Source organism: Blautia sp. MSJ-9, assembly GCF_018919065.1.
GTDB lineage: Bacteria > Bacillota > Clostridia > Lachnospirales > Lachnospiraceae > Blautia_A.
This window is the reverse complement of sequence record NZ_JAHLQG010000037.1, coordinates 1-43,908: the sequence shown is the minus strand read 5'-3', so window position 1 is coordinate 43,908 and position 43,908 is coordinate 1. Positions and strand designations below refer to the sequence as shown.

At 42.3% G+C, this 43,908-nt stretch carries 34 protein-coding genes; 27 read left to right on the top strand and 7 right to left on the bottom strand.

All coding sequences use genetic code 11. The features are described from left to right. A partial coding sequence (locus tag KQI87_RS10635) for a hypothetical protein (protein ID WP_216460132.1) occupies positions 1-3,794 on the bottom strand: 3,794 nt, incomplete at its 3' end. Positions 3,795-4,116: 322 nt separating this feature from the next. On the opposite strand from KQI87_RS10635, the gene KQI87_RS16830 reads away from it, so the two are divergent. Continuing rightward, entirely contained in the window at positions 4,117-4,251 is a 135-nt protein-coding gene (locus KQI87_RS16830) for a hypothetical protein (RefSeq protein WP_256444822.1), read from the top strand. Then, on the top strand, positions 4,241-5,428 hold the full coding sequence (locus KQI87_RS10630) for a transglutaminase domain-containing protein (RefSeq protein WP_253292474.1): 1,188 nt from the start codon (positions 4,241-4,243) through the stop codon (positions 5,426-5,428). The genes KQI87_RS16830 and KQI87_RS10630 overlap by 11 nt, the downstream gene beginning before the upstream one ends. A 127-nt stretch (positions 5,429-5,555) precedes the next feature. Here the strand turns inward: KQI87_RS10630 and KQI87_RS10625 are convergent, their stop codons facing one another. Further along, positions 5,556-6,836 (bottom strand): ATP-binding protein, encoded by a 1,281-nt coding sequence (locus tag KQI87_RS10625; RefSeq protein WP_216460130.1) that lies wholly within the window; start codon positions 6,834-6,836, stop codon positions 5,556-5,558. A gap of 310 nt (positions 6,837-7,146) precedes the next feature. Here KQI87_RS10625 and KQI87_RS10620 point away from each other — a divergent pair, with 310 nt between their 5' ends. The 3 genes from KQI87_RS10620 (at position 7,147) to KQI87_RS10610 (ending at position 9,987) form a co-directional block, all read left to right on the top strand. Beyond that, the gene (locus KQI87_RS10620; protein ID WP_216460129.1) at positions 7,147-8,652 is read left to right on the top strand and encodes a recombinase family protein; all 1,506 of its coding nucleotides are present in this window, start codon (positions 7,147-7,149) and stop codon (positions 8,650-8,652) included. 229 nt (positions 8,653-8,881) lie between these two features. Next, complete coding sequence (locus KQI87_RS10615) at positions 8,882-9,463, top strand: nucleoside recognition protein (protein ID WP_216460128.1); 582 nt, start codon at positions 8,882-8,884, stop codon at positions 9,461-9,463. Next, a complete protein-coding gene (locus tag KQI87_RS10610) occupies positions 9,460-9,987 on the top strand; it encodes a spore maturation protein (protein WP_216460127.1) in 528 nt (175 codons plus the stop codon). The genes KQI87_RS10615 and KQI87_RS10610 overlap by 4 nt, the downstream gene beginning before the upstream one ends. A gap of 277 nt (positions 9,988-10,264) precedes the next feature. On the opposite strand, the gene KQI87_RS10605 is transcribed toward KQI87_RS10610, so the two are convergent. Beyond that, positions 10,265-11,011 (bottom strand): lysophospholipid acyltransferase family protein, encoded by a 747-nt coding sequence (locus KQI87_RS10605; protein ID WP_216460126.1) that lies wholly within the window; start codon positions 11,009-11,011, stop codon positions 10,265-10,267. Positions 11,012-11,293: 282 nt separating this feature from the next. Between KQI87_RS10605 and KQI87_RS10600 the strand changes: the two genes are divergently transcribed. The 9 genes from KQI87_RS10600 to KQI87_RS10560 all read left to right on the top strand — a co-directional run bounded on the left by KQI87_RS10600 (position 11,294) and on the right by KQI87_RS10560 (position 20,439). Beyond that, complete coding sequence (locus tag KQI87_RS10600; RefSeq protein ID WP_253292473.1) at positions 11,294-11,722, top strand: protease complex subunit PrcB family protein; 429 nt, start codon at positions 11,294-11,296, stop codon at positions 11,720-11,722. Between the two features lie 182 nt (positions 11,723-11,904). Then, positions 11,905-13,464, top strand: coding sequence for a DUF3794 and LysM peptidoglycan-binding domain-containing protein (locus KQI87_RS10595; protein WP_253292472.1), 1,560 nt, complete (start codon positions 11,905-11,907; stop codon positions 13,462-13,464). 123 nt (positions 13,465-13,587) lie between these two features. Continuing rightward, a complete protein-coding gene (gene ispE, locus KQI87_RS10590; RefSeq protein ID WP_216460125.1) occupies positions 13,588-14,466 on the top strand; it encodes a 4-(cytidine 5'-diphospho)-2-C-methyl-D-erythritol kinase in 879 nt (292 codons plus the stop codon). After that, complete coding sequence (locus tag KQI87_RS10585; RefSeq protein ID WP_216460124.1) at positions 14,456-15,175, top strand: GntR family transcriptional regulator; 720 nt, start codon at positions 14,456-14,458, stop codon at positions 15,173-15,175. Before ispE ends, KQI87_RS10585 begins: the two co-directional genes overlap by 11 nt. A 207-nt stretch (positions 15,176-15,382) precedes the next feature. Further along, the gene (locus KQI87_RS10580) at positions 15,383-16,930 is read left to right on the top strand and encodes a spore germination protein (RefSeq protein ID WP_216460123.1); all 1,548 of its coding nucleotides are present in this window, start codon (positions 15,383-15,385) and stop codon (positions 16,928-16,930) included. Continuing rightward, positions 16,927-18,603, top strand: a complete 1,677-nt coding sequence (locus tag KQI87_RS10575) for a GerAB/ArcD/ProY family transporter (protein WP_216460122.1) — start codon at positions 16,927-16,929, stop codon at positions 18,601-18,603. The genes KQI87_RS10580 and KQI87_RS10575 overlap by 4 nt, the downstream gene beginning before the upstream one ends. A 73-nt stretch (positions 18,604-18,676) precedes the next feature. Then, positions 18,677-19,012, top strand: coding sequence for a hypothetical protein (locus tag KQI87_RS10570; protein WP_216460121.1), 336 nt, complete (start codon positions 18,677-18,679; stop codon positions 19,010-19,012). Positions 19,013-19,052: 40 nt separating this feature from the next. Then, a complete protein-coding gene (gene murI, locus KQI87_RS10565) occupies positions 19,053-19,874 on the top strand; it encodes a glutamate racemase (protein ID WP_216460120.1) in 822 nt (273 codons plus the stop codon). Positions 19,875-19,992: 118 nt separating this feature from the next. Then, positions 19,993-20,439, top strand: a complete 447-nt coding sequence (locus tag KQI87_RS10560) for a DUF1934 domain-containing protein (RefSeq protein ID WP_216460119.1) — start codon at positions 19,993-19,995, stop codon at positions 20,437-20,439. Positions 20,440-20,606: 167 nt separating this feature from the next. Here the strand turns inward: KQI87_RS10560 and KQI87_RS10555 are convergent, their stop codons facing one another. Further along, positions 20,607-21,062 carry a hypothetical protein gene (locus KQI87_RS10555; protein ID WP_216460118.1) on the bottom strand — a complete coding sequence of 152 codons (456 nt, stop codon included), beginning with the start codon at positions 21,060-21,062 and terminating at the stop codon, positions 20,607-20,609. A gap of 414 nt (positions 21,063-21,476) precedes the next feature. Here KQI87_RS10555 and KQI87_RS10550 point away from each other — a divergent pair, with 414 nt between their 5' ends. The 11 genes from KQI87_RS10550 (at position 21,477) to KQI87_RS10500 (ending at position 38,485) form a co-directional block, all read left to right on the top strand. Continuing rightward, complete coding sequence (locus tag KQI87_RS10550; RefSeq protein ID WP_330655784.1) at positions 21,477-23,318, top strand: hypothetical protein; 1,842 nt, start codon at positions 21,477-21,479, stop codon at positions 23,316-23,318. A gap of 29 nt (positions 23,319-23,347) precedes the next feature. Further along, on the top strand, positions 23,348-24,802 hold the full coding sequence (locus tag KQI87_RS10545) for a polysaccharide deacetylase family protein (protein WP_216460117.1): 1,455 nt from the start codon (positions 23,348-23,350) through the stop codon (positions 24,800-24,802). 14 nt (positions 24,803-24,816) lie between these two features. Then, entirely contained in the window at positions 24,817-26,121 is a 1,305-nt protein-coding gene (locus KQI87_RS10540) for a trigger factor (RefSeq protein WP_216460116.1), read from the top strand. A gap of 214 nt (positions 26,122-26,335) precedes the next feature. After that, on the top strand, positions 26,336-27,679 hold the full coding sequence (locus KQI87_RS10535; RefSeq protein ID WP_216460115.1) for a polysaccharide deacetylase family protein: 1,344 nt from the start codon (positions 26,336-26,338) through the stop codon (positions 27,677-27,679). A gap of 302 nt (positions 27,680-27,981) precedes the next feature. Next, positions 27,982-29,865, top strand: a complete 1,884-nt coding sequence (gene glgB, locus KQI87_RS10530; protein WP_216460114.1) for a 1,4-alpha-glucan branching protein GlgB — start codon at positions 27,982-27,984, stop codon at positions 29,863-29,865. A gap of 287 nt (positions 29,866-30,152) precedes the next feature. Beyond that, on the top strand, positions 30,153-30,386 hold the full coding sequence (locus KQI87_RS10525) for a polya polymerase (RefSeq protein WP_118511845.1): 234 nt from the start codon (positions 30,153-30,155) through the stop codon (positions 30,384-30,386). Between the two features lie 305 nt (positions 30,387-30,691). After that, entirely contained in the window at positions 30,692-31,912 is a 1,221-nt protein-coding gene (locus KQI87_RS10520) for a CobW family GTP-binding protein (protein ID WP_216460113.1), read from the top strand. 104 nt (positions 31,913-32,016) lie between these two features. Continuing rightward, on the top strand, positions 32,017-32,967 hold the full coding sequence (locus KQI87_RS10515) for a TIGR03943 family putative permease subunit (RefSeq protein ID WP_216460112.1): 951 nt from the start codon (positions 32,017-32,019) through the stop codon (positions 32,965-32,967). Between the two features lie 14 nt (positions 32,968-32,981). Further along, the gene (pth, locus tag KQI87_RS10510) at positions 32,982-33,563 is read left to right on the top strand and encodes an aminoacyl-tRNA hydrolase (RefSeq protein WP_216460111.1); all 582 of its coding nucleotides are present in this window, start codon (positions 32,982-32,984) and stop codon (positions 33,561-33,563) included. A gap of 210 nt (positions 33,564-33,773) precedes the next feature. After that, complete coding sequence (mfd, locus tag KQI87_RS10505; protein WP_216460110.1) at positions 33,774-37,097, top strand: transcription-repair coupling factor; 3,324 nt, start codon at positions 33,774-33,776, stop codon at positions 37,095-37,097. A gap of 107 nt (positions 37,098-37,204) precedes the next feature. After that, entirely contained in the window at positions 37,205-38,485 is a 1,281-nt protein-coding gene (locus KQI87_RS10500; protein WP_253292471.1) for a peptidyl-prolyl cis-trans isomerase, read from the top strand. A 221-nt stretch (positions 38,486-38,706) separates the two neighbouring features. On the opposite strand, the gene KQI87_RS10495 is transcribed toward KQI87_RS10500, so the two are convergent. The 3 genes from KQI87_RS10495 to KQI87_RS10485 form a co-directional block, all read right to left on the bottom strand. Then, positions 38,707-39,768, bottom strand: a complete 1,062-nt coding sequence (locus KQI87_RS10495) for a GGDEF domain-containing protein (RefSeq protein ID WP_216460109.1) — start codon at positions 39,766-39,768, stop codon at positions 38,707-38,709. Between the two features lie 62 nt (positions 39,769-39,830). Further along, positions 39,831-40,631 (bottom strand): HAD family hydrolase, encoded by an 801-nt coding sequence (locus KQI87_RS10490; protein ID WP_216460108.1) that lies wholly within the window; start codon positions 40,629-40,631, stop codon positions 39,831-39,833. After that, on the bottom strand, positions 40,621-41,853 hold the full coding sequence (locus KQI87_RS10485; protein WP_253292470.1) for a DUF4317 domain-containing protein: 1,233 nt from the start codon (positions 41,851-41,853) through the stop codon (positions 40,621-40,623). The genes KQI87_RS10490 and KQI87_RS10485 overlap by 11 nt, the downstream gene beginning before the upstream one ends. 173 nt (positions 41,854-42,026) lie before the next feature. Here KQI87_RS10485 and KQI87_RS10480 point away from each other — a divergent pair, with 173 nt between their 5' ends. Both KQI87_RS10480 and KQI87_RS10475 read left to right on the top strand, forming a co-directional pair. Then, positions 42,027-42,545 carry a nitroreductase family protein gene (locus KQI87_RS10480; RefSeq protein WP_117677206.1) on the top strand — a complete coding sequence of 173 codons (519 nt, stop codon included), beginning with the start codon at positions 42,027-42,029 and terminating at the stop codon, positions 42,543-42,545. 63 nt (positions 42,546-42,608) lie between these two features. Beyond that, a complete protein-coding gene (locus tag KQI87_RS10475) occupies positions 42,609-43,028 on the top strand; it encodes an acylphosphatase (protein WP_330655783.1) in 420 nt (139 codons plus the stop codon). Positions 43,029-43,908: the final 880 nt, after the last annotated feature.

The following is a 43,908-nucleotide window of genomic DNA, read 5'->3' as shown; positions in this document are numbered from 1 at the left end:
CTTACTTTAACGTTTGTGATAACCGGAGCATCTGGTGTGATTGCTGTTACAGAGAATGGATAAATGTTAGACCATCCGCTGAATACTTTCTTACCGTTTGCATCACGTGTCCAAGCATGGCAGTATGCATAATATGTTCCCTGCTGTACATACTTGAAGTCACCTGTTGTCTTAATCTGGTTCTTTGTTACATCAACACGCTCTGTTGAATAGTCATTTGCTTTGGAGATAACATAGTCATATCCGCTTGCTCCATCGCTTTCACCAGAAAGAATTACAGTAGCTTTATTACCAACGACATTAACACCACTGATTACAGGAGCCTGTACCTGAACGTTATTTACTTTAACAGTCTGGGAACCAGTGTAGTTCTTGCTGCCTTCTTTAGCTGCAACTGTTACAGTACCTGCTTTTTCGTCTTTTGTTACTGTATAATCAGATGGATCAACAGTCATGTTGCCATTCTTAACTGTTACAGTATCACCGGAAGAAGTAATATCTGCTGCTGCGAAATCAAATTTATCAATTCCCCATGCAAAGGTGTTACTTCCGTCAACATCATCAAATTCATATCCACCCATTGGGATAACATCTACGTAGAAAATTTTACCATTTGTTGCATTGATTACAGATGCAGGATATACAAAATCAGTCTCTTTCTCAGTATCCTGTGGACGAATATTTAATTTATAGTCTTTGCCTTCAACCAAAGTTTTACCAGCAACTGTTACAGTTACCTTTGGTGTAACAGGAAGTCCTGTTGCATAAACACCGTTAGATACAGTGATATTTTTTGCAGTGAAGACAGATGCCTTAATTTCAAATCCAATTGCATCAACAACGTTATTTAATCCTTTGAATTTACCAGCAGTAATAGCTACGCCATTATTCAAAGTTTTAGTTACATTTGATTCATAGTTGCCTTTTGCAACAACCACAACATATCCATATCCAGCATCTACATTATTAATGTACTTAATCTCATAATCAGTACCTTCTTTAGCAGCTACAGGATTTGGAAGGAAAGCTTCATCAGCAAACTTGCATTCGGATCCGTTGTAGTAGAAATGATAAGTATCCCAGCTAATAATACCATTAACAGGTTTTAATTCCTTCTTATTAGAGCCATAAACTTTTAAGGTACCAGTTAAATCAATACCTTTGATATCAAATTTCTGTGTTTTTGTTCCAGTGAAGTTTTTGTTTCCGGTCTTTGGAGAAATAGTGATAGTTCCCATTTCTTTACCAGCCTGATTATTTTCACCATAAGTAGCATATTTGACATCGAACTGATCTGTTACATTGACATCTCCTAACCAAACTTCGGAGATAGTAGGTTTAATCTGTTTACCTTTTCTATAATCAAATGTATTTGTTTTTCCAGTAGATGGTGTTGCAGTAGAGGAAGCTGTCAAAGTGACTTTAACATCCTCTGCATTTGCGGCAGTAATATCAAATGTTGCTGTCGCTTCGCTATTTACTTCATAATCACTACCATCTAATGCTTTAACGGTAATAGTAGCTTTTCCTACGTTAACATTGTCTTTTACAATTACAGAATAATCAACACCTTTTTCAAGAACAGAAGAACCATCTTTAACTACAATTTCTGGAACAATCTGTTTTCCAGTATATGTGTAAGATGATTTCTCTACACTGATTGTCACATTGCTGATTTTCTTTCTTGTGATCTGAGCAGATTTAACAATTACTTTCTTATTGTAGTTTCCGTCTTTTACAGTAATAACAGCTGTTACGTAGTTATCAGGTACATTATCGCCATCTGCTTTTTCTGCATCTTCTTTAGTAGATACTACATTCTTTGTGTAGTAATATTTTACAGTGTAATCTTTGTCAAGTTCAAGAGTAGTTTTGCCGTTTCCCTTGTACAGTTCCTGCTTGATAGCTAACTCAAGAGCATCTTTGTAAAGGGATGCATCTGCATTGTTTGCTGAATTAACAGTAACAGTTTTCTTCATGGAGACACTCTCATCTTTAACATCTACAGGGATAATTTTAAAATAGAAGTTCTTAACGCTTCCAGAATAGCTGAGAAGACCTGTTACAGTAACTTTAACAACGCCTGCATTTACATTATCACTATAAGAAATCTTATATTCGCCAGTCTTCAGACCTTCAACTGCAAAAGAGCTGATTCCGTTTTCTTTCTTCTGTAAATCATATGCTTTTGCAATATATGGAACAGAGAACATGTTCTTATCTGTAGAAGATGTACTTAATTCTACATTATTTACTTTTACTTTTACATCAGCAAGGTTACTGATAGTCAGACGTACTGGAACCGTAATCTTTCCTGTTACGTTTTTAGTATCTGCCTGATAAGCAATTGTAACTGCACCATCAATAGTTCCTGTTGTACCTGCTTTAATTGCATTTACAAGAGCCTGTTCTGCAGTAACTGTAACATCATTTAAGATATTAGATAAGGAGAATGTTCTTCCGTCCTGTCCTTTGAATGTTACTTCTCCAGCCTGTGCCTCTATCTTAGCAACTAATGCTTTTGCATCAAGATCTTTTACGTCATCAATGTTAAGTTCGATATCTGATTCAACAGAGCATTTCCCGAGGTCACGTGCTACGATTTCATATTTATTGTCTGTAGTTGCAGTAACAGTAGGAGCCGGAAGTGTAAAGTTCTTCAGAACATCGCTGTCCTTGTCTAATACATCGGAAGATACTTTTAAGTTGTATTTTCCTACAGCTGTATCGCCAGTGAATTTTGCATCTTTTTTGATAGCATCTGAAATGTCAATTTTAGTGCTGTCATTTACTTTTACCTGCAGAGTAACATCAGATTTTCCAAATTCCTGTGCAGAACCAGTGAATTCAACAGATGTTGTTTTCATGGAAGAAACAAGATTCTTGTCTGTGATTCCTAATTTTGTAATCTGATATGTAGCAGATTTAGTTGTAGCTTTGTATCCATATGCTTCGGATGTAGCATCATAAGTACCCTCTAATGTACCAGTTACAGTAATATCTTTTCCTGTTACATTCGTAAAGTCATTAGATGCTTCTTTATAGTTCCATGTAATATGTTTTTCTGTAATTGTTCCAAAAGCTGTTTTTACAGAATATTTATTAGTTGGAACTACTTTCTGTTCTTTTCCGTTATAGGTTTTGTTTTCAACACCTGTAAGAGCTGCTGAGAAATCATCACTGATATCTTTTGCACCAACAACTCCGCCAGCTACTGTTTCCTGATAAACAACTGTGTTTCCACGTTTTACAGTAACCATAAGAGATAAATCTTTATTAAAATCATCTCTATTTGGTGTGTATGTAATTGTATCTACATCTGTACTTACTGGAAGAATAGCACTTGGACTTGTACCATTTGCTTCTAAGCCATTAGAAAGCCAAGTATAGCTTACCTGAATTCTTTTATTTGCATCTTTATTATCATTAGTTCTTACAGGTGCTCCATCTTTGTCTTTAAGAGTACCGCTTACAGTTACTGCATTGCCCCATCCAGCGGCGTTCATGTTAACTTTCAGTGTAGAAACAAATGCATCTGTATTTACTTCTGCAGCAGTAGCTGGAGCAACTGTTTCTTCTGTAGTAACGTCTGGTGTTGCTTCATCTGTGAATTCATCTGCAGTTGTATCTTCAACAACTGGAGCTTCTGCTTCAGATGTTACAGCTGCATCTGTACCATCGCTGAACTCAGCAGCCCATACCGGCACATTAGAAGTAGCAAGCATTGCAACAACAAGTGACATACTTAATGTCTTTTTTGCCATGCCCTTCTTTGTGTTTTTAATCTTTGTCATGATTATAGTTCCCCTTTGGGTGGTGTACAGGTTGGAGGGGATAGAAAGGGTATTGAAATAGCGGGGATTTTATATTGCTGAATGTAATTGCTGCTGAATTTTAAATGCTAAAATTATGTAAAATAATTGTTTTCTTGCAGTTATAAAAATTACTCAGATTAGATAAGTTATCTGTTCAAGCGATTGCGGGATTGTGAACAGCAATAAAAATATTGTATGTACTCAAAAGTTATTGAAATCTCCCGATGAAACATTTATATTTGTGGTATGGAGGTGAAAGTATTATGAAAACGAAAAAGAATTCAGAAACATGTAAATTGTTATGGCAATCAGTTTTGCGGAAGTTGCCCGGTTTGCTGGTGATGGGTTGTGCCTTGTTGTGTATGGTGCTGGGGACGGGAGTGAGAGCAGAGGCGGCGCAGACGATCAGGGAAGATACCGAATTTATGAACATTAAACAATGGCGTGCCGGAAAGGCGAGCAGTATTGAGTTTGATGCGCTGGTGAATACTCTGGGCTCTGAGTATGTAGAGATTTATCGTTCGGAGCCGTCGGTGGAGAATGGCGGTAAACTGAAGAAGCTGGACCGTTTTCTTGTTTCAGGGGATATGTGGCAAGTTATTGATGACAATCACTATACTAAATATGGTGATAACAATAAGGTAATCTGCTATTCTGACCGTCCAAGGGCACGTGGAGATAATCTTACATTTGTGGATACCACAACAAAGGCAGGACATGAATATTCTTACCAGCTCAGATATTCTGATTATGTGGTAGATCCGGAACCGGAGAATTTTGATGATGATGTTAAGATTATTTCCAATACGGTTACTGCGAAAGCGAATCTGCAGACTCCTGAACTTTATAAATGTTATACTACAGATAACAAAACTGTAAAATTGTCATGGAGTTATACAAATCAGGCGGATGGGTACCGGATTTATCGTTATGATAATGGAAAGTGGTCTTATCTGAAAGCTGTTAAGAAAGCTATGACTCTTTCTACCACAGATAAGACGACGAAGGCAGGAAAAACATATCAGTACAGAGTTCTTGCTTATGTGAAAGTAAATGGAAAAAATCTGTATAGTGAAAAAAGTGATGCCAGAAAGATAACTGTGAAAGCTCCTACTGTAAAGGGGAATTACAGCTATGGCAGTGTGTATGGACCTTATCTGAATACTACTCAGCTGGCGCAGGTAAGAAGTGTTGTACAGAGTTTCAAGCTTAATTATATCAGAAGTGGTATGTCTGATTATGACAAGGTATTGACTGCGTTTAACTATCTTCGAAGCAACTGCAGTTATGCGTACAGAGGATGGCAGTACAATTATGCAAATACTGCCTGGGGTGCGCTGGTGTATGGAGAGGCGCAGTGTTCCGGATATGCCAGAGCTATGAAAGCACTTTGTGATGCGATTGGTGTGGATTGTCGTTACGTCCATGCAAATGCAAAAGCGAGTAATCCGAGTCATCAGTGGAACCAGGTGAGAGTTGGTGGTAAGTGGTATATTCTGGATGCGCAGTCCGGAGGTTTTCTACTTGGAACAAATACCTGGAGAAAACAGGCAGGCATGTCCTGGGATACAAAAGGGCTGCCGACTTGCAGCAAGACGGACTATAAGAAGTAAAATAACTGTGAAAGAATGAAATAAAAAGCAAATAACAGAATAAGAATGAAAAAATAAATGGAACCTTCCCGAATCAAAGTTTGGATGATATAGGAGGGTTCCGTTTTTTGTGGTGAGGGATTTTGGGCTAGATACAAAATGCCGCATACACAGGCACAATGTGATAATATTCTTTTTGCCTGAAGTCTTCTGTTGAGAGAAGATACATCTGCTCAATTTCTGGAAGATCAGGTGCTGCATGGAGACGCATAAGATTTCTGCACTTCTGGTGCGGAGTAGTGCGGTAGTCTACGGCGATAAGGTGGTTGTTTTTGGATAGCAGAAATGGGACTTCTGCCTGGTTGCCACTGGACCAGTAGGAGAGGGTATAGCCGTTTTGGGTGAACTGCTGTGCCAGGAATGTTTCTGTGCAGGCCGTGTTGGCAATGCTTTCTTCACCGGAGAGAAGCTGATAGGCAGGAAGTTTAAGGATACGTGTGCATAATCCAACATCTACTGGATACAAGTGTGAGGAAGCCTGAGCATGTGAGCTGGGTGAAATCTGCGGATATGTCACATCATTACATGGCAAAGCAAGTCCTGTCTGAATCATCCATTGTAATGGTTTCTGGTAGTGTTTTGCTGTTGCGCCTTTTGCTATGCGGGTGTACTGGAATTTGCGGCTGGTTCTGCCGAGTTGTGTGGGAATAGACAGCCAGCTGTTTCGGCAGTGACTGGCGGTTCCTTTTGGTGCCTGCATTGTGATGTCGTTGAGAAAAAGATTGAGAAGTTTTTGCTGGGTGTCTGGTACCATCAGAAGCTTCTTTTCTTTTTTGTATTCCAGGATGGCAGCAGGCATTCCGCCGATGATCTGGTAGAGGCGGAATTGTGCCAGGGCTTTTTGATGGAGCTTTTTTCCAAGTGTTTCGAAGTTTGCGAAGTGGGCACGGATTTCGCGGGAAAGGGCGAATTCTGCGTTTGCCCACAGAAATTCTTCAAAGTCCAGGGGATGCAGGGGGAGAATGTCAAAGTCGCAGTCAGGATAATCGGAGGAGTTTACCACACCTCTTGCAGCAGAAATGATGTGATATTGTGGAAAATCTGTAGCAATGGAAGTAAGGAGTGTGGAAATCCCTGAAATGCACTGTATGTTGTCAAGAATCAGCAAAGAGGAAACTGGGCGCAGAGGTTTGTCTGCGTAAGTCTCCAGAAAGAGAAGTGCTTCCTGGGCATCACGGGGAGTGGAAAGATAGTCGGAAACAGACTGGTCGGTTTCCAGATTGATATAGAGGGTATGTTCGTATTGTTTATTGCCGAAGTCCATAAGCAGCCATGTTTTGCCTGTCTGGCGAAGTCCCTCAAGGATCAGAGGTTTACGATTAGTGCTTTTTTTCCAGCGAATCAGGGAATCTGTGCATTTTCTTCTCATAGTAATCTCCATTCTGCAGCTTTTCAGTTAGCGGCACAAATAGTAATAAAAGTTGTAAAGACTCTCTTTGTTTTAGACAGTATAGTAATCAATGTAAGTTCCTTCAGATAAACTAAGTGCATAAATTGAGTGTACCTATTGGGAATAAGCAGAGTAGCAGATGATTTTATTTGTTTGACTTAAATTATAAATAGAAATATCAGAAAAATCTATACATAAAGGTAGAAAAATGTCGATTTACACATTTTTAAATATTTGTTATCGTAATTGTGTAGTTAAATTACAAGTTATTTTACAAAGGAGGACCTCTATGAAGAGAATTAATGCGATTTATGCAAGGCAGTCAGTGGACAGAGCAGACAGTATTTCTATTGAAAGCCAGATTGAATTCTGCAAATATGAACTGAAGGGTGATGTATTCAGGGAATATAAGGATAAGGGATATAGTGGAAAGAATACAGTCAGACCTCAGCTTCAGCAGCTTTTGACGGATATTCGCAGAGGGGAAGTGGAGAAGGTGATCGTGTATAAACTGGACCGGATCAGTCGCTCTATTCTTGATTTCTCCAATATGATGGAATTGTTTCAGCAGTATCAGGTGGAGTTTGTATCTTCTACGGAGAAGTTTGATACTTCTACACCTATGGGACGTGCGATGCTGAATATCTGCATTGTGTTTGCACAGCTTGAACGTGAAACTATTCAGAAGCGTGTGAGCGATGCGTATTATTCCAGAAGTCAGAAGGGATTTCGTATGGGTGGAAAACCTCCTTATGGATATCGGCTGGAGGAAATTATCATGGAGGGAATTCATACAAAGAAGCTGGTGGAGGAACCGCAGGAGGCGGAGATTGTGCGGGAAATCTTTGCAATGTATGAGCAGCCGTATACTTCCTACGGGGATATCACCAGATACTATGCGGAAAAAGGGGTTCAGTTTTATGGAAAGGAACTGATCCGGCCGATGTTGGCACAACTTCTGAGAAATCCTGTATATGTCCGGGCAGATATGGATGTATACAGGTTTTTTAAAAGTCATGGGACGAATATTGCCAGCAGACCGGAGCAATTTGACGGGGTTCATGGATGTTATCTGTATCAGGGAAGGGATGCAGCGACAGATAAATTGCAGAATCTTAAGGGGCATATGCTTGTGGTAGCACCGCATGAGGGGCTGGTGTCTTCGGAACAGTGGCTTAATTGTAGGATTAAACTCTTCAGTAATAAAACGATTCAGGCAAATCGAAAAGCTGTGAATACCTGGCTTGCTGGAAAAGTGAAATGCGGACATTGTGGCTATGCACTGATGAGTGTAAAAATACAGTCCGGTAAACAGTACTTAAGATGTACGAAGCGTTTAAACAATAAAGCCTGCCCGGGATGTGGGAAGATTTATACAGAGGAAGTAGAAAATTATGTGTACAGAGAGATGGTGCGTAAGCTGCGTGATGCGCAGACTCCTGTGGGGTATACAAAGTTGAAAGAAAACCCGAAAATTCAGCAGATTTACAGGAAACTTGAGGAGATTGAGGATGAGATTTCTCTGCTTGTGGATTCACTGACCGGCGCGGGAGCGACGCTGACAAATTATATTAATCAGAGGGTAGAAGAACTTGATAATACACGGCAGAAGAAGTTGGAGGAGATAAATATTCTGGCAGAAAATCATACGACACCGGAGCAGATTGAAAAAGTAGTGTCCAATATAAGCCTCTGGGAAGAGATTGGGTTTGATGAGAAACGATTCACGGTTGATAAAATGATTACATTATTAAAAGTGCTTCCTGGGTCAATACAGATACAGTGGAAGTTCTAATGTCGAAGATGTAAAAATAGAAATACAGTACTATTCAATAGATAGTTTTGCAAGGCATAAGGATATAAATATGCCTGCATTTTGAGAGATAAACGGTTGAGCGGATATGGCTGATTCGATAATAAACTCTCTCAATTTTGGGACAGGAAACAGTTCTGCAAAGGAATAGACGGACATAAGCTGTAGAGATACGGTACGCGTTGCATGTACAGGAATCGAGGGCAGAAACATGACGTATTTGTGGAGCGGCATGATTATGATCGGAATTATTTATGGAGCATTGACAGGAAATTTTAAGGCGGTAACGGAAGCCACGGTGTCCTCGGGAAAGGATGCGGTGACTTTGTGTATTTCTATGGCAGGAATTGTGGCCATGTGGTCGGGGGTGATGAAGATTGCGGAGAACGCCGGAATGGTAGAGAAGCTTTCAGGGAAAATGCGTCCGGTTATGAGATATCTTTTTCCGGATCTGGACCCGGAGTCAAAAGCCTGTAAATATATTTCTCTGAATTTTCTGTCCAATATTCTGGGGCTTGGATGGGCGGCAACTCCTGCAGGACTGAAAGCTATGGAGAGCCTTGCAGAACTGGAACACAGACCAGGGACTGCAAGCAGAGCAATGTGCACATTTCTGATCATCAATATTTCTTCTTTGCAATTGATTCCTGTAAATATGATTGCATATCGCGCTCAATATGGCAGTGCAGATCCGGCGGCAGTAGTTGGACCGGGAATTGTGGCTACTGCGGTGAGTACTGCTGTGGCGGTAATTTTCTGCAGGATCATGAACCGGAAGGGGAGAGCAATATGAAGATTCTTTCATTTCTGTCGGACATGATCATACCAATATTTCTGTTCTATATTATTGGATGGGGACTGTTGGCGCGGAGAGATGTTTATAATGATTTTCTGGATGGCTCAAAAGAGGGGCTGAAAACAGCCGCGGGTATATGTCCGGCCTTGATAGGACTGATGACTGGGGTAGGAATTTTGAGAGGATCAGGATTCCTGAATTTTGCTGGAGAGCAGTTGGGAAAATTAACTTCTGGGATTGGGATTCCGTCGGAAATTCTGCCGCTGACAGTTGTGCGTATGTTTTCTTCCAGTGCGGCGACAGGGCTATTGCTGGATATTTTTAAACAATATGGGACAGATTCACGAGCTGGATTTATGGGAGCGGTAATCTTGAGTTCAACGGAGAGTTTATTCTACTGTATGAGTGTGTATTTTGCTGCGGCAAAAGTAGAAAAGACACGGTACACGCTGCCAGGAGCGCTCCTGGCTACGCTTGCCGGAACAATTACGGCGATTTTATTAACTGGGATTTGTATTTAATCGAATCAAATAAGTTCCCTGTTTCAATTGCAAAAAGCAATAAGCAGTGGGGGACTTATTTGTATGAGGAGTACAAGTTCCTTTTGATAAACTGCAGAGCAGATATTCGATGTAGAGCTGCGTAGTGAAGCGGATGATTTTATCCACTTGCTCCAAATAAACTAAGAGGAAGTTGGTTAACTATGAAAATTAATAGGAAGTAGGAATGAAACAAAATCCGCCGAACCGATCAGATGGATTTTTTATGATATGATCGGTTCAGCGGATTTTTTGATTTCTATGCTTCTGTAAGAGGTTTGTTTTTCTCCAGCATTTCGCGGATTACGTTCTGGGTATATTCTCCGATATGTTTTTTATCTTCTTTACTCAGTTCATCTGGATAGATTGGTTTGCCGTATTCTACTACGACTTTGGCAGGTTTCATTTTCGGGAAATGGGCTTCGAAGATGTCTGCAGAATTGTTGATAGCGATCGGGATGATCGGGCATTTAGCCTTGGTTGCGATCTTGAAGCTTCCCTCATGGAATGGAAGCATGTCCAGTTCGTTTTCGTTTCTGTTTCTGGTTCCCTCAGGGAAGATGCAGATGGAGATGCCGGACTTTACCTTATCTATTGCTGTGAGGATGGTTTTCAGACCTTGTTTGATGTCTTTTCTGTCAAGGAAGAGACAGTGAAGGTAGCGCATCCAGGTGGACAACAGCGGAATTTTCTCCATTTCTTTTTTTGCAACATAGCCGGTACGAATCGGACAGCGGGAGTAAGTAAGAAGAATGTCAAAGTAACTTCTGTGGTTGCCGATATAGAGTACTGGCGTATCTTTTGGCACATTTTCTTCACCGATCACAGTGACTTTGGCACCGGTGATCCAGAGGATAAAGCGAAATACTGCCTGGATGATGCGGAGGGAGCTGATATCCTTTTTCATAGGAGAGAATTTACCGATGATCCATTCTACCAGAAGGATGGGAATGGAGAGAATCAGGTATCCGATCACCACGATACAGACGAGAATAAATCGTATCATTATTCATTTCCTTTCCGGGCATGTATGAAAATGCCCATGTCATATTAAAATTTTTTAGATTACTGAGAACGGAGTAAACAGTAATGTCAGTAGCTGTTCTTTTTATTATACGGAATTGTGGAATAACCTGCAAGAAAGAATATGTGGAATTTTGGCAACGCTGCTGAGAAAGGAGTGGACAGTAACATTGGGGAATGATATAGAGAATCCAGTAAACAGTAATGTAATAATAAAAATCCCGCCAGCATAAAATAGCTAGTAAAGAATGAGCAGGGGTGCATTATGGTCAAAAAGGCCGGAGGATTGTTCCGGGTGTTTCTGATGGTGTTGGTTGCGACATTGGCAGTTTCACTGGCAGGATGTCAGTTCATTAAGATTGAAGAAGGAGAACGAACACCTCTGGAATATACGATTGTGAAGCAGGAAGAAATCCCGGTAGAGGCGGCGGAATTGATGGAACAGAAGAAGGAGAATGCTTTTCAGATGACATACCAGGTGGGTGGAGTGCGGTATCTGATGAAGGGATATGGACAGCAGCTTACAGGAGGTTACAGCATTCAGGTTGAGGAGGTTTCAGAATCTGAGAATGCGGTGTTCTGTAAAACCAGATTGATAGGACCGTCAGAGGATCAGGCAGGAAGCGAACCTTCTTATCCTTGTATTGTTTTGAAAATAACAGACACAAGTAAGCCTGTGCAGTTCATGGGATAGATGGGTATATGGGAAGCTGTGGTGACCGACGACAATACAGAAATTTAACCGAAACTGCGAAGCGGTTATTCGGCTATGAGCAGGAGGAGAAGCGGATGATTTTATCTGCCTGGCATGCGAGAGTGATTAAGAAATTAACTTGTTGGTACACTGGCAAATATATAACAGGAAAGGATAGAGGCATGTTGGAATTAAAAAAAGAAAGCATTCAGATGCTGCGGATCAAAAACAAGGCGGCAAGTCAGGTGACTTTTGATGAGGATTATAATGTGCCGGATGTGAAACCGGATATTGGACGAATGGTTCAGAGTAAGGCAGATGTGTCCATGGATGAAGTACGCCTGAGCGAAGGAAGAGCTTTGCTTAAGGGAACATTGAATGTAGATCTGCTTTATGTGGGAGAAAAAGAAGGCAGGATTTACAGTCTTTCTGCGAAACTTCCTCTGGATGAGATCATTAATCTGGAAGGAATCGAGGGGGGAGATAAGCTGTGTCTGAACTGGGAGATTGAGGATCTTAGTGTTCATGTAATTCATTCCAGAAAATTGAATATTAAGGCAATCGTAACGTTCTATGCAGTGGTAGATGAACAGGCAAAGATTGAGCTTCCGGTTTCTTTGGATGATCCGACAGTTTCTGTGAAGAAAAAGGATATCCGGCTTATGAGTCTGTGTGTACATAAAAAAGATACTCTGCGTATTAAGGATGACATTACTCTTGCATCAAATAGACCAAATGTGGAGAACCTTTTATGGTACACTATTGAACCTCGCAATCTGGACCTGCGCCCTGAGGAAAACAAGCTTCGGGTAAAAGGAGAGCTGGCAGTTTTTATCTTATATACAGGTGCGGAAGAGGATGCACTGCCGCAGTGGCTGGAATATACGATGCCTTTTAACAGTGAAGTGGAGTGTAATGGATGTTCAGAGGAATTGATCCCGCATATTGAAGTGGCGTTGATCCATCAGGGAGTGGAAGTGAAACCTGATCCGGACGGGGAAGAGCGGATTCTTCAGGTAGATGCGGTGTTGGAACTGAATATGAAGATGTACAGGGAAGAGGATCATGAACTGATTCTTGATGCCTATAGTCCTCTTAAGGAATGTGTACTGCATGGCAGAAAGGAAGTTCTGGAGAGTCTTTTGGTGCGGAATTTCTCCAAGTGTCGCCTGACAGACCGGATTGAAGTGAAAGAGAACCAGGGAAAAGTTCTGCAGCTTTGCCATAGTAGCGGAAAGGTGAAAGTGGATAAAACCAGGGTTACGGAGAAAGGGATCGTGGCAGAGGGAATTGTGGCGCTTAAGATCTTATATATTATTGGAAATGATGAGATGCCATTTTACTCGATGGATGCCATGCTGCCGTTTACTCATTTGATTGAAGCAAAAGATATTGGTCAGGATTGTACGTATTTCCTGCAGGCAGAGTTAGAACAGCTTTCTACTGCAATGGCGGATGGGGCTGAGATTGAGGTAAAAGCGGCTGTGGGTTTAAATGTTCTGGTATTCCGTCAGTGGGAGGAGCAGGTCATTGAGTCTGTAGAAGAGCAGCCGCTGGATCGAAAGAAAATTGAAAACATGCCGGGAATTACCGTTTATATTGTAAAAACAGGAGATTCGCTGTGGGATATTGCAAGGAAATTTTACACGACAGTAGATGAAATCTGCAGTGTAAATAGTTTGACGGAAAAAGAAGTAAAACCAGGGCAACCGCTGATTCTGGTAAAGCAGGTGCCAGTATAATATATTGAAAAAAATTTCCACATAAAAAGATAGCTCACATATTGAAAACAGGTAAAAAATGTTTTAAAATATGTACAAAGTGAATTATTGTATACAAAGTACAAGGGATAAGCGGAGGAATTTATGCGGTTACGTGCATTAGCAAAGATAAATTTGGGGCTGGATATTTTAAGGAAGAGAGAGGATGGTTATCACGAAGTTCGGATGATCATGCAGACGATTCAGATGTATGATGTTCTGGAGATTAGAAGGGTGAAGAAACCGGGGATTTCCTTATCTGTGAATTATCCGTATATTCCAAATGATGAACGAAATCTGGTATATAAAGCGGCGAAGCTTCTGATGGATGAATTTCAGGTAAAGAGTGGTGTAGATATCCGTCTGGAGAAATTTATTCCGGTTGCAGCAGGTATGGCGGGCGGCAGTTCAGATGCAGCAGCAGCGCTGGTTGGGATCAATCGTCTGTTTAAACTGGGACTTAGTGAGAAGGATTTGATGGATCGGGCGGTGAATATTGGTGCGGATGTTCCGTATTGTGTGATGAGAGGAACTGCACTGGCAGAGGGAATCGGTGAGAAGCTGACCAGAATTACACCGGTGCCTGATTGTTTTGTACTGATCGGAAAACCGGGAATTAATGTGTCTACTAAGGCAGCTTATGAGAGTCTGCAGCTGGATAAGATCACTACTCATCCAGATATTGACGGAATGATCAAAGATATTGAATGTGGAAATCTTCTGGCAATGACCGAGAAGATGGGAAATGTTTTTGAACCAGGAATTATCGGGAAGTATCCTGTGATCGGAGAGATTAAAGAGCTGATGGAAGCGCATGGTGCGCTGAAAGCAATGATGAGCGGAAGCGGTCCGACTGTGTTTGGAATCTTTGATGACAGGAAGAAGATGGAGGCAGCGGCAGCAGCTCTCAGAGAGAGCAGACTGGCGAAGACGGTTTTTGCAACAGAAGTAACGAAAGCAGGAGGACGTACAAATGACAAGTGAGTTTTCAGTAAATATGAATGAATATCTTCCATTAAGAGATGTAGTTTTTAATACACTGCGTCAGGCGATCTTGAAGGGAGAACTGAAACCAGGTGAGAGACTGATGGAGATTGCGCTGGCAGAGAGACTTGGTGTGAGCAGAACTCCGATCAGAGAGGCAATGCGTAAGCTGGAGCAGGAGGGGCTGGTTGTAATGATACCGCGCCGAGGAGCTCAGGTTGCGAATATCACAGAAAAGGATTTAAATGATGTTCTTGAGGTTCGTATTGCACTTGAGAATGTTGCCATTGAGAAAGCCTGCGCACGTATGACTGAGGAAGAGATGAGTAAATTATGGCTTGCTGCAAAGGAGTTTGAACATACCATGGCAGAGGGGAATCTTGTAAAGCTTGCTGAGGCAGATGTAGCTTTCCATGAGGTTATTTACCAGGCTTCCGATAACAAGAGACTGATCCAGGTGCTGAACAATATGAGAGAGCAGATCTATCGTTATCGTGTGGAATATCTCAAAGAAGGTGAGACAAGGGATCTTCTTGTAAAGGAGCATGAAGAGCTGACCAAGGCGATCAAAGAGCGTAATGTGGAGAAAGCAAAGCAGCTTTCTTTCCAGCATATCGAGAATCAGAGAATGGCTATCATGCGTTCTATTGAAGCTGAGAATGCAGAACGTGAGCGTGCAGAGAGGGAGAAATCCAGAGGCCATAGATAAGTACCCGGGAAAGCAGACGGAATCTGTGGGGGCCGAACAGTTACGAATAATATTTGAATATCTGGAAATTATAAAGAGAGGCGAGGAGCCTCTCTTTTTTTGACTAAAGCAATACACTGTAGGCGAAGGATTCTTTTGGATAAATCAAGTAAGTCCCCTGTTTTAGTTACGAGGTTGTAAACGAATGGTGGGAATTTGCGAAGAATAATGATCAGAGGATGGGAGCATGAAAGGAGTGGAAATGTGAAAGAACAGAGAGAATTAAAAGAGCAGACAAGGATTTCTGCAAATTTACGTGAAAATGAGAAGTACCTGCGCACCAGACTGGAGAACTGCAGTGATATTCTGATCCGTCCTATGAGGCTTGGTGAAAATCATAAGGTGGACTGTCTCATGGTTTATATAGAAGTTGCAGTTTCAAATATGATTCTGGATGATTCTGCAATTGGCAAAATGATCAATCATTTCTGGGAAATTTCTCCGGATCAGATTCAGGATTTTGTCCAAAATAACAGTCTTGGAATTGCAGATGTGAAGAAACTGGCAGATCTTGATGAAGCGGTGGAGGCTATGCTTACTGGGGATGCAGTTTTCTTTATCGATGGTTATGACAAGGCAATGAAGATCTCCGGCAAGGGGTATCCGTCAATGGGCGTGATGGAGGCAGAGTCGGAAAAAGTTCTCCGGGGTTCTAGAGAGGGATTCTCGGACAGTGTGAAGAGCAACAGTGCACTGGTGAGAAAGAGACTTCGGGATACCAGACTGAAAGTGGAAGAATATAAAATCGGTGTCCGCTCACATACTCTGACACAGGTGTTATATATGGATGATCTGGTATATGAAGAACTTCTGGAGAAAGTGAAAGAACGGCTGGAGGAATTTGAAATTGATGGAATCCTGAACAGCGGAATGCTGGAACAATTGACGGAAGATGTGTGGTATTCTCCTTTTCCACAGTATCAGACGACGGAACGTCCGGACCGGGCAGTACAGGAGATTCTGAATGGTAAAGTTGTAATCTTGTGTGATAATTCACCGGAAGCACTGATCCTGCCGGGAAATTTCAATAGTTTTATGGAGAGCAGTGAAGACTGGTATCACAGATTTGAGATGGCATCTTTCTTACGGATGCTACGATATCTGGCGATAATCATGGCGACTGTTCTGCCTGGACTTTATCTGGCAGTGATACGTTTTCATACACAGATTCTGCCGGGGACGTTGATCCTGTCTTTTGCAGAGGCAAGAGAAGGAGTACCTTTTTCCAGTGTGGTGGAACTGATCTTTCTTGAACTGGCTTTTGAATTGATCCGGGAGGCAGGTGTAAGAGTGCCGGGGTCACTTGGAAATGCCATTGGAATTGTAGGCGGTCTGGTGATCGGACAGGCAGCAGTGGAAGCGAATCTGGTAAGCCCCATCGTGGTAATGATCGTAGCACTGACTGCTTTGGGTTCTATGACCGTTCCGAATGAGGAATTTGCGGCAGCGTTTCGACTGGTGAAATATGTATTTCTAATTCTTGGAGGTTATCTGGGAATTTATGGAATAGTGCTGGGTGTGTATCTGGTTGTGGGACATCTGGCAGGACTGGTAAGCTTCGGAGTTCCGTATCTGGTGCCTTTTATAAAGAAGGAACGGAAGTCCGGAAGAGAAGAAGGGATTTGGAGAGTTCCTCTGCGCATGAGGAAATTGCGGCCACTCTATGCCAGAGAAGAGCAGAAAATTCGATTAACGAGAAAGGGGTCCGGCTCATGAAATTTGCGGAAAATAACAGGATTTCACACAGGCAGCTTTACAGACAGATGATCCTGGCATTTCTGGCACCATTTATGCTGTGCATTTTTGGCAGAGGAGGCATCAATGGGATCAGTGCTGTGGCAGGAATCCTTTTGGCGTTAGTTCTTCTGGGATTTTATGTAATTCTGCTGATCCGTCTGACACCCTCATTTGAAGACTTGGTAAAATCTGCAGGTGGTTTTGTAGGACGGATCATTGGTCTCTTTTTTCTGATTTATATATTGCTGGCAGGAGGATATCTGCTGGCTCTTTTGCGGCGTCTGATACCTGCAAGCCTGATTACAGGGATATCCGGCAGATGGATTGCATTCTGGGCAATTTTGGTATGTTCTGTGGGAAGTAGCAGGGGAATGCAGAGAAGAGGGAGGATGGCAGAAGTGTCCGGAGGTTTGCTGCTTGGAGGAATTTTCATTATGATGGGGCTTTGTGTGCCGCAGGCAAGAGCAGAATATTTCACGGAAGTGATACAATGGGGGGAACTTACGGCGGAGAATGTCTGGCGTTCTTTTTACGGAGTGCTGTGTGCATTCTCAGCAATTGGGTTACTGCCTTTTCTGCTGGGAGATGTGGAGAAATACGGGAGTGCCGGCAAGACTGCGGTCGGTGGGATTTTGACACTTGGCGGTCTTCTTGTGGGGATGGAGTTGTTGATTCCGGCGGTGCTTGGATATGACAGAGTGAAATCTGAAAGTTATCCGGTTCTGCCGTTGCTGGATGGCGCGGATCTTCCAGGAAATGTGCTGGCGAGATTTGATGTGATATGGATGGGATTTCTTCTGTACAGTCTGCTCTTTGCAATCGGAAGTTTGCTGCATTACGGAGAGCAGATTATTCGAAAATCCCATCTTGGAACCGGGCGTCTGTGGGTTCCTGCAATGGTTTTTCTGATTTCGCTTCTGGAAGAAAATGGGAAAGGAGCTCTGGATTATTTTGGATGGTGTCTGGGATATATTTTTGTGCCTGGAATATTAATCTGTCAAATTTATATGCTTCTCCTGGGAAAAAGAGGTCGCAGAAAAAAGATACCTGCGGCAGTGACGGGAATCCTGGTGTTTTGCCTGTTTCTTGGGGGATGTGGTGTTGCTGTAGAACCGGAAAAACGGGCCTATCCTATGGCACTTGGTGTAGATGCTTCATCGGAAGGACTTCTTCTTGTTTATGGAATGCCGGATATGTCTGAGAGTACAGGGCAGGAAAAGGAAGAAGAGGATGGTGGTGCAAGAGTGTTGCAGATCAGTGGAGGGGATTTCGTTCAGATTGAACAGGCATATGACCGGTCACAGGAGAAACTGTTGGATATGGGACATCTGCAGGTACTGGTTCTTGGAAGAACCTTAGTGGAAGATGGACGTTGGAGGCTAGTGCTTGACTATCTGAAACAGGAGAATCTGGTGGGCGAGGATCTTTATGTGTTTGAGGCAGAGAACGCGGCAGAAATTTTGAAGTGGAATGGAGAGGAGAATTCTTCGGCAGGGGAGTATATTACTGGAATGATGGAAAACAGGATGTCCGGGGAAAAGAGAGCTGCGGTGACACTCAGAGAACTTTTTTATGAGAAATACAAAGAGGACAGACTTCTGAAGTTGCCGTTTGTCAGGGTTGATAATGGAAGCATGGAAATTGATGTATAAATTTCCAAAATGCAGGCGATACTTTGAATAAGAAATAGAAATAAACATGCTCTGGTTTAGGAGGAATGTAAAAATGAGTGCTGAGAAGAAGTTTCTAAGAAAGAAGAAACTGTTCGAAAAAATAACAGGAATATTTAAAGTAAAGCTGGCAATTAAAAGATATCCCAAACAATATATCAAAAAAGTAACAGCAGCTTTAACAGCAGGGATTCTGGGAGTGGTCCTGGCGGGAACAATGCCGGAGCAGATAGAAAAAATCGCAGAAAATCGACAGGAACAGACAGCAATCACTGCCTGGTGGGGAACGTTGTATCCGAAATTCTGTTTCTCTCAGTTTCCAGAAGATCATAAAGACAGGAAAGAAGATGTAAAGATTTCCTTCTGGCTTGCACAGGCTCTCGATTGGTGATAGAATAGTGAAACAATCAAAAAGAGATGGAGAGAAATCAATGAAAATAGATAGAGAGGCACCGATTGGAGTTTTTGATTCCGGTGTGGGAGGGCTGACGGTTGCGCGTGAGATCATGCGTAATCTTCCTTCAGAGAAAATCGTATATTTTGGTGATACGGCGAGAGTGCCTTATGGAAGTAAATCAAAGGAGACGATCATTCGGTACTCACGTCAGATCATCCGTTTTCTGCAGGAGCAGCAGGTGAAAGCAATTGTGATCGCCTGTAATACGGCCAGTGCTTTTGCCCTGGATGCAGTAAGGGATGAATTTGACATTCCGATCATTGGCGTGATCGAGCCGGGAGCGAAAGTTGCGGCAGCACAGACCAGAAACAAACGTGTGGGAGTTATTGGTACTGTGGGAACAGTAGGAACCGGGATTCATGCGGAATATCTTAAGCAGCTGGATCCGGAGATCACTGTGTTTGGAAAAGCCTGCCCCCTTTTTGTACCGCTGGTGGAGGAAGGATGGCTCCATGATCCTGTGACGGATGAAGTGGCGGCCAGATATCTGAAAGAGCTGCAGGATAAGGATGTGGATACACTGATTCTTGGATGTACTCATTATCCGCTGCTTCGTTCTACGATCAGAAAGATTATGAGTGATAATGTGTGTCTGGTGAATCCGGCATATGAGACAGCATTGGAGCTTGGCAGACTGCTGGAGGAGAAAGGTCTTTCCAGTACAGGTATGGAGCAGAAGGAATTTCCGTATAGATTCTTTGTCAGTGACTTGGCAGATGAATTTAAGGCATTTGCAAATTCGATTCTGCCGTATGATGTAGAGATGACGCAGAAGATTGATATTGAGAAGTATTAATGTGATGCGACTCGGAAGATGATCAGCGGAAAGATATTACATAGAAATAGAAGATATAGGGTTGCTGGGCATAAAGTGAACAGTAACGATTCAGTAAGAATATTGGGAGTAAGAGAGAATGGATAAAGAAGTACTGATCCACGTAAGTGGACTTCAGACAATAGATGCAGAAGGCGAGCAGGAGCCAATTGAGATTGTTGTGCCGGGAGAGTATTATTTCCGAAATGGAAGTCATTATCTTCGTTATGAGGAGATTATGGAGGACTTCGCAGAGCCGACGATCAATTACATAAAAATTTCCCCGAAAGGAATGGAAGTGCGCAAGAAAGGCGTAGTCAATGTGCATATGGTTTTTGAGCAGGGTAAGAAGAATATGACTTACTATACCACTCCGTATGGAACGATTGAGATGGGAATTGCTGCAACGAACCTGAATCTGGAAGAGGGTGACAGCAGTCTTAATATGAAAGTAGACTATGCACTGGATATGAATCAGGAGCATGTGGCAGACTGTTATCTTGCAATCAAGGCACAGCCGAAGGACTGTAAGGATTTTACAATTTAACCGAAGAAACTGCAGAGCAGTTGTTTGGTCATATTTTATCTGCTTGACTCAAATCAGGCAGTGAAGAGGATAATTCAATCTGTATAATTTAAATCATAAAAGCCCGCATATCTATGATACAAAAATGATCATAAATCTGCGGGCTTATATTTTACGGTTAACTGCAATTATTTGGCAGCTTTATCTTTCTTAAATCTTGCGAAGAATCCTTTCTTCTTAGGAGCCGGTGCTTCCAGTGAACCACGGATTCCCTTTACTCCTACGATGTAAAGACCGCTTACTTCAGCTTTGATCTCTTTCTTAACAGGGATCAGGTCGAAGACTTTCTCGTCTGCGATCATGATTGCGATCCTTGGCCCAACTTTTGCTTTAACGATCGGAAGTTTGGAACGGCGCATAAGCTTAGGTGTCTGATCAATTACCATCTGAGGAAGTCCGGAATCTTTCAACGGCATCCTTTTTTTATCGATAACCAGCATGGAAACGGTTTGTTTTGTTGCTTCAATCTGAGCCTGCTGTTCTTCCTGTTTCTTCTGGGCTTTTTTGCCGAAGAAATATAAACCGATCAGTGCAGCGATCAGGATAACAAGAATGACCAGAAGGACTATTGTTACTGTACTCATTTGCATCCTCCTAATGTATGTGTTTTCACAGGGACTGTTACGGATAGACAATCCTTTGCATAACGTTTATTTTATCATTAAATAAGACAAAAGGCAATTATTAAAAAACAATTAATGGGAGGAAACCGGTAGAAATTTAGTTTATTACAGGTTATAATCATGGTAAAAACATTTTTACAGGATGGAATGACTTAGTGTGGTTATAATATTGATAGTACATCGAAAATTAAGTATCTGCTATATTGACGCAGGATGATTTTCCCATATGCAAGGCGGAGGAATGAGGCGTAGCGGTGGCTACGGCGATTGACGACAACGCGGCAGATGAAAAATCAGACAAGTCAATATGGCGGTTACTTAATTTTCGATGTACTAGGACAGTAACATTATTCGGATGATAAAGAGGAGAAAAGTATGAGTGAATTGAAGCCTGACTCTGAGAATACAGAGGAGAGACTTTCGGATATTCCAGAAGAGGAAAAAACAGAGACACAGACAAGCACTGCAGAGAATACAGATGCAGCAGAGGAAACGGATACAACAGGGGAAACAGATATAGCAGCGCCGGCAGAGATGCAAATGGAAGCAGCCGCAGTAGAAAATGAACAGGAAGCAGAGGCGGATGTATCAGAAGAATCTGAGCAGAAGTCTGAGTCAGAAACGTCAAAAACAGAGACAAGGTCTGCACAGGTGGAAGAGGAAGAGCCTCCGGCTGCAAGTGAGGATGAAGATTTTTTTTACGATGATAATGACGCATATGAAGCCCGAAGAGCTGCGAGACAGGAACGCAGGAACAAGAGCCGCCGCAGAAAGAAGAGAATTCGGATTGCGGGTGGAGTGATCGTTGCGGCAGCAGCGGCGATTGGAATCGGTGTTGGATTTTATGGAGAAGAATTGCAGACTTTTTTCAGGGAGCAGCAGACGAAGATTACGGAAATGGCGAAGTCCATTGGTACAAAGAAGGAAGAACCTGCACAGACTGCATCCACGGAGACAGATTCTGAGACAGAAGTGGAGAACACAGTAACTCCGGAACCTGAAACAGATGCAGATGGATTAAGCAAAGAGGATAAGGCTCTTTACAGACGTGCCAAACATGCGGCGAATCAGTATGATTATGATAAAGCGATAGAGATGCTTCAGGCCAGCGACACATATCAGACAAGTGAGAAATTCCAGCATGCAGTTAAAGTTTATCAGAAGAAGAAGGACTCCTGTGTTTCCTGGCCGCTTGATCAGGTGACACATGTTTTTTACCATACACTGATCAAAGACACCAGCAAGGCATTTGACGGAGATTATAAATCCGGGGATTACGACCAGGTAATGACAACGATTGATGAATTTAATCAGATCACACAGAGTATGTATGATAAAGGGTATGTTATGGTCAGCATCTATGATATGGCGACTGCAGATGAGAATGGCAATATGAATGCCGGCGAGATTCTGCTCCCTCCGGGTAAAGTGCCGTTTGTACTTTCTCAGGATGATGTATGTTATTATCATTACATGGACGGAGACGGATTTGCGACGAAGCTTATCGTGGATGATGAGGGTAAAGTGCGCAATGAATATGTAGAAGATGATGGAAGCATTTCTGTAGGTGATTATGATATGGTTCCATTAATCGACCGTTTTGTAGAAGAACATCCTGATTTCTCATATAGAGGTGCGAAGGGAATCGTGGCACTTACAGGGTATAATGGAATCCTTGGTTATCGTACAGATAGCAGTTATGAGACCAGACCGGATGACCTGGATGCTGATAAGGTGAAGTGGCTGGATGAACATCCGGACTTTGACCTGAATACAGAGAGAGAAGGTGCAATGAAAGTTGCACAGGTAATGAAGGATGAAGGATGGCTGTTTGCAAGTCATACCTGGGGACACCAGAATGTAAGCCAGATCAGTCTGGAGAAATTGCAGGCAGATACTCAGCGATTTAAAGAGAATGTAGACCCGTTGATCGGTGGAACAGATATTATTATCTTTGCATTTGGTGCAGATCTTACAAGTGTAGAGGATTATTCAGGGGAGAAATTTGAATATCTTAAGAGTCAGGGATATAACTATTATTGTAATGTAGATTCCAGTCAGTATTTTGTGCAGATCCGCAGTAATTATTTCCGCCAGGGAAGAAGGAATCTGGACGGATACAGAATGTATTATAATCCTGAACTTCTGTCAGATCTGTTTGATGCGCAGGAAGTTTTTGATTCTTCCAGACCAGTGCCGGTTCCGACCATGGGGTGAGTATTGATATAGAAACGAAAGGGGAAAACATGAGAAAAAGGACAGCAGGTGTAGTGGCAGCGATTTTGTCTGCATCATTAGCATTAAGCGGATGTGGATTACTTCCTTTTCAACAGGATGTTCCGTTTCAGAAATCTGAGTCTAAGGATACAGAGACGAAGAATACGGAGAAAACAGAGCAGCAGCCAGATGAAGAAGCGGATGCTGATACAACACAGGATACAGATACAGCAGAAGATACACAGCAGGATACAGATGAGAGTGAAGAGCGGACAGATGCTGAGGAGGATACACAGGAGGAATCTCCTCTGGAACAGGCTTCCCTTATGGCAGCGCAGTATGATTACGATGGGGCGATAGAACTGCTTAAGAGCCAGTCGGATTACGACAGTAATACAGATATGCAGAATGCAGTTTCTGAATATGAGAATATCAGGGCAACCTGTACAGAATATCCGCTGGAACAGATCACCCATGTTTTTTTCCATACACTGATCAAAGATCCGTCGAAGGCATTTGACGGGGAGTCTGATTCCGACGGATATAATCAGTATATGACAACGATTGATGAATTTAACAAGATCATACAGAGTATGTATGATAAGGGCTATGTAATGGTCAGCCCTCACGATATGGCGATTGTAAATGAGGATGGAACAATGTCCAGAGGCAGCATTATGCTTCCGCCGGGTAAGATCCCGTTTGTACTTTCTCAGGACGATGTGAGTTATTATCACTATATGGATGGAGATGGATTTGCTTCGAAGCTTGTTGTGGACGAGAATGGTGAAGTGAAGAATGAATATATCGAGGATGACGGAAGCGTTTCGACCGGGGACTATGATATGGTTCCGCTGATCGATACTTTTGTAAAAGAACATCCAGATTTCTCTTACCATGGAAGAAAAGGAATTCTGGCGATGACCGGATATAACGGTGTGCTGGGATATCGTACAGATGGTGCGTATAAGACAGGCGAGAACCTTCAGGATGACCAGAAGAAATTCCTGGAAGAACATCCGGATTTTGACTTTGATCAGGAAGTGAAGGAAGCAACTGCTGTAGCAGATGCCATGAAAGCAGAAGGATGGGAATTTGCAAGTCATACCTGGGGACATAAGAATGTTGCAGAGAGATCGCTTGAGGATCTGCAGACAGATGATGCAGAATGGCAGAGCTATGTAGCTCCGATTTTAGGAAAGACGGATATGATCATCTTTGCATTTGGCGCAGACATCGGAAGCTGGGAAGGCTATACTGCGGATAATGCGAAATATGAATTTTATAAGAGTCAGGGATATCGTTACTACTGTAATGTAGATTCCAGTCAGTACTTTGTACAGATCACAGACGATTATTTCCGCCAGGGAAGAAGAAATCTGGATGGATACAGAATGTACTATAATCCGGAAATGCTCAGTGATCTTTTTGATGTATCAGAAGTATGGGATTCCTCAAGACCTACTCCGGTACCGGAAATGTAGAAGGGAGTATCATTATGAAGAAAAGAATATATCTTGCTATGCTTGCGGCGTGTTTTGCGCTGACAGCATCTGCATGTGGTGACAGCAGCGCAGTTATTACAGATAACACAAAGACAGAAACGAGTTCAGTGGATGATAAGAAGGCGGAAGTGGGGACAAACCGTCTTGTATCTGTTGAGAATGTAGATAAGTATATTACAATTGGAGAGTATAAGGGACTGACTCTGGACAATACCGTAGATGCGATCACAGACGATGATGTACAGGCACAGATTAATGAGGATCTGCAGGATAAGGCAGAACCTGTATCTGATGGAGCTCAGGAGGGAGATCTGGTAACTGTAAATTATGTAGGGACAAAAGATGGTCAGACTTTTGATGGCGGCACAGCAAACAATTATGATTTTATAGTTGGTGATGGCCAGATGTTCGAGGATTTCGAGAACGGTGTGATCGGAATGAAGAAAGGCGATACAAAGGAAATAGAGATTGATTTTCCATCAGACTATGGGGATGACACACTAGCAGGCCAGAAAGTCGTTTATAAAGTTACCGTGCAGAATGTTCGCCGTGCAGGAGAACTCAATGATGAGTGGGTGGCAAAAAATACAGACTATACTACAGTAGATGAATACTGGGATGGTGTGCGTAGTCAGCTGGAAGATGATGCAAAGAAGTCCGCAGAAGAAGTCCTTAAGAATACAGCATGGACAACAGTTCTTGAGAATTCTGAAGTGAAAGAGTATCCACAGGAGGATCTGGATACTCAGATTACAGAGTTTAAGAACAGTATGGAACAGCTTTATGCAGAACCTGCTGATATGACTTTGGAGGAGTTTATTGACAGTCAGGGAATCTCCAAGGATGATTTTGACGAGCAGTGTCAGCAGTATGCAGAGGGAAAAGTAAAGCAGAATCTGATCGTACAGGGAATTATGGATGCAGAGGGCTTGTCACTGGATGACAAAGAGAGTCTTCAACTGCAGAATGAGCTGGTTGAGCAGATGGGAGCCAGTGATATTGCAGAACTGGTTGACACATACGGACAGAGTTATGTGGATGAGTCCATCGGCCTTCTCAGAGTAGAGGATTTCATTGTAAAGAATGCAAGTGTCAGTGAGAAAGTTGCAAATGGTGATGTAATCGCAGATGATGCAGATGCCGCAGGGGATACTGAGCAGGACTCCACAGAGGTGGACAATGCGGATGCCGAGACGAATGATACAGACGAAGAGGTATCTGATTCTGACCAGGATACTTCAGATGTTGATAAAAATCTGGAGGATGAATTAGGTACAGAGGATATTAGCGATAACTGATGATATTCCTCGAAATGTGTTGCTGGGAGTGGAACGAACAGTAACCGGGCTACGCTGAGGCTTTTTCATCTGTGCAATCGGATTCGCAGAAAAGGTAGAATAAGGCGAATAAATGGCATTGTATTTGTCAGATAAATGAGTTATGATTAAAGTCAGCGAAAAGATACAGACTTTTTGGTAAAATATAAAGTAACAGAAGCGGGGAAAGGAAACAATGGATAAGCGGGTTTTGCGCGAGAGGATGCGCAGAAAAAAACGCCAGATGATGATCCGCCATTATACGAAGATCGGACTTTCTGTAGTTGGACTGATTCTGGCAATTGTGTTTGTGGTGAGAGGAATTATCGTTCCGATCGCTCATCGTATAGCTGGAGGTGGCAGTAAGTCTACTGTGCAGGCTCAGGCAGAGACGGAGGAGGAAGTACAGACCAATTCTGATGCTGCGGTGAGACAGCCTTTGAAGGGTAAATCAGATACGGATAAGATTACAACCATGACAGCGGGATGGCATGAGGATGCCAATGGAAAGTGGTATCAGAATGCAGATGGTACATATTTTGCAAATGGATTTCAGGATATTGACGGTGTAACGTATTCTTTTGATGAGAATGGATATATTCAGACCGGATGGGTAACTAAGGGAGTAAAGGATTACTATTTCAATGATGATGGTTCTTATGACCCGTCGCAGGTGCGGCCGATGCTGGCATTGACATTTGATGATGGTCCTGGACAGTATACAGATGAACTTCTGGACTGCCTGGAGGAGAACAATGCTCATGCAACATTCTTCATGCTTGGTCAGAATGTAAGTGCATATCCGGATGCACCGAAGCGTATGCTGGAGATTGGATGTGAGATCGGAAGCCATTCCTGGGATCACACACAGTTGACAACAATTGACATTGATGCAGTTGCCAAGCAGTTCTCTGATACGGACGATGCTCTGATGCAGGCATGTGGACAGACAGCAAGTGTAGCACGTGCACCGTATGGTGATGGAAATACAGATATTTATAATACAGTAAACAAACCGTTCTTTATGTGGTCATTGGACACAGAGGACTGGAAACTTATGGATGCAGATGGAGATTATAATGCTGTAATGAATGGAGATCTTACGGATGGATCTATCATTCTTATGCATGATATTCACGAACCATCTGTAAAGGCGGCCTTGAGATTGATTCCAGATCTTATTGCACAGGGATATAAGCTTGTAACAGTAAGTGAGATGGCAGAAGCGAAGAATGTAACACTGCAGAATGCATGCTATGTAGATTTCTGGCCTAGTACACTCAGCAATGGCGGTGTGCCTGGATATAATGGCGGAGCAGATGCTGCCACTACAGATTCAACAGATTCTTCTGACAACAGTTCTTCAGGTGATGGTTCTGATGTATCTGACGGAAGTGATGGTAGTAGTGATGACAGCAACTATAGTGACGGAAGTTCGGATGACAGTAGTTATGACGATGGAAGTTACGATGACAGTTATGATGAGTCGGATGATTACAGTGATGATTCTGTAGATTATGGAGACGGATCGGAATATTAAACTAATATGTGAATTTACAAAAGAGCAGAGAAATGCGCAAAAATGTGTTTCTTTGCTCTTTTCTGTTTTTTACAAAAATTACACAAAAAGTATGAGAAAATTGTTGAATATATACAGAATTTTAATTGACGTACAGAATAGCGGTTGGTATAATAGGGCTTATAGAATGACTAAAAGTCAGTTCATATTTATTGCCAGAGATATGATTTTACAGATAGACGGAAATTTTTTCCGGGAGATAAAAACGGTAACTATTCATATCCGTGAAAAGATAGAATCTGAATGTTAAGGGAGGACTCCTGATGGGTGAAAGTATGAAATTTACGGATTTAGACCAGTATTTATTTGGACAGGGAACCAATTACGAGATATATAAGAAAATGGGTGCTCATCCAACTACATATCGGCGTAAGAAAGGTGTATACTTTGCAGTCTGGGCACCGAATGCACAGTCTGTATCTGTGATTGGTGAGTTTAACGGATGGGATGAAGAAGCCAATCCTATGAAGAAAGTAGGACCGATTGGTGTTTATGAAGTATTTGTTCCGGGAGCGAAGATAGGACAGTTATATAAATTCTTTATCTTAGGTGCACATGGAGAGAAGCTTTATAAGGCGGATCCATATGCCAATGAGGCAGAGCTGCGTCCAGGCACAGCGTCGAGGATCACTGATATCACGGATTATAAATGGAAAGATGCCACATGGATTAAGAACAGAGAGAAGTTCGATGAGAAAGTAGAGCCGATGGCAATCTATGAGGTACATCCGGGTTCCTGGATGAAGCATCCGTGGACAGAGGAGAATGAAGAGGGATTTTATAATTATCGTGAACTTGCGCATTCTCTGACTGATTATATTAAGAAAATGGGATATACGCATGTGGAACTCATGGGAATTGCAGAGCATCCGTTTGATGGTTCCTGGGGTTATCAGGTTACAGGATACTATGCACCGACATCCAGATATGGAACTCCGCAGGATTTTAAGTACATGATCGATTATTTCCATCAGAATAAGATCGGAGTTATCCTTGACTGGGTACCTGCACATTTCCCGAAAGATGCGCATGGTCTTGCTAATTTTGACGGAACTGCAGTTTATGAACATGCTGATCCGAGACAGGGGGAGCATCCGGACTGGGGAACCAAGATTTATAATTATGGTCGCCCGGAGGTTAAGAACTTCCTGATCGCAAATGCTCTGTACTGGGTTGAGGAGTGTCATGTAGATGGTCTTCGTGTAGATGCAGTTGCTTCTATGCTTTATCTTGATTATGGCAAGAAAGACGGCGAATGGGTTGCCAATAAATATGGCGGAAATAAGAACCTTGAGGCAATTGAATTCTTCAAACATCTGAATACAGTAGTTCTTGGCAGAAACCACGGAACTGTAATGATCGCTGAGGAGTCCACAGCATGGCCGATGGTTACCGGCGATGCTGAGAATGATGGGCTTGGATTTAGCCTGAAGTGGAATATGGGATGGATGAATGACTTCCTGGAATACATGAAGCTGGATCCATATTTCCGTAAATTCAACCATAATAAGATGACATTCTCTATGTCTTATGCATACAGCGAGAGATATGTACTGGTTCTTTCTCATGATGAAGTAGTTCATCTGAAATGCTCTATGCTTGAGAAGATGCCTGGAGAGTATCCGGATAAATTTAAGAACTTAAAAGCAGCATATTCCTTTATGACATGTCATCCTGGTAAGAAGCTTCTGTTTATGGGACAGGAATTCGGACAGCTTCGTGAGTGGAGTGAAGAGAGAGAACTTGACTGGTTCCTTCTGCAGGAACAGCCTCATAAAGATCTGCAGAATTATGTTAAGGATCTTCTTACTATTTATAAGAAATACCCTGCACTCTATGCATCAGATAATGTTCCGGAAGATTTTGAGTGGATCAATGCCAATGACGGAGACAGAAGTATTTTCAGCTTTGTAAGAAAATCTCCGACAAAGAGAAATAACATCCTGTATGTGGTTAACTTTACACCAGTGGATCGTCCGGATTACAGAGTTGGGGTGCCGAAGAGGAAACAGTACAAGCTGATCATGGATGAAAATGGCCTGACAGAGCCGAAGACATTCAAGGCAGTGAAACAGGAATGCGATAACAGACCATTTTCATTTGCATATCCGCTTCCTGCTTATGGAGTAGCTATTTTTGTATATTAACCGAATGAGGTAAGTTCTTTGCTTCAATTGCGAAAAGCAAGAATATCCGCTTGACATCAGATACAATTATTGGCTGTTTATGACGTTAATCATATGCTGAATACACATAAGAAATAGATGAACAGAAGAAATTGTTATTTATTTGACAATATTATGGTTAAAGTCAAACGATACCTGAAAAATTCGTGCAAATTCAATAATTGCTTTTTAGTTATAATTGCGCTATAATTAGCGCGAAAACAAGGAATAGAGAGAATAAACGGTTACATGTTGAAAGGAGAATGAACATGAAAGTATCTAACATCAAAGATATCGAGAAGTTTTTTGACGTAGTTGACAGCTGCGAAGGAAGAGTAGAATTAGTAACAGGCGAAGGTGACAGACTGAACCTTAAATCCAAATTATCCCAGTATGTATCTCTGGCAAACATTTTCTCAGGTGGAGAGATCCCAGAACTTGAGATCGTTGCTTATGAGAAAGAAGATATTGATAAATTAATGAGCTTTATGATCAACGGTTGATCATAGAAATACAGGTGGGGACATGATTTTGGTCATGTCCCCTTCTTTGCGTGTGACGGGCTTGAAACTGTCTGAAAGCTTGTGTATAATAAAGGCGTTATGGCTACCGTTCACTGGTAACATTCCGCGAAGCGTGTTTCTGGAAACGGAATGAACAGTAATGTGTTACAGGTAAAATAATAAGTGGACGGATTGTTGAATAGTTTCAGACATTCTCTTACAGAATAATAAGACATCAGAGAAAAGTTTTCCTCTGACATTATTACGCATGATAAACATAAAAATAGAAAAGGAGAAACAAAACGATGGCAACTAAGATTGATATTATCTCAGGTTTCCTGGGAGCTGGTAAAACTACATTGATCAAGAAGCTTCTGAAAGAGGCTTATGCAGATGAGCAGGTTGTACTGATCGAGAACGAATTCGGTGAGATTGGTATTGACGGTGGATTTCTGAAAGAAGCTGGAATCGAAATCCGTGAAATGAATTCCGGATGTATCTGCTGCTCTCTGGTTGGTGATTTCGGAACTTCCCTGAAAGAAGTTGTTGATAAATATCATCCGGACAGAATCCTGATCGAGCCTTCAGGTGTTGGTAAACTGTCAGATGTTATCAAAGCAGTACAGGGTGTACAGGGTGATGTAGATATTGTACTGAACAGCTATACAACTGTAGTTGATGCTAAGAAATGCAAGATGTACATGAGAAACTTCGGTGAGTTCTTCAACAATCAGGTTGAATATGCAGGTGCGATCATTATGAGCCGTACAGATATCATTGATGAGAAGAAAGCACAGCAGGCGATGGAACTTCTCCGTGGAATCAATGCAAAAGCAGCGATCATCACAACTCCAATCGAGAAGCTTGACGGAAAGAAGATCCTTGAGGTTATGGAAAAACCGGTATCTCTGGAAGAAGAGCTGATGGCAGAGGAAGAAGTTTGCCCTGAGTGTGGACATGTACATGAACATGGCGAGCACCATCATCATGATCACGATGATGAATGCGGCTGCGGACACGACCATGACGAGCACGAACATCATCACGATCACGAAGACCATGAGCATCATCATGACCACGAGTGTGGCTGCGAGCATGACCATGAAGACCATGCGCATCATCACCATGATCACGATGATGAATGCGGCTGCGGACATGACCATGATGACCACGACCACCATGACCACGACCATGAATGTGGCTGCGGACACGATCATCATGATCATCACCATCATCATCATGCAGATGAAGTATTCACAAGCTGGGGCCGTGAGACAATCAAGAAGTATACAAGAGAAGGTCTTGAGAAGATGCTTGAAGCACTTTCTGCTTCCGAAGATTACGGTATTATTCTCCGTGCAAAAGGAATGCTTCCAGCAGAGGACGGAACATGGATCTACTTTGATATGGTTCCGGAAGAAACAGAGATCCGCGGGGGTGCACCGGAATATACAGGCCGCCTGTGCGTGATCGGTTCTAAGCTGAAAGAGGATAAACTTGCAGAATTATTTGGCCTCGCAGAATAATCATTGCAGATAAAATTACTTTGATGCAGAACAGATGCTGCTGCTCATTCTTTACATGACAGCAGGCAGACAACTATAGAATTCAGATAAAGGAATAAACGATTATGGATGATATCAGAGTTCCCATTTATTTAGTTACGGGATTCCTGGAGAGTGGAAAGACAACTTTCCTGGACTTTACATTACAGCAGGATTACTTTGCTATTGATGGCAAAACTCTGCTGATTCTTTGCGAAGAAGGCGAAGAAGAATATGATATGGATAAACTGAAACTTGCAAACACGGTTGTGGAAGTGATCGAGGATGAAGAAGACCTCACACCTCAGCGTCTGGCCGCTATGGATATCATCCATCAGCCGGAGCGTGTTGTTATTGAGTACAACGGAATGTGGCTTGTAAGCAAATTTGAACAGATGGAACTTCCGGAAGGATGGGGTATCGAGCAGGAAATTACCTGCGTAGATGCTACAACTTATCAGGTTTATATGGCAAACATGAAGTCTTTGTTCATGGACATGATCAGAAATACAGATATGGTTGTATTTAACCGCTGTAAAGAGGGAGATCCGCTTCCTGCATACAGACGTGGGATTAAAGTTGCAAACCAGAGTGCAGAGGTCATCTTCGAAGATGAAGAGGGAGAGATGGACGATATTTTCCAGGATGAGATGCCATTCGATATTGATGCGCCGGTTATTCAGATTCCACCGGAAGATTACGGTATCTGGTTTGTTGATGCCATGGATCACCCGGATAAATATGCGGGCAAGACTGTCAATTTCAAAGGACGTGTCATGAAACCGCGCGGAATGGGAAGTAAATTCTTTGTTCCGGGTCGTGTGGCAATGACCTGCTGCGCAGATGATACTACATTCCTGGGGTATATCTGCAGAAGCGATAATGCATCTCATATCAAAGAAGGAAGCTGGGTAGAAGTGACTGCAAAGGTTGCTTTCGAGTACCGTACAGAATATCAGGACGAGGGCATTGTGCTTTATGCAAGTGAAGCAAAAGAATGCGAACCGCTGAAAGATGAGATGGTATACTTCAACTAACGGGAGAAACACATATGTATTTAGTAGTTGGCCTGGGAAATCCCGGGAAGCAGTATGAAGCAACACGCCACAACATGGGTTTTGACACCATTGACCAGCTGATAGAGGATTACAATGTACCTCAGGGCGGTGTGAAGTTCAACGCTATGTATGGCAAGACCATGATTGGCGGAGAGAAAGTAATCCTTATGAAGCCGCTCTCTTTTATGAATCTGAGTGGTGGACCTGTCCGCGAAATGGCGAATTATTTCAAAATTGATCCGGAGACAGAACTGATTGTTATTTATGATGATATTGATCTGGAACCGGGACAGCTTCGCATCCGTAAGCAGGGAAGCGCAGGTGGACACAATGGAATTAAGGATATTATCCGTCAGCTTGGCACAGAGAAGTTTCTGCGCATTAAAGTAGGTGTAGGAGCTAAGCCAAAGGGATGGGATCTTGCAGATCATGTACTTGGCAGATTTTCCACAGAAGACAGAAAACTTGTGGATGAAGCAATAGAAAAAGCGGCAAAGGCTGTGGATATCATGATTTCACAGGGCGCAGATGCGGCAATGAACGAATATAACAGAAAAGTACCTGTACAGAAGTAAGAAGCGGCAAAGTGGTAAGTGGCACATGCTGGCTGCTTTTAACGGAAGAAAAGGAAGAAAAGCGGTGACTGTTAATGATGCTACAGCAGGAAAACAGGTGCCGCTTTTATCTTGCCACAGTGATCTGGAACTTTTGGCGTAATATTTTTAATTGTGAATAGCAATGAATGGCAGGAAGATTTATTTATCGGAGACATATAAGAGGTGAATATGAAAGCATTTATGGCACCTCTGCAGGGACTTGCAGAGTTTGAACAGATTAAAGAAAAAAGTAAAACGAATAAGGGGATTCTGCAGGTTTCGGGATGTATGGAATCGCAGAAATCCCATCTGATGTACGGCCTTTCTGAGACTGCGCCATATCGTCTGATCCTGGCAGAAGATGAACGCCGGGCCAGAGAAATCTATGAAGATTACCGGTTTTATGATAAGAAAATATATTCCTATCCGGCAAAGGATCTTCTATTCTTTCAGGCAGATATTCATGGAAATCTGCTGATTCGACAGAGAATGAAAGTAATCCGGGCATTGCTGGAGGAAAAGGAACTTACAGTTGTCACAAGCATTGACGGATGCATGGATTTCCTGGAACCGCTGGAAAAAATAAAAAACCAGCTGATTCATTATGAAAATGACAGTACGATAGACATGGATCAGTTGAAAAATAAACTGGTGGATCTGGGATATGAGCGTGTAGGTCAGGTGGAAATGCCGGGACAGTTTTCTATTCGCGGTGGTATTGTGGATATTTACTGCCTCACAGAGGAAAATCCATGGAGAATCGAACTGTGGGGGGATGAGATCGATTCTATACGAAGTTTTGACGCTGAGAGCCAGAGATCCCTCGAGAATCTGGAGGAGATTACGATTTATCCGGCAGTAGAACATATCGGGGAATCTGATATGGTTTCTTTCCTGGATTATTTTCCAAAGGAGAAATCGGTTATTTTTCTGGATGAACCGAATCGACTGACGGAGAAAGGTGAAGTAGTAGAAGAGGAATATCGCCAGAGCCGTATGCACCGCGAGGAAAAAGGCAGCCAGAATCTGCCGGACAACTGGCTTTGTTCTTTTGAAGAACTTCAGAAAGAATTAAATAAGCGAAACTGTATTTCTGTCTGTGCGCTGGAACCGAAGCAGGCGGGCTGGAAGGTCCGGGAGAAATTTTATCTGGAAGTAAAATCAGTCAGTTCGTATAACAGTAACTTTGAACTTCTGGTAAAGGATCTTCACCAGTATAAGAAACAGGGATACAAGATCGCATTGCTCTCCGGTTCCCGTACCAGAGCTGAACGACTGGCGAAGGATCTCCAGGAAGAAGGACTGGCTGCTTTTTACGGGCAGGATTATGACAGGGAGATTCTGCCGGGTGAGATCATGGTGGTTTATGGTCATGCGAAAAAAGGCTTTGAATATCCGCTGATCAAATTTGCGGTGATGACAGAGTCGGATATTTTTGGTCAGGAACAGAAGAAGAGAAAGAAGAAAAAGAATTATAACGGAAAGCGTATCCAGGATTTTGCAGAGCTTTCTATCGGGGATTTTGTGGTTCATGAGAAGCATGGGCTTGGTATTTATCGCGGAATTGAGAAAGTGGAAGTGGACAGGATCGTTAAGGATTATATTAAGATTGAATATCGTGGCGGCAGCAATCTTTATATTCTGGCAACTCAGTTAGATTGTCTTCAGAAATACTCGGGCGGTGATACTGCAAAAACTCCGAAACTGAATAAGCTTGGAACGCAGGAATGGAATAAGACGAAAAGCAAGGTCCGGGGAGCTGTCAAAAATATTGCGAAAGAGCTGGTAGAACTCTACGCGGTACGTCAGGAAAAGGAAGGCTATGTCTGTGGTCCTGATACGGTATGGCAGAGGGAGTTCGAGGAAATGTTTCCATATGAGGAGACAGAAGATCAGCTCAGCGCCATTGAAGATGCCAAGCGGGATATGGAGAGCACGAAAATCATGGACCGTCTGATCTGCGGTGACGTAGGTTATGGTAAAACAGAGGTTGCTCTGCGCGCTGCGTTTAAGGAAGTGCAGGAGAGCAGACAGGTGGTGTATCTTGCCCCGACAACTATTCTTGCACAGCAGATATACAACACCTTTGTACAGCGAATGAAAGAGTTCCCGGTACGAGTAGAACTTCTCTGCCGTTTCCGCACGCCGGCGCAGCAGAAGAAAGCGATTGAAGACCTGAAAAAGGGACAGGTAGATGTAATTATCGGAACACATAGAGTCTTGTCGAAGGATGTACAGTTTAAGAACCTTGGACTTCTGATCATCGATGAGGAACAGCGTTTCGGGGTTGCGCATAAAGAGAAAATCAAGCAGCTGAAAAAGGATGTAGATGTGCTGACTTTGACAGCGACGCCGATTCCGCGTACTTTGCATATGAGCCTCATTGGAATTCGTGATATGAGTGTCCTTGAGGAACCGCCGATGGACAGAATGCCGATTCAGACCTATGTTATGGAGTATGATGAGGAGACAGTCCGGGAGGCGATCAACAGAGAACTGCGCAGGGGCGGACAGGTCTATTATGTCTATAATCGTGTTACGGATATTGCGGATGTTGCCCTGCGCATAGCGAAACTTGTGCCGGATGCGAGGGTGGATTTTGCACATGGACAGATGAGCGAGAGAGAACTTGAGAATGTCATGTATGCGTTTGTAAATGGTGATATTGATGTACTGGTTTCGACTACGATCATTGAAACAGGGCTGGATATTTCCAATGTAAATACCATGATCATCCATGATTCCGACAGATACGGACTTTCCCAGCTTTATCAGCTTCGCGGAAGAATCGGTCGATCTAACAGAACGGCGTATGCATTCCTGATGTACAGGCAGAACGTGATGCTGAAGGAGACTGCGGAGAAGCGTCTGGCGGCTATTCGTGAATATACGGATCTGGGAAGTGGATTTAAAATTGCCATGAGAGATCTGGAACTTCGAGGCGCGGGAAATCTGCTGGGTGCACAGCAACATGGACATATGAATGCGGTGGGATATGATCTCTATTGCAAGATGCTAAGCGAGGCAGTCAAAGAGGCAAAAGGAATCCATACAATGGAAGATTTTGAGACATCGATTGACCTCAATATCGATGCATTTATTCCGGATTCCTATATCAGCAATGAATTCCAGAAACTTGATATTTATAAACGAATCGCTGGAATCGAAACGCAGCAGGACTATGATGATATGTTAGAGGAACTTCTGGATCGTTTTGGTGAACCTGGAAAGGCAGTGCTGAATCTCCTTGCAATCGCGAAGTTAAAAGCTATCGCACATCAGGGCTATGTGACAGAAATTAAGCAGACCGGAAAATCAGTGCGCATTACACTTTATGAAAAAGCAAAGCTGAATCCGGAAGGGATTCCGCTTCTCATGCAGAAATACAGAAGAAGCTTGCAGTTTAAGAATGAGCAGGAACCGAAATTTATCCTGGAACCTCAGGGCAGTCTGATTCCTGCGCTGACGGAATTTGCAGAAGAACTTAAGAATATGGCAGAAGAGTGTGTTTGAAGATCGTGATAAATATGTGAAATATAGCACTTATTTTTTAATTTACCTTGCCCTCAGCAGGAAAAAAGTTTATACTCTAGTAATAGCACAGTCTGGAAAAGTGGGACATGAAGAAAGACCAGACTGATAATATGGAGGAAGAAATGAAAGAAATGGCAAAGAGAACAGCCGTAGCAGCACTGGCAGGTGTGATGTCAGTTGGTATGCTTACAGGCTGCGGAAGTAAAACATTAGATGGAACAAAAACAGTGGCTACAGTAGACGGAACAGATATTCCGCTTGGAGTTGTCAGCCTTTATGCGCGTGAACAGCAGCAGCAGACAACCGCCATGTATATGTCTTATATGGGAAGCGCGGATAATATCTGGGATCAGACAGCAGATGAAGATTCTGGAGAGACATATGGTGATCAGGCAGTGACAAGCAGTCTGGAATCCATTGAGAAAATGTATATTCTGAAAGAGAAAGCATCTGATTACAATGTAGAACTTACAGATGAAGATGAAACAGCAATCGCAGATGCTGCATCACAGTTTATGGCTGCAAACAGCGAAGAGACAATCAAAGAACTCGCTGTAACAGAGGATCAGGTAAAAACATTACTGGAGCTTCAGACAATCCAGAAAAAGATGTATGACCCGATTGTTGCAGAGGGAAATATCACAGTTTCTGATGATGAGGCAAATCAGACAACCTTTACTTATGTAAGTATCTCTACAAGTGGTGATGATGTAACAGACGAAGATAAAGAAACTAAGAAAGAACAGGCTCAGGAGATTCTTGATAAAATGAAAGAAGATCCGACAGCTGATATGAGCGAAGTTGCTCAGGGAGTAGATGAGAGCTACTCAGCAGTACAGGGTAATTTTACAACTAAAGAAAGCGAAGATGAGGATGAAGACTCCAGCGGGGCAGCATATCCGGACGAAGTTATTAGTGTTTTACGTGGACTGAAAGACGGAGAGGTTGCAGATGATATTATTGAGACTGATACAGGATATTATGTAGTAAGACTTGATAAGATTAATGATGAGGATGCAACAGCATCCAAGAGAGAATCTCTTCAGAATTCCAAAGAGAGCACATATTACACAGAGACAACAAACCAGTGGCTGGATGATGCGGATGTAAAAGTGGTAAAGAAAGTTCTTAAGACACTTAAGATCACAGATAAACATACTTTTACAGCTCCAACTTCGACACCTACTCCATCACCAGAAGCAACACCAACACCGGAGGCTGATGTGACAGAGGAAGCTGAAGCAACTGAGACACCGGCAGCAGAAGAAACAGAAACAGCAGAAGATACAGAGGCAACTGTAACACCAACAGAAGAAGCTGAAGCTACAGAAACACCAGAAGCAACACCGACAGAAGCTGCGAAATAAGACAGGAAAATTATATTGCTGTATCGCAGAGAATTGTGGTAATGAATAATAAACATAAGGTAACATAATAAAAGCAGCTATATGGAAAACAAAAACGTTTCTCATATAGCTGCTTTTGCATTGCCAGAATAATATTTTCTGATGAATTGCGCAAAAACCTCGAATCAGGAATACCCTTGTGGATGCCATAAAATGCAATGGTACCGGAAAGTTCTGCAATATCAGGAAATTACGGTATCGCGCCCATGTGTTTTTCCGTAATAAAGCTTATCATCTGCATGTTTGATTAATTCTGAAATATTTGACTGATAGTCGTTTTCTTCTACACCGAAAGTCATAGTTACGTGAACTGTAATATCTTTATAGGTTATGATACATTTGCTGACTGCTATATTAATTTCATTCATGATTGTAGTTGCATTGTCAAGATTCATTCCCGGAAAGAAGAAGAGAAATTCTTCGCCGCCCCATCTGCAGACGTGTCCTGAACCAAGCGTTTTTTCTTTAAAAAGTTCTGCAAGAGATTTTAGAACCTGATCGCCGCAATTATGACCATAAGTATCATTGATTTTTTTGAAAAAATCGATATCACCAATGGCAATACTGAAATTTTCATAAGGATTAGCTTTAATGTGATTTTCCAGAACCTCTTCCATACGGCGTCTGTTATACAGAGTAGTAAGAGGATCGGTTCCGGCCTGTTGTCTTAATTCAATGTTATACAGCATGAGATGCTTCTCTGCTTTCTGAAGATTACTGCTGAATGTCAGACAGATCACACCCGTGATCACAAATGATAAAATAGTATTTAAAACTTGTACAATCAGCATATGCGCTTCTGTAAGGACGTATATTGGCGGATAATTCTGACAATGAAAAAACAGTGCCATTCTCAGTATGAATAAAAAAACTGCAAATGCAATTTTGTTAAAGGTTGTATCATACAGAGAAAACATTGAAATTAACATTAGTGGCAGGATGAAGTTGGAACCGCCAACATTCCATCCATAATAATAGATGAAATAAGAAATCCATCCCGCGGAAATGATAACATAAAATAAAAAGTTCCATCGTATAAAGATACGATTCATGTAATGTCTTGCAAGAAGACATGTAGCCAGCCATCCCGCAACAGGAAGAGCATTAACCGGATATCCAAAGCATGTGATACAGACTATAAATAGCAGAAAGTATACAATGTAGATATTATAAGATCTTGTTAATGCAAGAGAAAAATACAAAGGTGTAGTTTCGGCATCAAATTCATGATTAAATATACTCATATTGATTCTCCTAAGCATATAGAAATAACCTATTCAAAAATGTTATTTCTATATGCTTTATATTAAATAAGGAGGAAATGCTTTAATGCATTAGCGATGCCATTATCCTCGATATTGGTTGTCTGGTAAGTGCAATGAGGAAGAATCAAAGGATCTGAATCACCCATTGCAATGCTGTTTCCGGCAAACTGAAGCATAGGAAGATCATTTGTGCTGTCGCCAAAAGCAAAGGTATCTTTGATTGATACTCCCAGGCGGTCAGCCAGAAACCGGATCCCTGTTGCCTTGCTACAATTTTTCTGAGTTAATTCCCAGGCTTTATCATCATGGATAAAACACAGAAAATGTTCATCAACAAATTTGCGGAAGGTATCCGTATCAGAGTCTGCGGCAGGAAATGCCAGAAACTTGTCAAATGTAAAACTATGGTAAATTTCGGAAGTATAGAGAGATAAATCTTCTACTTCAACTTCTGTTTTCAGATTCTGGATAGCACCAGGAAGAGAACAGGATCCGTTATCATATAAAATTTTGTCCGGACGCTCAAAAAATGCGGGGATCTTGCAATTTCTTAGTATTTCTATTATTTCACGACAGAGTGAATTGGGAATTGAGCTGGAAAATAAAAGTTCTCCATTCATATAAATCTGGCTGCCACATCCACAGACATATCCGTCAAAGTCAATCTCCCGGATTATTTCAGGAATCATGGCATAAGTACGTCCGGAGTTGACAAAAAGCAGGTGTCCATTATCGTGGGCTTTTTTTAAAGCAATTCTTGCACTGTCCGGAACAGCCCATGGATAAGGGGTAAGTAAAGTCTTATCAATGTCAAAAAATAATAGTTTACGATTATTCTGCATCAGATGCCTCCTCTATTGTGTCACTGAATTTATCGTTTGCTTTAATATGGCTTCCGTTGCTGAAATCTTCGCTGAATTCCTCGTTCGAAGAATCTTCACTTCCTGTATGTACGCGAATGCCATTAAACTCGACTTCACCTTCCATTGGAATTACAAGACATTTTCGTCCATCAATCACGCGTGTCTCAACGAGGTCGGCACGTTCAGGGTCTACGTGAACGACAACATCAGGAGTCTTAATCTCGAATCTTCGTGTATTGGTAATATTAGAAGCAACCAGAGAGGATTTTTCTCCGGCAGTAATTTCATACTGCTCGTCAAAAGACTGTAACTTCTCATCTTCTACGCCACATTCTTCGAAAAGACGTTTCACTTCGGATTTAGTCAGAACTACAGGCTCCGGTTCATCTTTCTGAGCTTCAATCAGGTCGTTTAATTTCTCGTGAATATTTAATACCGTATCATAGCTGCAGTCCTCACCAAGTGTATCTTCGACCAGTGCATTGAAAGAGTCACGCTGTCCACCGGCGGAGAGAGGGGCATTGCATCCAAGGAGTTCATCAATAAAAATATCTCTGAGTTCATTTGCGTCCTTACTATAATAAAGAACTCCATGAATATCCGTACTGCGGTCATTAAACTGCGGGAAAAGAAAAGCAACATCCGGAAGTTCTACGATCCAGTCGCGGATGCGGTCCTGAATGCTGTTGGTCTCCGCGTTATAGCAAAGTCCTGCTTTGGAAAGTTTCACCGGGCAGATGCAACACATAATGTGTTCGTAAATTTCATCTGAGGCATCAAACATTTCGGAACCATCGGAGGATTTTCCGGGAATGTCATATACTCCATGAATCAGGATAATGTAATAATTCTCCGGATAATCATAGTTTTCGATGATTTTATCGTAAAAACTCTCGACCAGTGCATCGTCTGTAAGTTTGCTTTCTCTCAGTTTCATAAGGAAATGCTGAGTTCCGCCTTCGGATTCCTGCTCAAGAGGAAATTCCATGTTCATCAGGTTCTTCCCAATTGTTCCGGAAAGGGATTTGCGGAAGATATCAAAATATTTGAACATTTCTTCTTCGGAGAGGGAGAGAAATGCTTCTTTTAATTCGGTTTTTTTGTTCTTTTCTCCGTCAACATAGCATCCGCAAATGCGGGTGATAGAGCAGTTCTCTGGTGTGAACTGCTTCTTGATTTCGGAAATTTCTTTTTTGTTCATATAAGTTACACCTCGTAATAGTATACTTTCCATTATAGACTAGATAGGGACTGGGGGCAAGGATGATTTGTCTGTGAAAGTGTGAAATTATAGATGAGTTTTGACAAAGGTGGTGGTATAATATAGGAAAATTTGTTGCTGTTTACTATGTGAAAATACAGGAGGATACTGACATGAATGAAACAATGAAAAATCTTTTAGAACGCAGAAGTGTACGTGGATATAAGAAAGATCTTGTGCCGGAAGAGGTATTAAATGAGATTCTTGAAGCTGGTGAGTATGCGCCGAGTGGAATGGGACAGCAGGGAACTCTTATGGTAGTGACTCAGAATCCGGAGCTTGTTGCGAAGCTTTCTAAAATGAATGCGGATGTAATGGGGGCAAAGAGCGATCCGTTTTATGGAGCATCGACTGTTATTGTGGTTTTTGCTGACAGTGAGCAGGGCACTTGTGTGGAAAATGGAAGTCTTGTTATGGGAAATCTGATGAATGCGGCTCATGCAGTTGGTGTGGATTCCTGCTGGATTCATCGTGCGAGAGAAGTGTTTGCGTCTGAAGAGGGTAAAGCGCTGAAAGCTGAGTGGGGTGTGCCGGAGTCTTATATTGGTATTGGCCATTGTGTACTTGGTTATCGTTCTGGAGAGTATCCGGAAGCTAAGGCGAGAAAAGATGGATTTGTGATCAGAGTTTGATTGTGAAAAACAGGGAGCAGGGGTGTATATGTGTAGAGCGACTGATGAGATGAGGATGACTGAGTGAGTATATTTGGTAATAGAAAGAAAAAGAAGTATAGAACTTTTCTTCAGGATTCTGAGACGGGTGCGGATGATACCAGGGAGTATGAGAGGGGCCGGGGAGTCTGGGGGAAGAATAACTTGCAGGAGGGACATGGGTCGGAGATGAGTGAGAATCTGATCAGGAAGCATTATTGGTTTTCGGGGAGAGTGCAGGGGGTCGGGTTTCGGTACCGGGCGTGTTATATTGCGAGTTCTCTGGGAGTGACCGGATGGGTGAGGAATAACTGGGATGAGCGTGTCGAGATGGAGGCGCAGGGGACCAGGGAGGATCTTGCCAGGATGGTGGAGATGTTGTATAGGCAGAGTTTTATTGGGATTGAAGGGGTTGAGGAGAAGGTTGTGCCGGTTGAGGTGGAGAGTGGATTTTATGCTCGTTAACCGCTGATTAAGGGACGCCAAGTCCGCCAGATCATTCCTGTCGGTTCGGTTTCGGGGGATAAGGGACGCCAAGTCCGTCAGATCATTCCTGTCGGCTCGGTTTCGGGGGATTAAGGGACGCCAAGTCCGCCAGATCATTCCTGTCGGCTCGGTTTCGGGACTTAAGAAAAGCTAAGCCCTGGGAAATCCGCTAAAAGCATTCGCAGATAACTCAAACTCGCTGCGCTCAGACAGTGAGTGATCTGCTCATAACGCGGATTTCCCGGGGCTAAGTTTTTCTAAAGTCCCTGCAAATGTCGCTCGACAGGAATGATCTGGCGGGCTTGGCTGGCTGTTGGTAGTGGAAAGGTGGCGGTGGGAAGTTGGGCATTAATAGATTGGCTTTCTTATAGGTAAAAGGGAATAGGTGGGTGGATAAGATGAATGGAAAGGAGAAAATAAAAAAGTTTGTCAAATTATGAAATTAACTGTTGACATTGTGATCTTTGGGTGTTATATTAGTTGAGCTGTCGGAAATAATTGTTTCTTTAAATGAGACAATTTAGTGTGATTTCTGAAAGAAAAAAGAAATTAAAAAAAGTGCTTGACAACTTAAAGCAAACATGTTAAAGTAACCAAGTCGCTTAAACAGAGCCGACAATCACAGATCAGAAGAACAGTTCGGAAAACCGAAAGAGTTCGAAAAACTTTGAAAAAAACTTGAAAAAAGTGCTTGACAAAGAAAAAGAGATGTGATAAAGTAAACAAGCTGTCGCAAGACAGATAACCTTGATAACTAAACAGTGAAACACATACGATTCTCGAAAATTCTTTACATTTTTAAGAACGGTTGAATAAACCAAAAACAGTAAAAACGAGAGATAACTAAGCTAGTTGGTTG

Excerpts from the sequence above, each read along its gene's own strand:
- ispE (WP_216460125.1), top strand. The coding sequence starts at position 13,588 with ATGCGGTTACGTGCATTAGCAAAGATAAATTTGGGGCTGGATATTTTA.
- KQI87_RS10585 (WP_216460124.1), top strand. The coding sequence starts at position 14,456 with ATGACAAGTGAGTTTTCAGTAAATATGAATGAATATCTTCCATTAAGA.
- KQI87_RS10535 (WP_216460115.1), top strand. The coding sequence starts at position 26,336 with ATGGATAAGCGGGTTTTGCGCGAGAGGATGCGCAGAAAAAAACGCCAG.
- mfd (WP_216460110.1), top strand. The coding sequence starts at position 33,774 with ATGAAAGCATTTATGGCACCTCTGCAGGGACTTGCAGAGTTTGAACAG.
- KQI87_RS10620 (WP_216460129.1), top strand. The coding sequence starts at position 7,147 with ATGAAGAGAATTAATGCGATTTATGCAAGGCAGTCAGTGGACAGAGCA.
- KQI87_RS10560 (WP_216460119.1), top strand. The coding sequence starts at position 19,993 with ATGGATAAAGAAGTACTGATCCACGTAAGTGGACTTCAGACAATAGAT.
- KQI87_RS10480 (WP_117677206.1), top strand. The coding sequence starts at position 42,027 with ATGAATGAAACAATGAAAAATCTTTTAGAACGCAGAAGTGTACGTGGA.
- KQI87_RS10625 (WP_216460130.1), bottom strand. The coding sequence starts at position 6,836 with ATGAGAAGAAAATGCACAGATTCCCTGATTCGCTGGAAAAAAAGCACT.
- glgB (WP_216460114.1), top strand. The coding sequence starts at position 27,982 with ATGGGTGAAAGTATGAAATTTACGGATTTAGACCAGTATTTATTTGGA.
- KQI87_RS10630 (WP_253292474.1), top strand. The coding sequence starts at position 4,241 with ATGAACATTAAACAATGGCGTGCCGGAAAGGCGAGCAGTATTGAGTTT.
- KQI87_RS10570 (WP_216460121.1), top strand. The coding sequence starts at position 18,677 with ATGAGTGCTGAGAAGAAGTTTCTAAGAAAGAAGAAACTGTTCGAAAAA.
- KQI87_RS10600 (WP_253292473.1), top strand. The coding sequence starts at position 11,294 with ATGGTCAAAAAGGCCGGAGGATTGTTCCGGGTGTTTCTGATGGTGTTG.
- KQI87_RS10550 (WP_330655784.1), top strand. The coding sequence starts at position 21,477 with ATGAGTGAATTGAAGCCTGACTCTGAGAATACAGAGGAGAGACTTTCG.
- KQI87_RS10525 (WP_118511845.1), top strand. The coding sequence starts at position 30,153 with ATGAAAGTATCTAACATCAAAGATATCGAGAAGTTTTTTGACGTAGTT.
- KQI87_RS10485 (WP_253292470.1), bottom strand. The coding sequence starts at position 41,853 with ATGAACAAAAAAGAAATTTCCGAAATCAAGAAGCAGTTCACACCAGAG.
- KQI87_RS16830 (WP_256444822.1), top strand. The coding sequence starts at position 4,117 with ATGGCAATCAGTTTTGCGGAAGTTGCCCGGTTTGCTGGTGATGGGTTG.
- KQI87_RS10520 (WP_216460113.1), top strand. The coding sequence starts at position 30,692 with ATGGCAACTAAGATTGATATTATCTCAGGTTTCCTGGGAGCTGGTAAA.
- pth (WP_216460111.1), top strand. The coding sequence starts at position 32,982 with ATGTATTTAGTAGTTGGCCTGGGAAATCCCGGGAAGCAGTATGAAGCA.
- KQI87_RS10515 (WP_216460112.1), top strand. The coding sequence starts at position 32,017 with ATGGATGATATCAGAGTTCCCATTTATTTAGTTACGGGATTCCTGGAG.
- KQI87_RS10575 (WP_216460122.1), top strand. The coding sequence starts at position 16,927 with ATGAAATTTGCGGAAAATAACAGGATTTCACACAGGCAGCTTTACAGA.
- KQI87_RS10610 (WP_216460127.1), top strand. The coding sequence starts at position 9,460 with ATGAAGATTCTTTCATTTCTGTCGGACATGATCATACCAATATTTCTG.
- KQI87_RS10540 (WP_216460116.1), top strand. The coding sequence starts at position 24,817 with ATGAAGAAAAGAATATATCTTGCTATGCTTGCGGCGTGTTTTGCGCTG.
- KQI87_RS10605 (WP_216460126.1), bottom strand. The coding sequence starts at position 11,011 with ATGATACGATTTATTCTCGTCTGTATCGTGGTGATCGGATACCTGATT.
- KQI87_RS10545 (WP_216460117.1), top strand. The coding sequence starts at position 23,348 with ATGAGAAAAAGGACAGCAGGTGTAGTGGCAGCGATTTTGTCTGCATCA.
- KQI87_RS10490 (WP_216460108.1), bottom strand. The coding sequence starts at position 40,631 with ATGCAGAATAATCGTAAACTATTATTTTTTGACATTGATAAGACTTTA.
- KQI87_RS10500 (WP_253292471.1), top strand. The coding sequence starts at position 37,205 with ATGAAGAAAGACCAGACTGATAATATGGAGGAAGAAATGAAAGAAATG.
- KQI87_RS10615 (WP_216460128.1), top strand. The coding sequence starts at position 8,882 with ATGACGTATTTGTGGAGCGGCATGATTATGATCGGAATTATTTATGGA.
- KQI87_RS10555 (WP_216460118.1), bottom strand. The coding sequence starts at position 21,062 with ATGAGTACAGTAACAATAGTCCTTCTGGTCATTCTTGTTATCCTGATC.
- KQI87_RS10595 (WP_253292472.1), top strand. The coding sequence starts at position 11,905 with ATGTTGGAATTAAAAAAAGAAAGCATTCAGATGCTGCGGATCAAAAAC.
- murI (WP_216460120.1), top strand. The coding sequence starts at position 19,053 with ATGAAAATAGATAGAGAGGCACCGATTGGAGTTTTTGATTCCGGTGTG.
- KQI87_RS10495 (WP_216460109.1), bottom strand. The coding sequence starts at position 39,768 with ATGAGTATATTTAATCATGAATTTGATGCCGAAACTACACCTTTGTAT.
- KQI87_RS10580 (WP_216460123.1), top strand. The coding sequence starts at position 15,383 with ATGATCAGAGGATGGGAGCATGAAAGGAGTGGAAATGTGAAAGAACAG.